Here is a 57,671-nt window from a genome sequence, read left to right as displayed (position 1 = left end):
CGGTTGATCTTTCCAGTCCTTATAGGACTAAGATGTATATTCTGCGTTATTTTGAGCTATTCCGTTATATGGTTTATTGTTTTTTTTACGGGGTGGTGTGTGAGACTAAGTCTGCTGCTGAAAGAGAGTCTGGCTGTGTGTTATTTGTATATGGAGAGTATGCGTTAAAGCAATCTTCCTCAAGTGAGATTGTGCGTGTTTTTAATGATGTTACTGGTTCTCGGTGTGTGAATGTTTTAACTCGTGATGAATTGAGTCCATGGTTATTTTTGCATAAATTCACTTATTTTGTTCTGTATTTATTAAGAAGTAAACGCCTAGACTGGATCTCTTTAATTGTCTGTGCGGGGGCGGCTAAAGCTAGGTTTGATACAAAAGTGATTGGCCGATTTTTGTTCGATTTTAATGTTATTAAATTGGTTACTTTTTGTGATGCGATTGGGGCAGAAAATATTTTTGCACAAATTGTATCTGATGAGGATGTGGTGAGCTATACGCTACAACATGGGCAGTATAGAGGCTTGGAGGAAGTTAATTTCTCGCAAGATATTGAAGCTATTAGTAATTTCTGCAGTGATTATTTGTTTTGTTGGGGAGAAGCTACTGTTTGTGAATTTGAGAAGTATGGAATTGGCCGAGATAGAATGCTATGTGTTGGTCGCTTTATGGATCGGTCAAATTTAACTGTCGTTGATGAATTATCTAGTCATGGTTGTTTTGGTGTAGTTTTCTCCGGTGAGAATTCTAAGCTGAATAATTTTGATTTGGTGCGATTTTCAGAGTTGATAAGCTCTGCGAGTGGTTTGGGGTATTATGTTAAATTACACCCTTCGAATTCTCTTAAGGATTATTCGGATCTGTTTGGTTCTGGATTTGTTGGTGTAATTGATGACTCTAATGAATATTTCAAAAACACTCGGTTTTCTATTATGGCTATGACGGGGTTTTTCATTGAATGTATTGCGAGAAAACAAATTTTTTATGTATGTGATGTTGATGGTCTCGCTCCAGTATTTAGAAAGTTCTTACCTCAGCTTGATGTATGCTCTGAATTATCTAATCTTGGTAGTAAAGAATTGGACTTTTCGGCACTGAAGTTATTGTTTGATTCAAATGAATTTCAGGTTGAGATTGTTGTTAGTGAACTTTTTGGAGTCGGTAATGGAATATTTTTATAAATCAAGTTGGTTTTTTAGGTATTTACTCATTAGGTGGTTTTTTGGATCGTTTGGATTTCCGGGATATATTGGTCGACCTTTATACTTAAAAGGAATATTAGGCGCTAGATTTGGCCGTAGAGTTAGGATTTTCCCTAATAGCAGGATTGAGATTTTTCCGGGTGCTGTGTTAGATGTCCATGACGATGTCGCTATAGCCCAAGGTTTTCATGTGACTTGTAAGGGGCATCTTGTTATAAATAGTGGAGTCTGTATCGCTGCTAATGTGTGCATTACAGATATTAAGCATAGTTTTAAAAAAGTTGCTGGCGCTAATATATTGGCGCAGGAGGATGAGGTAATAAAAACTAGTATCGGTAAGAATTGTTTTATTGGTTATGGCGCGGTTATTGATGCTGGTACTGTTTTAGGGGAAGGGTGCATTGTTGGAGCTAATGCATATGTTAAAGGTGAGTATGAAGCGTATTCAGTCATTGCATCGGCCCCAGCGACCGTAAAATATAGATATCAGGAATGAATTTATGTATCAAATGTTATGCCGGTTTAATTTACCCAAGAACTTCAGAGGACGCTCGGGAGCTTTTGTACAACTTTGGTGGATGACCCAAAGTATCCTATTTGCTTCATCTCCTCAGTTTTTATACGGATGGCGAAACTGGTTACTACGTATTTTTGGTGCCAAGATTGGTAAGGGAGTAATTATTCGTCCTTCTGTTCGTATTACTTATCCATGGAAGTTAACCATTGGCGATTATGCTTGGATTGGTGATAATGTCGAGCTTTATACCTTAGGTGAAATAGTTATAGGCAATAATGCAGTGATTTCTCAGCGTAGTTATATTTGTACTGCTAGCCATGACCATACTAAACCCACTTTCGACATTTATTCAGTCAAAACCGTTATAGAAGATGAAGCGTGGGTTGCAACGGATGTTTACGTTGCACCAGGAGTAACGATTGGTAGAGGGGCCGTTATTGGCGCTCGCAGTTCGGTATTTTCTGATATGCCAGCAGGTATGATTTGTGTAGGTTCTCCTGCGAAGCCTATTAAGCCAAGGATTATGGATGAAAATTACGTTAGTCAGCCTTAATTACTCCCCCGAACTCACCGGCATCGGCAAATACAACGGTGAAATGGCACCTTGGTTTGTTGCTGCTGGCGATAATGTCGATGTAGTCTGTGCCCCTCCCTATTATCCTGAGTGGAAGGTCCATGCAGGCTATTCTGGCTTAAGTTATCGCACCTCAGTTGAAAATGGCGTTCGTGTTACTCGCTGCCCTCTGTATGTTCCTGCCCAGCCTTCTACTATTAAGCGTCTTTCACATTTAGCGTCGTTTGCTTTTACGTCTGGTTTGGCTTTGTTTGCAAAAGTATTTAAGCGCCCTGATGTTGTATTTGTTGTTGAGCCAACCTTATTTACTGTGCCTGTGACCTTGCTATTTTGTAAGCTCGTCGGTGCAAAATCTGTGTTGCATATTCAAGATTACGAAGTGGATGCCATGTTTGGTTTAGGTATGGCAGGTAAGGCCGGTTTTCTTGCTAGTGCAGCCTACAAAGTTGAGCGTTGGTTAATGCGCCGTTTTGATGCTGTATCTACCATCTCTTTCAGTATGATGACGAAAGCAGAACAGAAGGGCGTTGACCCTCAGCGATTAGTCTTCTTTCCTAATTGGTCAGATACCTCATTTGTTCATCCGAGTGTTGATGGATCTGATCTTCGTAAGTTATGGGGAGTTACTGAGTCACAAAAGATCGTTCTTTATGCTGGCAACATAGGCGCCAAGCAAGGTTTGGAACTGGTATTAGATGCCGCAGAACGGTATCTTTCACAACCAGATATTCGTTTTTTTTTGGTTGGTTCAGGCGCTTACGCCACTGAGTTGCAAAGTATGGCTACCCAGCGTGGTTTATCTAATGTTGAATTTAAGCCGTTACAAGCATGGGAAGATGTTCCAGCGATGTTGGCAATGGCCGATGTGCATTTGGTTGTTCAACGTAAGGGCGCTGCCGATGCGGTATTACCGTCTAAGTTAACCAATATTTTATCGGCAGGTGGCAATGCGGTGATTACTGCTGAGGCTGACACGGAGTTGGGAAGATTGGTAAACGAGTATCCCGGTATTTATAGCTGTGTAGAGCCGGAGAACGTCGCGTCATTTTGCCAAGGTTTAGAAACCGAACTGGCGAAATCAGGCGTTAACAGTGTTGCTCGTGAATACGCAGAAAAGAATTTGAATAAAGAAGCGATCTTAGGTCGTTTTCGTGAAGATTTATTAAGCCTTATTGGCTAAGAAAATTAACAAATAATTTTTAAATTTAAGTTTAAGGGACTATTTAATATGTCTAAAAAAGTAGCACTCATCACCGGCGTAACCGGCCAAGACGGTTCGTATTTAGCCGAATTTTTGTTAGAAAAAGGCTACGAAGTTCACGGTATCAAACGTCGTGCATCGTCATTAAATACTCAGCGTATCGATCATATTTATCAAGATACCCATGAAGAAAATGTTAATTTCTTCCTTCATTATGGCGATCTTACCGATACATCTAACCTGACGCGTATCTTAAAAGAAGTACAGCCAGATGAGGTGTACAATTTGGGTGCACAGTCTCACGTCGCAGTGTCGTTCGAAGCACCGGAGTACACTGCCGATGTGGATGCCATGGGCACTTTGCGTTTACTTGAAGCCATTCGCTTTTTGGGTTTGGAAAAGAAAACGCGTTTTTATCAAGCGTCTACCTCTGAGCTATACGGTTTAGTACAAGAAATTCCACAGAAAGAAACCACACCTTTCTATCCGCGCTCTCCTTATGCGGTTGCTAAAATGTACGCTTATTGGATTACGGTAAACTACCGTGAATCTTATGGTATGTACGCTTGCAACGGTATTCTGTTTAACCACGAATCTCCACGTCGTGGCGAAACCTTTGTTACCCGTAAAATCACTCGTGCATTAGCCAATATTTCTCAAGGGTTAGAAAAGTGTCTATACCTTGGCAACATGGATGCGCTGCGCGACTGGGGTCATGCTAAAGACTACGTGCGTATGCAGTGGATGATGTTGCAACAAGACGTTGCCGACGATTTCGTGATTGCTACTGGTAAGCAAATTCCAGTGCGCGAATTTGTGCGTATGTCGGCACAAGAGTTAGGTATTACTTTGCGCTTTGAAGGTACCGGCGTCGATGAAGTGGCTATCGTTGATAGCATCACCGGCGACAATGCGAATGCATTGAAAGCAGGCGATGTCATCGTTCGTGTTGATCCAAAGTACTTCCGTCCTGCAGAAGTTGAAACTCTATTGGGTGATCCAACCAAAGCGAAAGAAGTGTTGGGTTGGGTTCCAGAAATCACTGTCGAAGAGATGTGTGCTGAGATGGTTCAAAGCGACTTACAAAATGCCAAACAGCACGCCCTGCTTAAAAAGCACGGTTTTGATGTGTCTGTTGCTATCGAAAGCTGAGGCGCGGTATGGCTTCTACTACAGTCGTTAAACGCATCTTTGTTGCTGGCCATAACGGTATGGTCGGCTCGGCAATTGTGCGTCAGTTGCAACAGCAAGATAATGTTGAATTAGTATTACGTTCTCGCAGCGAGCTTAATCTATTAAGCCAAGCAGACGTACAGGCATTTTTTCAGCAAGAAAAAATCGATCAAGTGTATTTGGCGGCGGCGAAGGTGGGCGGCATTATTGCCAATAATACTTACCCTGCTGACTTCATTTACGAAAACCTAATGATTGAGTGCAATATCATTCATTCTGCCCATGTGGCGGGTGTGAATGACCTCGTATTTTTAGGTTCATCGTGCATTTACCCTAAGTTGGCTGAACAGCCGATGCAAGAATCTGCCTTGCTAACCGGCACATTAGAACCAACGAATGAGCCATACGCGGTTGCAAAAATTGCAGGTATCAAATTATGTGAAAGCTACAACCGCCAATACGGTCGTAACTATCGCAGTGTGATGCCGACCAACTTGTATGGCGAAAATGACAACTTCCATCCGAATAACTCCCATGTTATTCCGGCCTTAATGCGTCGTTTCCACGAAGCCAAACTGAACAACACACCTGAAGTCGCGGTGTGGGGTTCTGGTAAGCCTATGCGTGAGTTTCTGCATGTGGATGATATGGCAGCAGCATCAATTTTCGTTGCTAACGTCAGCCAAGAAACTTACGAATCCTGCACCGAGCCAATGCTATCGCATATTAACGTCGGCACTGGTGTGGATTGCACCATTGCTGAATTAGCATTAACCATGGCCGAGGTCGTGGGTTATCAAGGAAACGTTACATTTGATGCCACTAAGCCAGACGGTGCACCGCGTAAGCTAATGAATGTCGATACCCTAAAACGCTTAGGTTGGTCTTATACCATTGAACTAAAAGACGGATTGGCCAGTACCTATAAATGGTTTTTAGCGCATCAGGATGATTTTCGTGGCTGATACCAAGCCGTTGTTAGATCGCGAGACGTTTAAAACCATAGTCGATGCGACGCCGCTGGTGTCCATCGACTTACTGGTGCGTAATGCGGATAGTCAAATCCTTGTGGGTAAGCGAGTAAATAGGCCAGCCCAAGGGTATTGGTTTGTGCCCGGTGGCCGGATACTGAAAAACGAGCGTCTAACCCACGCTTTTTTGCGTTTAACAGAGCAAGAATTAGGCGTAGCTATTCCCATCGAAAATTCGCGCTATTTAGGTTTATACGAGCATTTTTATACCGATAGTATTTTTGGTGAAGATGTCAGTACTCACTATGTCGTGAACGGTTTTGAAGTGGTGTTGCCCAATGGCAATGCATTACTGCCAAAAGAGCAGCACAACGAATATCGCTGGTTAAGCGAAACAGAATTTAGAGCCAGTGATGAAGTGCATGTGCACAGTCGTTGGTATGTGGATAAGACGAAAGGATTTAGGGGCAGATAGTACTCGTAGCTGGTATACCACCGAGTATTATCATTTTATAGTTTAGGAAATAAAATGAATTATCAAACTTTAGCGTTGCAGGTTTTCGATATTGAAGCAAATGCAGTTTTGGGTTTAAAGAATAGGTTAACGAATAATTTTGATAGTGCGATTAAATCCATATTGACTTCTCAAGGTCGCGTTATAATCTGCGGCATGGGCAAGTCGGGTATCATCGGTAAAAAGATCGCTGCCACTATGGCAAGTACTGGTACTCCTTCGTTCTTTATGCACCCAGGCGAAGCCTATCATGGCGATTTAGGCATGGTGTCGCCTGATGATGTGTTTATTGCAATTTCAAACTCTGGCGAGACCGACGAAGTTGTAAAATTGATCCCGTTTTTAAAAGACAACGGTAATGTCTTAATCGCTATGACGGGTAATCCAAAGTCAACTCTGGCTTTAGCAGCTAACTACCATTTAGATGTTGGTGTTGAGCAAGAAGCTTGTCCTTTGCAGTTAGCTCCAACGGCGTCCACTACAGCAACGCTTGCCATGGGGGATGCATTAGCAGTTACCTTAATGAAAGCGCGTGATTTTAAGCCAGAGAACTTCGCTCGCTTTCACCCTGGTGGATCGTTGGGGCGTCGTTTGCTGTCTCGTGTCGAAAATGAAATGTCGACGGAGAATTTACCAATTTTAAATGCCACTGCGTCGATGGCAGACGTTATTACCACAATGAGTAAATCGGGTTTAGGCTTAGCTATTGTTATGGCAAACGACGTTGCCCATGTAATCACCGACGGTGATTTACGCCGCGCTATTGAACGTTATCAAGCCGAACTCTTTAGCAAATGCGCTAATGACTTAATGGTGGCGAACCCAGTTACTGTGAAAGTGGGCACTCGTGTCGAAGATGCTTTACAACTAATGGATACCAAGGGAATTAATTCTGTTTTGGTATCAGATGGTCAGAATGTCGTCGGTGTGTTTAAAAAATAATGTCGCCTCTTTTGATCAAAACGGCAATCGCTGGCTTAGTTAAAGCCAGCGCTGCTGTTGTCGCGTTTGTGCTCACTGCTGTTGTCGCTCGTGCGTTGGGTGCGGCCGAGTCTGGTTTATTCCTTTTTGGCTTTTCTCTGTTATCCGCATTGTCAGTGTTCTTCCGTCTTGGGCTGGATAACGTGGTGCTGCGATTTATCGGGGCTGAAGGGACGTCCGAGGTTGCGCAACAAAAGCTTAATACAGGTTTACTGTGGATCGTGTTAGCAGTCGTCCCTTTTTGCGGTTTAACTGCTTTACTCGCTGATCCTATCTCAGAGCTTATATTTAACAAACCAGAGTTAGCCCCTGTATTGCGGTGGTTGATGCTGGCTTTACCCGCTATGGCGCTGTTTATGCTGTTGGCTATGGGTTTTCAGGGTCAGCACCGAGTTATTCTTACTACTATTTATCAGAACTTAGGTTTATCTGCTTTATTCGTGGCGGCGTTTTCAGCGATTTTCGTTTACGAAAAATACTATTCAGCTGGTTTGATAGCGAGTTGGCTTAATGCCGAAAATGCAGCAATGATTTATGCTCTTAGCGCTGTAGTGGTTTGCTCTAGTGCATTCGGGTTGTGGTATTCACAAACGGGGGTTACGTTCAGTATCGGTAAATTACGTGATTCAGAGCTTTGGTCTGCTAGTTCAAATTTGTGGGCGGCATCGTGCATGTCTTTGGCCGTTTTGTGGTCGGGTATATTAATTGCCGGTGCTTATGTTAGTTCAGAGGATCTTGCTTATTTGACCGCAGCTCAGCGTACGGCCACGCTAACAAGCTTTGTTTTAATGGTGGTTAATATGGTGGTTGCTCCACGTTATGCTCGGCTTTGGAAGGAGGGCAATGTTGCTCAAATCCAAAAGCTAGCCAAGTGGTCTACTCGTGGAATGATTGCCATTGTACTACCCGTTGTCGCAGTAATGATTGTGTTCCCTGAGTTTGTAATGGGCTTGTTTGGTAAGGGATTTGAGCAAGGTGCATTACTGCTTACTATTATGGCAATAGGTCAGTTTATCAATGTGGCTACGGGATCAGTGGGCTATTTATTGAATATGAGTGGTCACGAAAAAGACTTTCGTCGTGTCACCTTTTTTGCAGGCCCGCTTACTATTATTTTAGCGTTGGCGTTTACTCATTATTGGGGAGCGCTGGGCGCAGCAAGCGCTACGGCTATAGGGTTGTCAGTTCAGAACTTATTGGCCTTGGCTATGGTTAAAAAGCGGTTGGGGTTCTGGCCGATAGGGTGAGTATACGGCACTCACTCTCCTCTCTATACGTAGTTCGGACTCCCTAAGCTTGTATTAAAAGTTAAACCACTTAACTGATTTTTACTGATCTCTTCCTTTAACGTACTAGTGCAAAACGTACTTCGAAAACCGTCGTAGTCTGTTTTAAAGATACATACGTTTTTAACGGCATCGTCAGAAAATTCTATTTTCTCAACATCCAAAACTTGCCCTTGTTCTACTGTGCGCTTACTTTGCTTTTCATCGGCAGGCAGCACCTCTAAGCAGTTAAATATCCAATACTCTCCATCTGGCGTGTTAATCGGTAGATATTCGCCGTGACCTTCCAAGCACGTTAATAATTGCTTAGCTTTTTCTGATAGTACCAGTGTGCCAGTAACCCAAGTTGTAATATCCGGAATTGTTTCGCTTTGCGTGATATCACTAATACTTTCAAAGCTGGCTTCCATCCGTTTCCATACATCAGTTAAAGCAAGATTATGCTTTGGAAAGTCGAGCAGTTGTTTCATTGGGATTTGGTTTTTGTAAGCAAGTAGCACGTCGCTCATTGGGAGCGTAAACGTTTTGCAGGCTTCGTAGTCTGCGCCAATGCTGTAAATTTTCATATGCGCAGACTCTACTATATTGCATTGCAGGGTATTTATCTTACGGGATTTATTCTAATCGGTTCATTGTTACATAGGTATTTCTATTATTGAACGCTACCGTATGCCTCGGCAATAGGGTTACGCGCATCAAAAATGCTTCTTTGTCGAGGATGCTAACGCTGCTTAAGTAGCTGGTCAAATGGCCCAACTTGCAACAAAAATTATTTATAGAGGTGAATCGCCCCTAGTTTCCTAGACACTCTTTAAAGTTACAATGTACTTAAAGAGGAGGCCGATATGGCTGGTGAACGATATAACGAAGAATTCAAGATCGCAGCAGTAAAGCAAGTGACCGAACATGGTTACTCCATTGCTGATGTTGCTCAGCGTTTAGGCATTACAACTAAGAGCTTGTACAACTGGCGTGATCGTTACGGCGAGAATGCGCAAGCCTACCACGAGAAGCAATCCAGTCATGAAGAGCTGCGTAAGCTTAAAGCGGAGCTAAAACGTGTCACAGAGGAGCGTGACATATTAAAGGAGGCCGCCGTGTTCTTTGCTGCCGAGTCAAAGAAAAATACACGTTCATAAAATCTCGAACAGATCGCTACTCCGTTCGTACTCTGTGTCGAACACTTGAAGTTCATCCTAGTGGGTTTTATGCCTGGTTAGCGAATCCCGAAAGTATACGGCAGAAAGTTGATGAGTATCTTCTCGGGTTTATTAAGCAATTCTGGCTTGAGAGTGGTTGCGTTTATGGCTATCGAAAAATCTATAAAGATCTAAAGCATGCGGGAGAACACTGCGGGAAAAATCGTGTTCATCGACTGATGCAGCAGGCACAAATACAGGCAGAACGGGGCTACAACCGAAAAACACGCTATGACAGCGGCGAGCTATCCACCGTTGCCCCTAACCTACTGAATCGTGAATTTGATGTATCCAAACCGAATACCGTATGGGTCACCGATATTACATACATTCGTACCTATGAGGGCTGGCTGTTTCTAGCGGTAATCATTGATTTATTCTCACGACAGGTCGTTGGCTGGTCGATGAGTGAACGTATTAATACCGACTTGGTACTGAATGCAATCACGATGGCGTGCTGGCGAAGGAAGCCAAAAGGTGAGGTGATCGTGCATTCCGATCAAGGTTGCCAATACACAAGTTACGACTGGCAAAGCATGTTAAAAGCCAATAACTTAACCGTCAGCATGAGCCGTAGAGGGAACTGTCATGATAATGCCTGTGCGGAAAGCTTCTTTGCCTTGCTAAAGCGAGAACGTATTCGCCGTAAAATTTATCGCACAAGAGAAGAAGGAAAAGCGGATATATTTAATTATATCGAGCTGTTTTATAATTCCACACGTCGTCATGGTAATAATAATGACTTGTCGCCAAGGGACTATGAAAAGAATTATTTTTTGAAGCAAATGGGTGTCTAGGAAACTAGGGGCGATTCAGAGGCTGTCGCGCCAAGGTTAACAGCGTCAGGCTGTGGGTGTTAAAATACCGGCCTATTTGAAAGTACAAAGCAGGGATTATGCTGAATCGTCTTTTTGCGTCACGCAAGCGCCCTGGCGTCTATCGACTCGCTGGTGCCAGCATGATATATCGAATTAGCGATGCATATAACGAATACCTAAATATTGATATTGATCCTTTCGATCTTCTTGAGGCAATGGGTGGATCAATTTCGCCGGAGCAATTCGATAGTTATGCGTGGGATTTGCGCTCATTAAGAGATATATGGGTTGATATCGGTGGTTCGTTCATGGCCGACGATGAGGGCCTAATCAAGCCTGATATAACGATTTGGGACAGTAGTAATCTGGTGTTGTCACCTAAGGCTTTTATGGCGATTGGAGATAAGCTCGAAGAGTACGGAGAGTTTATGCCGATTACTATTGAGGGAGAGCAGTACCAAGTTTTCCACTGTCTAAACGCAATTAATACAGATCTAAGTGTTAGCAAATCTATCATTAAAGAAGGCTTTTGGCAGGGAGTTTCAGCATTGGGATTTGATGAATCTTCTACAGTTAATCAACTGGTCTTTACTACTCGATTTGATCGTTGTTCAACACTTTTCTGTGGTGATGAGTTTAAGCAATTGATAGATTCGCACAAGTTAAAGGGACTTATTTTCAACAAAAAATTGGTGGGTGATTTTTAAACTTACTGAGATAGTATTCGTTGAATTAAAATCTGTAGGAGGTACTCAGGGAGCGAAGCGAGCAGTGCCGATTAAAGCAGTGCCGATTAAAGCAGTGCCGATTAATGGCGTTGATAGGATTATCGCTTATCGCGACTACGAACAAAAAACGTTCGTTGAGTGGCTCCTACAGAAATACCATTCGTTGAGTCGCTCCTACAAATTCCGTCTGTAGGAGCGAAACTTTTTCGCGAGGCTGTTCGCGGATAAGATCCGCTCCTACAGAGCGAAGCGAGCAGTGCCGATTAGCTTTGCGGTGGTGACTCGGCATTCGTTGATTGTTATTATCTAGCCACTTTATAAATACAAAGCAGGGATTATGCTGAATCGTCTTTTTGCCTCACGCAAGCGCCCCTTTCTTGCAGGCTTAAATAAGCCTCAACATATTGAGATGGATATCTCCGGTTCCAAGCTGGAGCTTGATGTGCCTGCGCATAACGATGCATCGTTGCCTGAGCAGCAAGCGCCGCTGAGTCACTTCAATTTATACACTACCGAAGGCTTTGATCCTGATGATGGCACCTTTTCAACCGCCTTGTTGATGGGCCGTGATCTGGACTTATATGCCGCGCCGTTTGGCTTGTCGTCCAGCATGGGTACTATCTCAGTTAAGGTAGCGATAGACCGTGTTGATTGCTTACCCGAAGGGATGACGTGCCTGAATCCTGAGCATTTTGAGCAGGTGGTGATGCGCTTTATTCATCGCCTAGGTCCAGGGGGGTGCAAGGGGAGAATAGGACCAAGAGCATGGCGGCTGTTGCCAACAGACCACCTTCCATGGGTGGTGTATGAGATGCATCGCGATCTCACTGGCGTAACAGAGTTTACCTCCCACGACTTTACTAGATATTCAAGCTATGCGGTTACGCCGTTGGATGATCGTTATATTCTGCGCATTATGTTTCTTAATTTAGGGTCGCCACCGGTCGAATTTTCTCGTCGCGTTCGCGACCAAATATGCCGCAGCTTAAAGCTAACCTTAAGTGCGGATTTAACACGCCGGATAGCCGAAGCTAAAAACAAATGGCCCGATGCCAAAATCTCGGAATATCGTGAGCCAGAACAATGGATTCAGCCCAAATGGCGCAATGGCCGTACCAGCGAAGGCGAACCGCATATCGTGATTCTAGAAGCGGGTAGCCCAGCACCCGAATTTAAATTTGAAGATAAATCTAATACCCGTAAATAAAGTTAATACAAGGAGAGTAGACATGACCCTAAATTCAGCCGAATGGGAAATGATTGTTCAAAAAGGCGAAAACACCAACATTAACCGCAGCGTGTTTGTGCGCAAAGACGCAGGCGGTTCTTGGAAGAAACTGAAAGCTGGTCATGCGGGTAATTATTACATGACCACTATGTTACGGGCCTTATATGCATTGGCTATTTTGCCCGATGGTAATCGGCGCATGATGCAGCAAAAAATCTTTGGGCCGTGCAAAATGTTTTATGAAATCCTCGATAACGGCGACGTGCAGGTAGACTTATTTGTGGTCGATGAAGCACTCGAAGCGCCTAAGCATAAAGCAGCGGGTTTGTATCAAGCAAAATGGGATGTTGATGAAAGAGCTTGGTCCATACCGGATGGTAGCAGACCTGAAGTGTCGATGGAGTTAAGCCATAAGTGGGGGGTTATGGCGCACATGGCGGCGGTCGCAGGGAAGTTTGATGATGCAGATACAGCAGCTGAGAAGCTAGGCACGCATATTGAAAACGCTTGGTTAAATAATGATGAAATTAGCTATTATCGTCAGCCCAGTAATCATTATTCGTTGTTTTGGATGAATAACGAATTCACCAGCAAAGACCAACTTGACCATTTGATTTCTTTAATTCAAATGGCGCAACGAAAACAAGAAAGCTTGCGCTGGTTAGTACACGGCGAAGGCGCAGCGTGCTTTGTTAAGGCGTTGAATTATCTGAATAGCAACCCTGCATCGAGTGATATTCATGTTGCTCAACGTGGTTTGGAAAAGCAGTCGGTATTTTTCTCGAACCCACGCGGTAAAACGACCAGTAAAAATGATTTGGAAGCCTTGTGTAAAAAATCGGGCCTTGTTTTTCAGGGTATCAATATTAATAAGCGCGATGTCATACACAACCCAGATGCACGTTCTGAGGCGGTTGGTGAGTTGAAGTCTATTGGTGCTAAGTTAACGCTGGGTGGCGGCATAGGAGCGGTTGGTCTTAGCGGTGCGGCTACGAGTTTGGATATGGCGTTTAGTACCCAAAGCGCTATTGCGGCGAGTGGCTTTTTACTGGCTGGGTATTTGGTAGTTAAAGAATCGTTCAAGAAGAACAGTGCCTATGCGCGCAATATTCAAGGAGCGTTTGCGGCAACCTTTGGCAAGGGTAATGAAGATTGGGCGGCGTAGCTGTAGGAGCGAAACTTTTTCGCGAGGCTGTTCGCGGATAAGATCCGCTCCTACAGAGCGAAGCGAGCAGTGCCGATTTGAAGCGTTGATATAACCACCGCTTGTCGCGACTACGAACAAAAAACGTTCGTTGAGTCGCTCCTACAGAAATACCGTTCGTTGAGTCGCTCCTACAGGATCATTGTTAAATCTGAATTGTATTTGAACTGTAGGAGGTACTCAGGGAGCGAAGCGAGCAGTGCCGATTAATGGCGTTGATATAACCACCGCTTGTCGCGACTACGAACAAAAAACGTTCGTTGAATCGCTCCTACAAATTCCGTCTGTAGGAGCGAAACTTTTTCGCGACATTGTTCGCGGATAAGATCCGCTCCTACAGGGCGAAGCGAGCAGTGCCGATTTACAGCACTGATATAATCACAAAGGTTTTCCTACTCTTGCGATATGTTCTAACAACTCTTGGTTCTCGATGTGGTGTTGCAGGCTAAGATCAATGTCGTAAGGCAGCATGAGGTCGTCAAGTTCAAGCGATATTTGGCTAAATTCGCTGTAGTTCATGTTTGGAGCTATCAAGCAAAGATCTATGTCGGAGTTATTACGATAATTGCCTTTTGCTCTGGAGCCATAAAGTACAACGCTGATAATTCCAGGGTGTTGCTGCATGACACGTTTAATCGCTTCAATGTCTTCGGCTTTTAATCCGGTATTTATCAGCGTTTTCATGTCTCTTCTTGCTTTCTGTTTTGTAGGTTTGTTAGCAGGAGTTTAAATGCGTTGTGATAGTCGTTTAATATTTGGCTAACAATTAAACGCGCTGTTTCGCGGTTGTATGTGTGGGAGGTTAGCGTGCGGCTTTTTATCATCTCCATCCAAAGATCACCGTCGGTGATTAGCCCTCGGCGGAACGCCATTCGTATTGCATCGCGGCTACCTTGAATATCACTTTCACCTTGAGCTTGGTAGAAGTCTTTAATGCTGTTCCATGCAAGCTCGTAGGTGTATTCAAATGCTTGAATTAGACCTTGTTCTTCTAATTTACTGAGTGGTCGTTGGTTGTTAAGAGCAACGGCTTCATCAAGTTCGTTGAAGGCAGAGGCATAATTAGCAAGGCGTTGATGCCAGCGGATGTCTAAGTTCATGTGAGATCTTACTGTTTGATGCTTTCGCAAAGTATATAGTTGTTCGCACCGTAGGAGCGAAACTTTTTCGCGAACAGGCCTTTTGTTGGGCATCTCTCCGCTCAGCCCAACCTACGGGGAGGTAGGTATTCAAAGATCTGTAGGAAGTACTCAGGTTTGAACTGTAGGAGGTACTCAGAATCCGTAGGAGGTACTGAGAATCTGTAGGAGGTACTCAGAATCTGTAGGAGGTACTCAGAATCTGTAGGAGGTACTCAGAATCTGTAGGAGGTACTCAGAATCTGTAGGAGGTACTCAGAATCTGTAGGAGGTACTCAGAATCTGTAGGAGGTACTCAGGGAGCGAAGCGAGCAGTGCCGAATAAAGTAGTGCCGATTAAAGCATTGATATCATCACCGCTTATCGCGACTACGAACAAAAAACGTTCGTTGAGTCGCTCCTACAAATTCCGTCTGTAGGAGCGAAACTTTTTCGCGAGGCTGTTCGCGGATAAGATCCGCTCCTACAGAGCGAAGCGAGCAGTGCCGATTAGCATTGATGATATTCTCACCGCTTATCGCGACTACGAACAAAAAACGTTCGTTGAGTCGCTCCTACAAATTCCGTCTGTAGGAGCGAAACTTTTTCGCGAACAATGTCGCGGATAAACGGAATGCCGCCCAGATCGCTCCTACACGCGAATAATGTCGCGGATAAGATCCGCTCCTACACGCGAACAATGTCGCGGATGAATCAACGCCCTCGCGGATAAACGGAACGCCGCCAAGATCGCTCCTACATGCGAACAACATCGCTTCTATGGGCCGTCTGCACTGTGTTACTGCCGTTCTCCATGTTAACCTTACACCCATTATTCGATATTGAGATTCAAGGTAATGATCCCAGTAATTATGGCCGGTGGCTCTGGCACTCGTTTATGGCCGTTGTCTCGCACGGCGTTCCCCAAACAGTTTTTAGCGTTAAACAGTCAGTTAACCTTATTACAAGAAACCGCAGCCCGTTTAGATGGCTTGTCGGATGCAGCTCCGCTGATTATTTGTAACGAAGAGCACCGTTTTTTGGTGGCCGAGCAGTTGCGTCAGCAGGGGAAGACGGCGTCTATTATTCTTGAGCCGGTTGGGCGTAATACGGCTCCGGCGATTGCGTTAGCGGCGTTTCAGGCGGTGAAAGAGTGGCAAGCGAAGGGGAGCGAGCAAGAAGCCCCGGTATTGTTAATTTTGGCGGCCGATCACGTTATTAAAAACACGGTGGCGTTTCAGGCGGCGGTGAGTCAGTTATTGCCTGCGGTTCAGGCGGGCAAGGTGGGTACTTTAGGTATTGTGCCTACCGAGGCGGCAACCGGTTACGGCTACATTCGTGCTGATAATGAGCAGAATGGCTTGTATGCCGTTGAGCAGTTTGTTGAAAAGCCGGATGCGGCAACAGCCCAGAGATATCTGGATGAGGGAGCAGCCCTGAGCGGCGAGCATGGCTCGCGACAATGGTACTGGAACAGCGGCATGTTTATGATTCGCGCCGACCGTTACTTAGAAGAGTTAGCGCGTTTTAGCCCTGCAATGTTTGCCGCCTGTGAACTGGCCATGGCCGACACCCAGCAAGATTTGGATTTTATCCGCATTAATAAAGAAGCCTTCGAGCAATGCCCAGACGATTCTATCGACTATGCGATTATGGAACCGCTGTGCGCGTTAGAGTCTGCCGAGCCGCAGGTGGTGGTTGCGCCGTTAGACGCTGGCTGGAGCGATGTGGGCAGTTGGTCTGCGTTGTGGGAAATTGCTGATAAATGCGAAAACGGTAATGCGGTTTTACATTCGGGCGCTGGCGAAGCAAAAACGATTTTGAAAGATACGCGCAATAGTTTAATCAGTACTCAGCAGCGCATGATCACGACCTTAGGTGTGGATGATTTAATCATTGTCGATACGCTCGATGCGGTATTAGTAGCACACAAAGACAAAGTGCAAGATATCAAAAGCATTGTGGCGCAAATTAAAGCGCAAGGTGGCACCGAACATCATCAGCACCGTGAAGTGTATCGTCCTTGGGGCGTGTACGATTCTATCGACAACGGCGAACGCTATCAGGTTAAGCGCATTTCGGTTAAACCGGGTGCTAAGTTATCGGTGCAAATGCATCATCACCGCGCTGAGCATTGGATTGTGGTGTCGGGTACAGCCAGCGTAACCAATGGCGATGAAACTTATTTGGTGACGGAAAACGAATCGACCTTTATTCCTATCGGCCAAGTTCATGCGTTAGAAAATCCTGGCAAAGTAATGCTAGAGATGATCGAAGTGCAGTCGGGTTCGTATTTAGGCGAAGACGATATTGTAAGATTTGAAGATCGTTACGGTCGAGTGAAATAGTATGTCGTTATTAGAATCACATGATGTATTAGCCAACAGCGGTGTTGCCTTCGGTACGAGCGGTGCACGCGGCTTGGTGGAGCAGTTTACGCCGGATGTGTGCGCGGCGTTTTCGTTGGCATTTCTTCACACCCTAAAAGGCCAATTCACCGTTGATTCTTTGGCTATTGCTATTGATAACCGCCCAAGCAGTTATGCGATGGCGCAAGCCTGTGCCGCTGCGTTAATGCAACAGGGAATTCAGGTTATTTATTACGGTGTTATTCCTACGCCTGCGCTGGCATTTGCTGCAATGGAACGCAAGATCCCAAGCATTATGGTTACTGGCAGTCATATTCCTTTCGACCGCAATGGTTTGAAGTTTTATCGTCCCGACGGCGAGATCACCAAAGCCGACGAGCAGTCTATTTTAACTATTGAAGTCGGCTTTCGTGCGCTGGAAAATCTCAATGAATTAACGGTTTCTAAGGCAGCAGCAGAAGAATATATTCAGCGCTATTTGTCGTTGTTCGATCAGCCGTTTTTAACCGGTAAACATATTGGTATTTACGAACATTCCAGTGCGGGTAGAGATTTATACCAAGCATTGTTTGAACAACTGGGCGCGAAAGTAACCCCACTAGAGCGCAGCAATCAGTTTGTGCCGATTGATACCGAAGCGGTGTCTGCCGATGATCAGCTAAAAGCGATTAATTGGTCTAAAGAGTATGGCTTTGACGCTATTTTCTCGACGGATGGTGATGGCGACCGCCCATTGGTAGCCGATGAAAACGGTGTTTGGCTGCGCGGCGATATTCTCGGTTTGTTGTGTGCTAAACAGCTGGGTATAGAAGCGCTGGCTGTGCCCGTAAGCTGCAATTCGTCTATCGAATTATCACAGGCATTTAAGTTGGTAGAGCGCACTAAAATTGGCTCGCCTTATGTCATTGCTGAATTTGCGCAGCTGGCTAACGAATATGCATCTGTGGCAGGTTTTGAGGCCAACGGCGGTTTTTTATTAGGCTCGGATACCGAGATAAATAATAAAGTATTAAAAGCATTACCAACCCGCGATGCCGTGCTGCCTGCCATTATGTTGTTGGCTGCAACTACCTCAAATAAGCCGATTTCTGCATTGGTGAGCGACTGCACCGTGCGTTTTTCGGCCAGTGATCGTATTCAGAATTTCCCGACCGAAAAAAGTAAGCAGATTATCCAAACCTACACCAACGATACCGCTGGCCTGATTGCGTTATTAGGGTTTGAGGGCTTAACCGTTGAGCGTGTTGATGTAACCGATGGTTTGCGCATGACGTTATCGAATGACGATGTAGTTCATCTACGGCCTTCAGGCAATGCACCTGAATTGCGGTGTTATGCCGAATCAACCAGCGATGAAAAAGCGCAGCAGTTGGTTGTGCAGGTATTGAGTAAGGTTAAGGTATTGTAGGAGCGAAATATCTTTATCGTAGGAGGTACTCAGGTTTTAACTGTAGGAGGTACTCAGGTTTGAACTGTAGGAGGTACTCAGGTTTGAACTGTAGGAGGTACTCAGGCTTTAACTGTAGGAGGTACTCAGGCTTTAACTGTAGGAGGTACTCAGGCTTTAACTGTAGGAGGTACTCAGGGAGCGAAGCGAGCAGTGCCGATTAGCATTGATGATATTCTCACCGCTCATCGCGACTATGAACAAAAAGCGTTCGTTGAGTCGCTCCTACAAATTCCGTCTGTAGGAGCGAAACTTTTTCGCGAACAATGTCGCGAACAAACGAAACGCCGCCCGGATCGCTCCTACATCCGACGCATTGCTTGCTTGGTACTCGGGCTGATTTGCCCTGAATCGGGAATCTCTTTGCCGGTGGTTAGCCAGTAAGCATATTCTGGCCAAATAGCGATAACAGCTTCTAGTTCGCTGGTGCGCATGCCTTTGCGTTGTTTTATCGTGTGCCAGCGTTTTGCTTCAATATTTGTTTGTGCTGCTAGCCAAGGCATTTTTACGCCTTCGGCACTTAGCAATAATAGAAACCTATCAACAATCGATTCCATATAAAAAATATAAATATACATAAATCACGCAAATACTTGCGCAATAGATGCAATTCTCCTATTGTGTCTTGGTCGGCTACTGCCATAGCCGGTTTGATAACCATGTAACGGATCATCCTAGCACGAAAGCTGTGTAGTACAGAGTGTGGATGCGTCTAGGGATGGGGCCTTTAAATAAGGTGTTGTGTTGTCTCCCTGTTGTCTCCCTGTTGTGTCGCTTTGCGGTCTGATATTTAGTTGTATCAGGTGTCGATATTCGAACGATTGTGTTGGTCGTTTGTGCATTACGTCTTGAGTTAAATAAGCGCGTGCTGAGATTGATTGCTCCTGTAGTGCTACCCCGGCGCTTGCTGTTTAAGCGCCGGTTTTTATGCGGTTAATGCAGGAGGAACTCTATTTAATACAGCAGGGATTATGCTTAAACTTCTTTCGGCTTCGCGCCATCATCCATACCTTCCGGGGTTAGAAAACCCTCAGCTCATTCGTGTTAATTTATCGGGTTCGCGTTTTGAATTTCAGGTTCCGGCGTATCTTGATTTCCGTACGGTAGAAAAACTTAACCCCATTGATTTACGTTTAGACATTCACAACCTGCGCTATTTTTCGCGGGCATCACCTGATTTTTGTAGCGCGACATTATTTAATCGTGATTTGGATTTTTACTCGACGCCGTGCGGTGTGAAGAGTATTGGCACTATCGGTGTTGTAGCGATGGTAGAGCGGGTGGATTGCTTGCCGAACGGTATGAATTGTTTAAATCCTGCGCATTTCGAGCAGGTGGTGATGCGCTTGCTGCATCGGCTGGGGCCGGGTAATCCGGGGTTTTGGAAGAAAATAGCACCGGTTAATTGGCGCGTGTTTTGTCGTGGCGATTCTACGTGGATTAATTGCGAAATGCGTAACGATATCGACGCGATATTAAAACCAACCCCCTACGACAATATGCAATTTACCAGCTTTGCCATAACCGCATTAGATGAGCGCCATATATTACGTGTAATGCACAACACCTTGGGATACGCCCCTGAGCCATTTGTGCAAAAGGTAAGAGGACAGATATGCCGGTCGGTAAAGCTCACCCTCAGCGACGAGGTTAAAGCACGTATGGCTGCGGTGAAGGCGCGATGGCCGAATGCCAAAGTATCCGAATTTCGCGAGCCAGAGCAGTGGACATACCCCAAATGGCGCAAAGGCCATGCGGATCTGGGTGAACCGAATATCGTCGTATCGAAATTGGGCAGCCCACCGCCGGAGTTGAAGCTGTAGGCGCGAATAGCCTCTGTAGGAGGTACTCAGTTTTGAACTGTAGGAGGTACTCAGGGAGCGAAGCGAGCAGTGCCGATTGAAGCAGTGCCGATTTACGTTGTTGATATAATCACCGCTCATCGCGACTACGAACAAAAAACGTTCGTTGAGTCGCTCCTACAGAAGTCCAGAATTTGTAGGAGGTACTCAGGGAGCGAAGTGAGCAGTGCCGATTGAAGCAGTGCCGATTTACGTTGTTGATATAATCACCGCTCATCGCGACTACGAACAAAAAACGTTCGTTGAGTCGCTCCTACAGAAGTCCAGAATTTGTAGGAGGTACTCAGGGAGCGAAGCGAGCAGTGCCGATTTATGGGTATAACTGAATACCGATACGGTCGATGTGCTCTTTTAAGGCTGTATTTTTGATGTCTGAATAATTTTGTAGGTCAATCTGCAAAGGAATATCGCTGTCGTCAAACGATAATGCTATGTCTGCAAGTACGAAGCGGTTGAGTTGCCGCCCTTGTAGGGCGATGTCGATATCGCTTCTTGCTGTGGCTGTTCCCTTTGCGTGAGATCCGAATAGTGTCGCACGCTCAACTTCTGGATAGCCGCTGATTATCTGCTTAATTTCATTTCGGGTATGTTCTGGCAGGGTGTAGGTCATTGTTGCAGTTCTTCTAATAAATCTGTGTACCACTCGTCGAGCATCGGCATGTATTCGGCCTTGGTGGTTTTGATAACGGCTTCGAACTTGGCAAAGTCATATGTGTGACTCATTAAGTTTCTATCGCCTATCATGCGCATCCAGCAGTCGGCATCGGAGATGTATTTTGCTTGAAACGCCTGTCGGACGACAGCTTTTGGAGAAATTTGGTTGAGCTCAAGACCGTCAAATTCCATTTTGTCTTTAAGGACTTTCCAAGCAAGTTCGAAAGTGTATTCAAAGCGCTGGATTATGCCTTCTTTTTCTAGCTGGTTTAGGGTGTCGAGATCGTTTTCCAATGCTTCTCTGAGCAGAGTGAAAGCTCGTCGAAAATTCTGAAAGCGTTGCTGCCAGCGAATGTCGTGGTTTTCCATTGGATGTCCCGCTGTTGATGCCTTTGCAAAGTATATAGTTGTTAGTACCGTAGGCGCGAAACTTTTTTGCGAAGGGTTATCATGCCGCGATGTTGTTTGTTGGGCATCAGTTCGCTTAGCCCAACCAACGGTGCTCCGGTTTAAATTGTAGGAGGTTTCGTGAACTGTAGGAGGTGTCGTGAACTGGAGGAGGTACTCAGTTTTGAACTGTAGGAGGTACTCAGGGAGCGAAGCGAGCAGTGCCGATTGAAGCAGTGCCGATTAGCATTGATGATATTCTCACCGCTCATCGCGACTACGAACAAAAAACGTTCGTTGAGTCGCTCCTACAGAAGTCCAGAATTTGTAGGAGGTACTCAGGGAGCGAAGCGAGCAGTGCCGATTGAAGCAGTGCCGATTAGCATTGATGATATTCTCACCGCTCATCGCGACTACGAACAAAAAACGTTCGTTGAGTCGCTCCTACAGAAACACCGTTCGTTGAGTCGCTCCTACAGACAAAACGTTCGTTGAATCGCCGCTACTGTGTGTATACCATCCGCCTGACGCTTTTGTCTTTTGGGTGGCTTTGATGCGGTTATTGGTTACGGGCGGTGCGGGGTTTATCGGTAGCGCTGTGATCCGGTACGTGATTGAGCACACGGAAGATGAAGTATTTAACCTCGATGCCCTCACTTACGCGGGGAATTTGGCGTCGTTGTCGGCGGTTGCGGATTCGCCACGCTACCAGTTTGTACAGGCGGATATCTGCAATTTACTTGAGCTTAGGGCGGTCGTTACGCGGTTTCAACCGGATGCCATTATGCATTTAGCCGCCGAGAGCCATGTGGATCGTTCGATTGATGGCCCAGCGGATTTTATTCAAACCAATGTCGTTGGTACGTTTAACTTGTTGGAGGTGGTTCGTGATTACGTGCAAGCCATGCCGCCAGAACGTGCAGCGGCGTTTCGCTTTCATCATGTGTCTACCGATGAGGTATTCGGCGATTTAGGTTTAAGCGCTGTTAAGTTTACTGAGCAAACCGCATATGCGCCGAGTTCGCCGTATGCCGCTTCCAAAGCCGCAGCCGATCATTTGGTGCGTGCTTGGGGCCGAACGTATGGTTTGCCAATTGTGGTATCGAATTGTTCGAATAATTATGGCCCGTGCCAGTTTCCTGAGAAATTAATTCCTCACATTATTTTAAATGCCTTGCAGGGGAAGCCGTTGCCTGTATACGGCGATGGTCTGCAAGTGCGTGATTGGTTGTATGTGGATGATCATGCGGCGGCTTTGTATCGCGTGTTAACCGCTGGCCAGGCGGGCGAGACGTATAATATTGGCGGCCACAACGAACAAACGAATTTAGATGTAGTGAATGCTATTTGCGATTTATTAAATACCCTTGTGGACAATAAACCGGTGGGTATTGCTCGATTTAACGATTTAATTACCTTTGTCGATGATCGTCCCGGCCATGATGTGCGTTATGCCATCGACGCGAGTAAAATTCAGCACGAGTTGGGCTGGCAGCCTAAAGAGACGTTTGCCTCTGGTTTGGCTAAAACCGTACGTTGGTATTTAGCGAATGAACCGTGGTGGCAGGATGTATTGAATGGCAATTATCAGTTAGAGCGAATCGGGATGAACCCAGTACGATGAGCAATTATAAAGGCATCATTTTAGCCGGTGGTGCTGGCACGCGCTTGCATCCGATAACCTTGGGTGTGTCGAAACAGCTATTGCCAATTTATGATAAACCGATGATTTATTACCCGCTGTCGGTATTAATGCTGGCGGGGATTCGCGATATTTTAATTATTACCACACCGGACGATATGCCTGCATTTCAGCGCTTGTTGGGTGATGGTAGTCAATTTGGTGTGGCAATAAGTTATGCAGCACAGCCATCGCCAGATGGGTTGGCGCAGGCGTTTTTAATTGGTGAACAATTTATTGGCGATTCGTCGGTAGCCTTAGTGCTGGGTGATAATATTTTTTACGGCCAATATTTTAGCGATATTTTACATCGTGCTGTGGCGCGCAAACACGGCGCAACGGTATTCGGGTATCATGTTGGTGAGCCAGAAAAATATGGCGTAATTGAGTTTGATGCCGATGGTAAGGCATTAAATATCGAAGAAAAGCCGAAGCATCCAAAATCAAATTACGCGGTTACTGGGCTATATTTTTACGACAATCGCGTGGTGAATATTGCCCGAAATATTAAACCTTCCGCCCGCGGTGAGCTAGAAATAACCGATGTAAATAACGCCTATTTGGCCTTGGGCGAATTGCAGGTTGATATGTTAGGGCGTGGGTTTGCATGGTTGGATACCGGTTCGCATGATTCATTGTTGGATGCCGGTATGTTTGTGCAAACCATAGAACAGCGCCAAGGATTGAAGATCGCCTGTTTGGAAGAGATTGCCTTTCATCAGGGTTGGATAAGCAACGAGCAGTTAGCGCAGCAAGCCGAAGCGTTGAAGCACACCGGGTATGGTGCGTATTTGCGGGGGTTGTTGTAGGTTCACCGCTTGTCGCGACTACGAACAAAAAGCGTTCGTTGAGTCGCTCCTACAGACAAAACGTTCGTTGAGTCGCTCCTACAGAAACACCGTTCGTTTACAGAAACACCGTTTGTTGAATCTAAATATTCGGATGTGAACTGTAGGAGGTACTCAGTTTTGAACTGTAGGAGGTACTCAGGGAGCGAAGCGAGCAGTGCCGATTGAAGCATGAAGCAGTGCCGATTTACATTGTTGATGTATTATCAAATTATTTAAGAGAACCACCATGCGCGTGATTAAAACCGCGATTGAGGGCGCTGTGATCATCGAGCCTGTGGTGCATGGTGATGAGCGCGGCTTTTTTGTCGAAACGTTCCAACAGCAACGCTACCGCGACTTAGCCGGTATTGATGTGCACTTTGTGCAAGATAATATCTCGCGCTCGAAGAAGGGGGTTGTCCGTGGTTTACACTTTCAAAAATCACGCCCGCAGGGCAAGTTGGCGCAGGTAACCCGCGGTGAGGTATTCGATGTTATTTTGGATATTCGCCCGCAGTCGCCAACCTTTGGCCGTTGGGATGGTGTGATGTTAAACGAGGAGTCTAAGCACCAGTTGTGGATTCCTCCGGGTTTAGCCCATGGCTTTTTGGTGTTGTCGGATTTCGCCGATTTTAGTTATAAGTGCAGTGATTTCTACGATGCTGCTGCTGAGGGCTGTATTCGCTGGAATGACCCTGCTATTGCGATTGATTGGCCGCTTGATCAATTGGGCGATACCGATTTAGTGGTGTCTCCTCGTGATGCCAATGCGCCTACATTTGCTGAGTTCATCGAGTCGTGCGCTTGAGGTACTTAATTACCGGTGCGGATGGCCAGCTTGGCCGTTGTTTGCAGGCCCATTTAACGGCATTAAATGCCGATTTTATTGCGTTAAATTCAACCGATTTAGATATTACGCGGCCAGCAATGGTGAATTCAGTATTAACTCAGCACGCGCCGAATGTTGTGATTAATGCGGCGGCTTATAATGCGGTCGATGCTGCAGAGTCGGATCGCACACATGCGTATGCCGTGAATGCTGATGGGCCGGGGTATATAGCGGCGTGGTGCGAAGCTAATGATGCTTGGTTGGTACAGGTTTCTAGCGACTATGTATTTGGTAGTGAATTCGGAGATCGTGCTGAGTCGTATGCCGAGGGCGAATTGCCTGCGCCTTTGTCTGTGTATGGCCGTTCTAAATTAGCGGGGGAGTTGGCGGCGGCGTCTTGTTCGCGTCATATCATTGTGCGCACGTCGTGGTTATTTAGTGAGTATGGCAATAATTTTGTTAAAACCATGCTGCGTCTGGCGTCGCAGTCGTTGCCAGTGCGGGTGGTTAACGATCAAGTAGGGTGCCCAACGTATGCAGGGGATCTTGCGGCGGCACTGGTAACGCTGGCGGTGCTTGCTCAAACAGGCGATGCCGAGGTTGGTGTATACCATTTCGCTGGAGATCACGCCGTCACTTGGTTTGAGTTTGCCCAAGTTGTATTTGCCCAAGCTGTGGAGCTTGGTGTGTTAGAGCAGGCTCCGGCTCTCAAGGCTATTTCTACAGCGGAATATCCCACCACGGTAAAGCGCCCAGCGTTTTCAGCATTAGATTGTTCTAAGATTAATGCCTTGGGCGTTGCTTCTTCCGATTGGCAATTAGGCATACGACTCTCGTTACTGGCCATGTTCCCCTAATAGAAAACGGTGTTAGAATCGGGCCAATATTTTTGGGATTGGAGTTTTCTTCGGTATGAAGATCGCGATTGCGGGTACGGGTTACGTTGGTTTGTCGAATGCCATGTTGCTGGCGCAGCACAATGAAGTGGTAGCTTTGGATGTGGTTGCTGAAAAAGTAGCCATGTTAAACGAACGCCAATCACCGATAGTGGATACGGAAATTGAAGACTTCTTGGCTAATAAGCCAATCAACTTTCGCGCGACATTGGATAAAAACGACGCATACAAAGATGCGCGTTTTGTCATTATCGCCACGCCTACCGATTACGACACGCAAAACAACTACTTCAATACCAGCACGGTAGAAGCCGTGATTAAAGATGTGATGGCCATTAACCCAGACGCGGTGATGGTGATTAAATCGACCATTCCTGTGGGCTTTACCAAGCGTATTAAAGAAGAAATGGGCTGTGAGAACATTATGTTCTCGCCTGAGTTCTTGCGTGAAGGCAAGGCGCTGTACGATAACTTGTATCCGTCGCGCATTATTGTGGGCGAGCGTTCAGAGCGCGCACAAGAATTTGCTGGCTTGTTAGAGCAAGGCGCAATTAAAGACGATATCGCGGTGTTGTTCACCGATTCGACCGAAGCCGAAGCGGTTAAGTTGTTCTCAAACACTTACTTGGCCATGCGCGTTGCTTACTTTAACGAGCTGGATACCTACGCTGAAAGCCATGGTTTGGATACTAAGCAGATTATCGAAGGCGTGGGATTAGATCCTCGTATCGGCAACCACTACAATAACCCTTCCTTTGGCTATGGTGGCTATTGCTTGCCGAAAGATACCAAGCAGTTGTTGGCAAACTTCCAAGACGTACCGAATAACATGGTGCGCGCCATTGTAGATTCGAACAGTACACGTAAAGACTTTATTGCGGATTCTGTGATCAAGCGCAATCCCAAAGTCGTGGGTATTTACCGCTTGGTGATGAAGTCTGGCTCGGATAACTTCCGTGCTTCGGCGATTCAGGGAATTATGAAACGCATTAAAGCCAAAGGTATCGAGGTGGTGATTTACGAACCTGTGTTTGAAGAAGACAGCTTCTTTAATTCACGCGTAATTGCTGACCTTAATGAGTTTAAAGAAATCTCTGACGTAATTATTGCTAACCGTTTGTCGGATGATATCCGCGATGTGGTGAGCAAGATATATACCCGCGATTTGTTTGGCAGCGATTGATCGCTCTTACAACGCGAAACAAAACATCGTCAAGGAGGACGATATGTACAAAATCTCACACCATGGGGCGGTTAACGGTGTTACCGGCTCTTGCCACGAACTGACCCTCGATTCGGGTGCGTCATTACTGATTGATTGCGGCTTGTTTCAAGGTGCCGAATCAATGGATCGGGAAGCTGATTCGGTCTTTGTTACTACCCAAATTGATTTCGATATCGCGCCGGTTAAGGCGCTGCTGGTTACTCATTGCCATATCGACCATGTGGGGCGCATTCCTTATTTAATTGCGGCGGGGTTTCGCGGGCCGATTTATGCAACAGAAGCCACCGCGAAGTTATTGCCTTTGGTGTTGGAAGACGCGCTTAAAGTCGGCGTTACCCGCGATGAAGCTCTAATCAATACTTTTTTACGCTTACTCAATCAGCAGCTCGTACCCGTACCCTATGATGTGTGGTTTGCGCCTGAGGAGCTGGTGGAGGTTAAAGCCAGATTTCGGGTGGCTGGGCATATTTTAGGATCGGCGTATGTCGAGTTGGATATCGGTTCAGCGAAGCGCAGCCAAGACCGCAAGCGTGTGGTGTTTTCGGGCGATTTGGGTGCGCCATATTCACCTTTATTGCCCGCGCCAAAATCGCCATTCCGTTGCGATGAACTTATCATTGAGAGTACTTATGGTGATCGCCAGCATGAAGGGCGACGTATGCGCCGCAAGCGTTTGCAGCAAACGGTGGAACGTTGCTTAAAAAACAAGGGCACGGTGCTAATTCCGGCGTTTTCGATAGGGCGTACCCAAGAGCTGCTGTACGAGCTAGAGGAAATTATTCATCGCGCTGCGGCTAAGCGTTCAAAAAGTAAGCAAGCAGAGCAGTGGCAACATTTAGATATTATTGTTGATTCGCCCTTGGCTTCTGGGTTTACCGCACATTATCGGGCGTTAAAAACCCTCTGGGATGCCGAAGCACGCGCTAAGGTGAAAGCAGGGCGGCATCCGTTGTCGTTTGAGCAATTAATCACCATCAGTTCGCACCAAGAACACATGCAAACGGTTAGTTATTTGGCGCAATCCGGGCGGGCGGCGATTGTGATCGCGGCGAGTGGTATGTGTGCTGGTGGGCGCATGCAAAATTACTTGAAGGCCTTGCTACCAGACCCACGCACGGATGTGGTGTTTATCGGCTATCAAGCCAAAGGTACCCCAGGGCGCGATATTCAAACCTATGGTCCGCGAGGTGGCTTTGTGTATTTTGATGGGCAAAAAATCGAGATTCAGGCAGGCGTATACACCTTGGGCGGTTACAGTGCTCATGCGGATCAAAAAGACTTGGTTAATTTCGTTAAGCGCATGCGCTACAAGCCGGATGATATCCGTATTGTGCATGGCGATGATGAGGCTAAAGCGACTTTAAAGCAGAAGTTCTTGGAAGTGGTGCCAACGGCTCGGATCGTCATACCTAACGCGTGATCGGTATGGCAATCTATTTGGGCGGTTGTCTATGCGCGTAATTGTCGTATAACTGTCATATGAGTCGGGCAAACTGCGCCTACAGAATCGAAGAGTGTTGTTGCTAATGAAACACACTGTGTTCTATTTGACAGCTAATACTCATACTTCTTAATAGACTTTTGAGGGGCCTAGGGCACATAATTCACCCTCCGTGGTTTTGGCACTATATGACCAGTTGTCGCATCTATTTTGCAGTCGGTAGAAGGAGTTTGGTATGACGAATCAAGGAATGATCAGTTCGCATCAGAACAGTTTTAGTGCTTTGTATCGCGTTTTTGATCTGTTCACCATCTTAATGTTATTGCTGTTATCCGCGTCGATTTACGGCATCTCGGTTACCCCATTGTATTTTTCTGCGGCCATGGTCGCTGCTCTTGGTTATTTATTAATGGCTGAGTCGCTTGAGGTGTATCGTTCTTGGCGCGCTTCTACCGCGATGCGCATGGTCACGACTACTGCATCGGCTTGGGCTATCGTCTGCGTTGCCATTTTGGTGATTGGTTTCTTCGCTAAGGTCAGTGAGTCGTTTTCTCGTTTAACCATTGGTACTTGGATGTTGGCCTCTTTGTTTGGCTTATGTGGCTGGCGTTTAGCGGTGCGACAGGTGCTTTACTCTTTGCGAGTGCGTGGTTTTAACAGTCGTCGCGTTGCTATTGTGGGTTTAAATGAAAGCGCTATGCGCATGCGTACTCAAGTTGAGCAGCATCCCCAGCTAGGTTTTCATTTTGATGGTTTCTTCGATGACCGCACTCATGATCGTCTTGCTGATGAGTGCGGAGATGAACACTTAGAAGGAACGATTGATGAGTTAATTGATCGTACCCGTAACGGCGAATTTGATGTCATCTTTATTGCGTTGCCGTTGAAGGCACAAAAACGGATTGCTCATATTTTAGAGCGGTGTGGTGATACCACGGCTTCTGTTCATTTGATTCCTGATTTCTTCACCTATAACTTGCTGCATGCGCGTTTGGGTGAAATTGGCACGATGCAGACCCTTAGCGTGTATGATTCGCCCATTTTTGGCATCAATGACGTACTAAAGCGTATGTTCGACATTTGCTTTTCGTTGGCGGTGTTGGCTGTTATTGCGGTGCCGATGCTGGTGATTGCCGCTGCGGTTAAGTTCACGTCACGTGGGCCAGTGATTTTTAAACAAGCACGTTATGGATTGGATGGTCGTAAGATTTTGGTTTGGAAGTTCCGCAGTATGACCACGATGGATAACGGCGATAAGGTTGTACAGGCCAAGAAAGGTGATGCTCGCATCACGAAAGTAGGGGCTTTTATTCGCCGTACGTCGTTAGATGAATTACCGCAGTTTATTAATGTGTTGCAGGGGCGTATGTCGGTGGTTGGACCTCGTCCTCATGCGGTTGCGCATAACGAGGAATACCGTAAGTTGATCCCGTATTACATGCTGCGCCACAAAGTTAAGCCAGGTATTACCGGTTGGGCACAGATCAACGGTTATCGCGGTGAAACGGACACTTTGGACAAAATGTCGGGGCGTGTTGATTATGACCTTGAATATATCCGTAAATGGTCAATCTGGATGGACGTGAAGATTATTTTCTTAACCATATTCAAAGGCTTTGTTGGTAGCCACGTACATTAAGATGCTGCCTTTATTTATAGCCTATGGCGCTTTGTTGGTCGTGTTGAGTGTATGCAAGACAGCGGAGTGGTTTTTGCCTTCGATTAACGCTTTAGAGCATTGGTTGGGCGGCGATAAGTGGATGCACTTAAAATTAGCCACGATATTGTCCTTTTTGGCATGCTTTGCGTCAGAACGGGTGATAGAATTCGCGCTAGGACGACGTATACTAGCCGTGTTTGGATTTCTGGTAGCGGCACTGTTGCTGGATGAAGCACACCAGTATATTGTAGCGTCCAGACGCTTTGAGTGGCTCGATTCGGCCTACGGAGTGTGTGGATTAGTAGGTGGCATAGCCATTTACCTCGTCGTATTAATGATTACGTCACGCTTTGGGGAGCGGCGTAGTACTTAATAGAATGACGTTAACGATTGTTAATAGTAGCGACTGCAAGACACTGAAACTGTGATCTTGGTCGTGAAACAGATCATTGGTTGTGTGTGCGCCTGTGCACGGGACCTAAAATTTTTTATTTACAGGTATTAGGGGAAGTCTATGAAAGCCTGGAAGCTACCTTTGTGCGCTGCTATTGCAGCAGTAAGTTCTTCAGCTTATGCAGTTGAACCAAATGGTATTGATTTGGGAAGTGGTGTTACATTTTTACCGGGGTTTGAGTTGACTGTTAGTGATGACAGCAACATCTACAAGCTACCAGATGCAACTAAAGTTGATTCTACGGTTACTCGTTTGAAGCCATCTTTCGGTATTCAAGCTGACCTAGGCGCAACTCAGTTGACGGCTGGTTATGCTGCTGAAAAGGGTATGTACACTTACGATAACGATGACAACTATGTTGATCACCGTTTGTCTGCGTCTTCTAAATCTGAACTTACTTCACGTAGCGAAGTAGACTTCAATCTTAACTACAACATCGTTCACGATGACCGCGGTTCAGGTACTGCTGAAGGTAACGCTGCTATCGCGACTGAGCCTGATACATACGACGAAAAGGTTGTTGGTGCGGCGTACATCTATGGTAGCGATTCAGCCATGCTGAATGTTAAGCCATACGCTGAGTACTACAGCAAGCATTACACAAACAATCAAAACTTACCTTCTCCTACGACTGATCGTAACCACTCTAAGGTTAAGTTGGGTACTTTGTTGACTGTTAACGTAAGCTCTGCAACTAAAGCTTTGGTTGAAGTTCGCTCTACTAACATCAGCTATGAAGAAGATTCAGCAACTGCAGCCGCTCGTGAAGGTAACTTAATGAACCTGTTGGCTGGTGCTAGCTGGGACATTACTGGTAAAACCACTGGTGAAGTTAAGTTAGGTGCTTTGAAGCGTTCTTTCGACGATTCAGCCGTTGAAGATGACACTCGTTTTGCTTGGGAAGCTCAGTTGACTTGGAACCCACGTTCTTACTCAACCGTTACTTTCTTAACTCAACAAACAGCTAACGAAACTAGCGGCCCTGGTACTTACATTGCGTCTCAGTACAGCTTAGTAAGCTGGGATCATGAGTTTTCTCCATTTATGTCTGTTGTATTAGATGCCTCTTTGTCTAATGACGAATATGTTGATGATACTGCTGGCCGTGAAGATGAAGTTGTTAGCTATGGTGTGACTGGTGTGTTCTCTCCAAGCAAAATTTTGGATATCAAAGCGTCATTGAAAGATGAAAGCCGTAATTCAAACATTGCTGATTTAGACTACGACCGTCAAATCATCATGTTAGGTTTTGCTGTCGCAATCTAATTGCTAAGCGCCTTCCGAACGGCCTGCCAAGTCAGGCCGTTTTGGTTTTTGAAGTTTGAGTCAACGGGAAGTGTTCATGCTGCGCTTAGTTAGCCTGCTGTTTATTGTGTTGTGTTCTTTTTCCTCATTTGCTGAGGATAATTCATACCGGCTTGGAGCTGGCGATTTAATTACCATCAGTGTTTACGATGAACCCGACCTTAGTCAGGAAGTTCGTATTGGTCTTTCTGGTGATATTTCTTACCCTTTATTGGGTGATGTACGCGTTGCAGGTTTAAGCCCTAAAGAGCTTGAAATGAAGTTAGTAAGCGGTTTAAAAGGCCCTTATTTACTCGATCCTAGTGTGACCGTATCTATTCTTGAATACCGTCCTTTTTATGTCACTGGCGAAGTCGAAAAACCAGGCAGTTATGCTTTTCACCCAGGCTTAACCGTTGATAAAGCGATTTCTATTGCGGGTGGTTTTACTGAGCGTGCTTCTAAAAGCCGTATTTATGTTATGCATGATGATTCGGCGACTAAGCCTAATCATAAAGACTCCGATGGGCGTGCTGCCAAAGACTCGATCAAATTGTTTGATGTCGTTCAGCCCGGTGATGTGATCACAGTTGAGCAGAGCTTCTTCTGACGATTAAGCTAAATGGATAAGAGCAGAGCGAATTTAATGAATAATGCTGCCGCAGTAGAAGTAATTGATTTAACCCATTATTGGCATGTGATTCGTCGTCAGACGCGCAAAATCATGGCCCTAAGCGTAATTGCCACCATTATTGCGGTGTTAGTTGCTTTAGTGATGACCCCGATTTACCGCGCAACCGCGACTTTATTGATTGAATCGGAAGAAGCTAAGATTCTTTCGATTGAAGAAGTGTACGGCTTGTCGGGTCAGTCTTCTGAATATTTTTTAACCCAATTTGAAATTCTAAAATCTCGCGAGTTAGCCAAGCGTGTTGTGCTGCAGCTTGGCTTGGTGGACAACCCAGAATTTAACCCGTATCACGAAGCGAACGGTAAGTCTTTTTCGTTACGTGAATTTATTTTGGGTGCCAAAGAGCCGCCAACAGCAGACGAAGTGTTAGCCAAAACCATCGAGAATTTTTGGCAAGCAATTTCCATTGAACCGGTTCGTAAAACGCAGTTGGTTAAGATTTCGGTCGAGAGTCAATCTCCTGAATTAGCCTACACAGCGGCAAACGCTGTGGCTGAGGGTTATATCGAAAGCCAGATGGAAGCGCGTGTGGGGTTAACTCAGCAAGCGGCTGTGTGGTTGTCGGATCGTTTGGGTGGTTTGAAAGATAAATTGTCTGAGTCAGAGCGCAAATTACAAACGTATCGCGAACAGAATGATCTGGTCGATATTGAAGGTGTTAATACCTTAGTTGCGAAAGAAACCGATCAAATTACGGAGCGTTTAATTGATGCGCGTAGCCGTCGTTTAGAATTGGAAGGTACGTATCGTCAGTTGCAGTCTTTGGCTGAGCAAACCTACGAATCGTTAAGCAGCTTACCGTCGATTTTAAATAATCCTTTGGTGGTTAAACTGCGCGAAAACGAAACCAATGCTGAATTAAAAGTATCGGAGCTTTCGAAGCGTTATGGGCCTTTGCATCCGCGTATGATTGCGGCGCAATCGGATTTAGATGCGGTTCGTGATTCTGTATTTACGCAAATGAAGCGTATTGCTAACGGTATTGAAAATGATTTCTTGGTCGCTAAGTCGAAAGAGAATTCATTGCAGAGTGCCTTAAATAGCACGAAGGCACGTATTCGCGATATGAACCGTACCGAATTTGAATTAAATGATTATGTGCGTGAGGTACGTGCTAATCGTGGTTTGTATGAGACCTTCTTTAATCGTATTTCGGAAACTTCAGTAACTGGTGATCTGCAAACTGCAAACGCGCGTGTTATTGATCCTGCAGTATTACCAAAAGAGCCAATTAAACCGAATAAAAAGCTGATTGTGGCTTTGGCGTTGGTAGTGAGTGCGATGTTTGGTATTGCATTGGCGTTCTTGTTGGATGCGTTAGATGCGACGGTAAAAAATGCTGAAGATGTTGATCGTAAATTAGGCGTATCGTTATTGGGTATTGTGCCGTTAATTGCTAGCGGTAAGCGCAATAAGAAAATTGATCCTAATAAATTGGATGCAACTTTAGTGCGGGCCTTTGTCGAGGGATCGGATCATGGCTTCCAAGAATCGATTCGTACTTTGCGTACCAGTTTGACCTTGGCCAGTTTAGAAAATAAGGCTCAGGTAATGCTGTTCACGTCGTCTGTTCCGGGCGAAGGTAAAACAACAACATCGACCAACTTGGCGGAAGCTTTTGGTCAGATGGAAAAAGTTGTTTTAATCGATGCCGATATGCGTCGTCCTACGGTTGCCCGTAAGCTGAATATGCCGCCAAATAGCCGTGGTTTATCGAACGCTGTTGCCTACCCTGAGACGTTGGATGATTGTATTCACCATGTAGCTGATCTTGGTATTGATGTGATTCCGGCGGGGCCAATCCCACCAAATCCGTTAGAGTTGTTGGCGTCGAAAAACTTCAGTGCTTTGCTAGAAACACTGAAAGGCCGTTATGACCGCATTATTATCGACTCTGCACCGACACATGCGGTAAGTGACGCGACCTATCTATCGACACTGGTTGATGGTGTGGTGTACGTAGTTAAAGCCGATGAGACCAAAGATAAATTGATTACATCGGGCATTGCGCGTTTGCGTGACTCGAACGCTCGTATCTTGGGTGTGTTGCTGAATCAAATGGACGTTGAGAAAGAAGCTCGCTACGGCGGTCACTACTCGGGATATTACGACGGTTATGGCTACACAACCACAGAACAAAGCTAGCCTAGGTTCACGACTGGTTCGCCAGTCGTGGTGGTTGCTGTTAGTACCTGCTTTATTGGCGGCGCATCTTGGTTTGGTATCAACGCTATTGGCGATTGGTTCCGACCAAGAAGTGACGCTAGACGATAATGCCTATCTGCAATTAGCTAATTCACTGAATTTTAATAATCCCGAAGTTGATGCTGCATTAGCAAGATTTTTGCGTGCTCGTGCTTTATTAAAAGGGCAAGACGAGTGGCAAGAGGATTTGCAGCAAGCATTAGTGCATTGGCAAGCGGCCCAAGAAGAACGTCCGTTGTGGCCTTATTATCATGTGGGGGCACTCGATGTTGAATATTTGCTAGGTTCGCCTGCTGAAGTGCTTCAAGCGCGTATTAATACGTTAATGACTCTTGCGCCGAACGAACGTGGCATTGATCGTAATACCTTAGAGATTGTTATCCTATCTTGGCACAAACTCACACCAGACCAGCAAACCTGGGCTGTTAACCGCATTGCGAGTTCTAATCACAATACTCGCAAGTATTTATACGATTTTGCTGTGAAAAATAACCTCCGCAACACCCTCTGCACGCGCCTGCCGTGGAACCAAGTGAAAAGGCTCTGCCGGTAGGAAGTAGTCAGGTAGCTGTAGGAGGTTGTAGGAGGTACTCAGGGAGCGAAGCGAGCAGTGCCGATTATTAATCGCGACTACGAACAAAAAACGTTCGTTGAATCGCTCCTACACAATCTGTAACAATAATTTTTAGACTTAATTTCTCTCTGCGTCAAAAAAACTTTTCCTTAAAAATCAAAGATTTGTAACCCCTAATAATACTCCTCGTCGTACCTGTCATACCTTCGCTGCAATCTTCTAAAAAAAATATCTAAAGAACCTAAATATTGCGCCGTTAACCCCTATGACAAAGTCTGGTGGAGCACGAATAGCATCTGATATAGATGCCGGCTCCTTAAGCAGGTACAGGAGAACTACCATGCCACAAATTATTAATACCAACATTGCCTCGTTGAACGCTCAACGTAACTTGGACAAATCACAGTCCTCTAACCAACAGGCTCTGCAACGTCTTTCTTCTGGTCTGCGTATTAACAGCGCAAAAGATGACGCGGCGGGCTTAGCGATTTCTACTCGTTTTACCTCTCAGATTAAAGGTCTGAACGTTGCGGTTCGTAACGCGGGTGACGGTATCGCTCTAGCGCAAACAGCTGAAGGTGCGTTGGGTTCAATCAACGAAAACTTACAGCGTGTTCGTGAATTGGCGGTTCAGTCTGCTAACGCGACGAACTCTGACGTCGACCGTGACGCACTACAGGCGGAAGTTGATCAGCTAGTAGCTGAGATCACTCGTACTTCTGAAGAGACTGACTTCAACGGTCGTAAACTGTTGGATGGTTCTTTCTCTGCTACTTTCCAAGTTGGCGCTAACGCGGGTCAAACCGTAGACGTTTCTATCGCTGAGTTGACTTCTAATAAGCTGGGTTCTTCTTCTCAGTCTGGTTTAAGTGCTCGCGGTACTGATAACGCCTTAGAAAACGGCGATTTAGTGATCAACGGTGTAGCCATCGCAGCCTCTCGTGCAGAAGACGATACTTCGTCTGTTGCCAATAACTCTGCTTCTGCAATTTCTAAAGCTGAAGCCATCAACCGCTACAGCAGCGAAACTGGTGTAACCGCTCAGGTTAACCAAAACGTTGCTGGCGGTAGCGAGATGTCGGCGGTAGCCGGTTCAGGTACTTTCACTCTGAACGGCGTCGATATTTCTTTCTCGACTACAACGGATGCCGCACAGACTCGTGCTGCGATCTCTCAAGCGATTAACGCTGTATCCGATCAAACGGGCGTAAAAGCAGTTGATACGGATTCTGCATCAACGGGTGTCAACCTAGTTGCAGATGACGGTCGTAACATTACTTTGACCTTTGATACTGCTGATTTAAGCTCTATCACTGCAGATACATTTGCTTCTGCGACTGGCTTGGCAGGTGGTGCGGACAACGGTGGTTCAGGTACCGTTTACAGCAACACTTACGAAGGCGGTTACACTCTGATTGCTGATGGTGATCAAAAGTCTATCGACATTTCTGGTGGTAACGGTACTGGCCGTGGTGATTTGGCGAATGCTGGTTTAACTGCTGGTTCTTATGATCGAGCAGTAGCGTCTTCTGTATCAGCGAAAGTTACTGATAGCAGTGTTGCTTCTACTATCTCTGGTGGTTCTTTGACGAATGCTGTCGAGCGTACGGATGACACTACAGCTGCATTCAGCGGCGGTAGTTTTGCTAATCGTTTGATTGCTACGGCAGAAACCACTACTGCTGCTACTGAATTTGCAGTAGACGACGCGGGTACGGTGAATACTGCACAGGTAGCGGCGGGTCAAACAACGGCTCAAGCAGCTGCGACCTTAGATGGCGTATCAGGTGTAGACGTATCAGAACGCATTGAATTCTCGGTAAGTGATTATGCGACTGCGGCTAGCACCGCTGGTTCTTTGACGTTCGCTGGTGCGACGATCGCCTTAGCGTCTTCTGATAGCTTCACTGGTCCTACCGCGACTGCAGATCGTTTAACTGCCCTAGCCGAGTCTATTAACTCTTCTACTGGTTATACCGCCGGTGTAACGGTTACTGCTGAGCTAAGTTTCGATAAAGCCAGTATCAATATCACTGTGTTAGATGATACTCAGTCGGGCACAGGTCAAACCATCGTGAGTGATGCTGGTACGACTAGTCTGACAGCTACAGACTCAGCTGGTGCTATATCCGTTACTAACACTGCGTTGACTTTGCAAGGTAGCCTAGAGTTTTCTGCATCGACTCCTGCTAACAGCGTGAGCATTACCGGTACTGAAGCGGGCGGTGCATCTAACGGTGAGTTGTTCGCCGATGGTTCAGCGACAATCTCTACCGATGGCTCTGCGGCTCTGTCTACTTCTGGTGAGAATCAGTTGAGTGTGACTGTTGGTGATGCTGCTCCAGTGACTTCAACAATCGCTGCTAACTCTACAGTTGCTGATATCGCTAACGCAATTAACGTTGCCGATAACGGTGTTAAAGCGTACGAAGAGATCAATCTGTCAGCCGTTGATTCAACACTTGAGTCTGGTGATCAGTTATTAATTGCCGGTGTGAGTGTCAGTGTTTCTGGCGCTGCGGGTGATCTAGCGACGTTGGCAGACGACATCAATAAAACTGATTTCTCTGCACAAAACATCGACGTGTCAGCGTCTTTGGATGCTGACGGTAATCTAGCTCTGCAGATTCGTAACTTCTCTGCTACTGAAGTAACGATTCAAACTGATGCGCAAGGTCGTGGTGTTGCTCTAGATACAGACGCCAGTGGTGCTTATGTTGCCGGTACTGATGAATTTGCTAGCTCTGTAAGCAAGAATCTATCCGGTGAATTGAAGTTCTTCTCTGAAGATGGTCAGGATGTCACTGTTGCACTAGCTGACCCTGATGTAGGTGGTGAACTATACAGTGGTAGTTCAGCTTCTTCTGACTATACCGGTGTTAACGGTCTGCAAGATGGTGACTTGTTAGTTAACGGTGTGACCATTGGTGCAGCTGATGTAGGTTCTGATAAAGCATCTGCTACTGTATCTTCAGATGGCTCTAAGATCTTGTCTTCTGAGAAATCACAGTCTGCCATTGCAGTTGCTGCGGCAATCAATAAGGTTTCTGCTGAAACCGGTGTGACTGCTGAAGTCAATGCTACCGAAGTGGTTGGTGGTGACGGAACTAACGTTGATCTCACTCAGTTCGAAGAAGGTGATCAAGCGGGCATCTACATCAACGGTGTTGAAGTGGGTACTGTAACCTTACAGAACGATGGCTCTGGCACGTTAGATAGTGACCGTGCTCGTGCCGATGCGTTGAACTTGATCAACCAGAACGCAGGTAAGACAGGTATTACCGCGACAGACAACGGTGTGTCGTTAACCTTGACTGCAGCGGATGGTCGTAACGTTTCGATCGCGATTGACGATAAGTCAGGTGCGGATGCTTCAATTGGTGCGGTGATGGGCTTGGATGCTGCGGTTGATGGTATCGGTGAGGCGACTTTCGGCGCAGCTTCTGCTGGTGGTGCGGTATCTGCTGAAGGTGCGGCTTATGAAACCACTTACGGTACTGTGAAACTGTCTTCTGCGAGTGAATTCACGCTAGAAGGTGGCGCTAACGGTAATGGCGAGTTGGATGCTCTGGGCTTGAAGACTGGTACTTACGGTGGTGGTGAAGATGGTCAGTTCCTATCTGATATCGACATCTCTACCTTCGAAGGTGCAACGTCTGCAATCACTGCAATCGACAACGCCATTGGCCAGGTCGCTAGCCAACGTGCGGATCTCGGTGCGATTCAGAACCGCTTGGAATCAACAGTAAGCAACCTTCAAGTTACCTCTGAGAACTTGAACTCAGCGAACTCTCGAATCCAAGATGCTGACTTCGCGGCAGAAACCGCAGAGCTATCTCGTACTCAGGTGCTTCAGCAGGCCGGTATTTCGGTTCTAGCTCAGGCTAACGCAGCTGGCCAGCAAGTTCTGTCTCTACTGGGTTAATAGACGGAATAGGGTAGGCCTTAGGGCTTACCCGAGCTGACTCTGATACCAGTGAGGTGAGTTATGAATGAGCTGAGAATGAATTCGATGGATAGTGCTAATAAAGCAACTACACCATCTATTAATGGTAAACGAAGCCAAGAAGAAGCGATTACCGCCTACAGCGGTAAAGAAGGCGGCAAAGAATTGCCACAAGCGACTTCAGAGCTAAGTGTTGTAAGCAACGATCAAGTGAAGGAAGCAGTCTCTCGGATTAATGAATATGTTCAGCAAACCGAGCGTACTTTGGACTTTAAATTGGATGAAGCTAGCGGTAGAACAGTGATTAGTGTGTACGACAGGGCATCTTCTGAGTTGATTCGGCAGATCCCCGGCGAACTAGCACTAGAGCTGGCGCAGAAATTGAATGATGAGGAACCATCTTTGTTATTCAGTGCGCAAGTGTAACGGTAGAGTAAACAGCTCTACAGAAAAACCTGCATTGGCCGATAAGGACAATGTAGGTTTTTTTTTGCCTGCTACTTTTAGCAGACAGTGTTTTAACAGCCTGATAAGGCGTTGAGGTGAGACATGGCATCGATTGAGTCACTCGGACTGGGTTCAGGGGTACTGACCACGGATCTGGTTGATAAAATCATCACCGCTGAGAAAGAGGGCGGAGAGTTACGGCTGAATAATCGTCAGGAGTTAGTGGAAGCGAAAATCACTGCTTATGGCGAAATTAAGTCGTTGATGTCGACTATGCAGGCTTCGGTTAATACCTTGGCGAGCCCAAGTGAAGCTGGCGCGACAAAGGCCACCTCATCTAATGAAGATTTATTAACGGTCACGACATCCAGCTTGGCTGACCCTGGTTCATACAATATTGACGTATTAAATACGGCGAAGTCGCATTCGTTGGCGACGGGCACTTACACTAGCTTTGATGAGGTGGTGGGTACTGGGTCGTTAACCTTTAGTTTTGGTGATATCACCTACGACACCAATGGTGATTTCGTTAGCCAAACAGCTAATACCTCGACGCCAAGTAAAACGCTAGTGATCGACGAATCGAACCGTACCTTAAGTGGTATTCGCGACGCCATCAATAACGCCAATATGGGCGTTAGCGCTTCAATCATTAATGATGGTAATGGCTATCGCTTGTTAATGAGTTCCACCGCCACCGGTGAAGAAAATGCCATGCGCATTGTGGCTAAAGACAGTAGCGGTAACTTACTTAATTCTGGCTTGTCTGCTTTAGCCTTTAACGAACAGCAAAATGGTTCGGGTAACTTAGAGCAAACCAGCAAAGGTGAGGACGCACAGATCAGTGTTAATGGTCTGACCATCACGCGCAGCAGTAATGCCATTAACGAAGTAATTAAAGGCGTTACGATTAATCTGAAAGGCGCTGATGTTGGTAATACTGTTAACGTAACGGTTGAAGCTGATTCGGATACATTGGCTGAGAATATTCAGCGTTTTGTTGATTCGTATAATGAGTTGAAGCAGTTTGCCGATGACTTATCGAGCTACGATGCTGATAAACAGCAAGCCGGTTTACTGTTAGGCGATTCGACCATGCGCACCATTCAAAATCAAATTCGCGCGATGATTTCGCAGCCGATTGAAGGCTTAACCGGCACGGCGTATCGCTCGTTAACTGAGCTGGGTGTGAATACCGACAAGAACAATAACTTCTTGTTAGAATTTGATCAGTCCATATTTAAAACCGCAATGACGGCTGAACGTTCATCCATTGTGAGTATTCTAGCTAAGTCGGGGTCAACGACGGATGGCCAAATTACCTATGTAAACGATTCGATTAATTCTAAGCCGGGTACCTATGATGTTGAGATTACTCAAGTAGCGACTCAGGCTAAATACGAATCGGGTAAATTAGCTTTATTAGATTTTGCTTCGCCAGTAACCATTGACGAGAGCAATAATAGCTTTGGAATTAATGTTAATGGTAAGAATGCTAGCGTTACTTTAACCAGCGGTGACTATGCCACTGGTGAAGATCTTGCACGCGAAATAGCGTTACAGATTAATAGTGATTCAACCTTAGTTAAATCCGCCTATTCCGTGTCTGTGGATTACAGTGCGACGAATAAAAACTTTGCGATTACATCGAATAAATACGGCGCGGACTCTCAGGTGTTTATCACCTCGGTTAGCGGAAATACTGCTAACACCTTAGGCTTTAGTACACTCGGTAGTGGTACTTATGAAGGCATCAATTTAACCACGCTGAATGCCGATGCCTTTTTAGGCCAGGGAGCGAGTACTCAGATTGGCACGCGTCCGGTTGATGCCAATAAAGGCGTTGATTTCGCGACTAATAATGCCACCTTCTCATTAAATGTCGACGGCGGTGGGCCAGTTGCAGTTAATGTCTCTCTAAGTTCGCTAGGTGTTGATTTAAATGGCGACGGTACCTTTGGCGATCGCAAAGATACTTTGCAATCAATCCAAACCGCGATTGATGCGACGGCGTTGAATGGTCAGGTGGTTGCCTCATTTGATGATAATGGCTATTTGCAATTCGAAACTTCAGGCGTTGGCGCAGCAAAATCGATTGAAATTACCGGTATCGGTGCAACGACTTCAGACACTATTCTGGGGTTAGATGGCACCCAAGGTGTTCAGGCAAATGGTAAAGACCCTGGCTTAGAATTTCCGGCGGCCGTGAATTTTAAAGTTCAAGTGGATGGGATTGAAAGCGATACCTTTGTTTCTATTACTGCGGGTACTTATTTAACGGGTAATGACTTAGCCGCCGAAATTCAAACGCAATTAGCCGCTACGCTTGGTGCTGACGTCAATTTTGCGGGTGTAGTGAAAGGCGCAGAAACGTCGACAGGTACGCGAGATCTAAGTACCAATATTGATTTCCCCACCACTAATGCAGGCTTTCGTCTGAATGTATCGGGTGTTGAGCAAGATGTGCTGATTAATACCGACTCGGGCGATAATATTGTTGATATTCAAGCTGCGCTAGACACGGCATTTGGTGCCGGTGTTGTTACTGCTGCGCTTGATGGTACTGGTTTGAAGTTAAGCTCGGTTGCGACAGGGCATAACGAATTTATTGAAGTTGTGAGTGATGGCAGCGGCGCGAAAAGCAGTAGTTTTGCCGATATATCTACGGGCTTCGATTTTAGCCAGCCTGCGCAAAATGCGACCTTCACCTTAAATCTTGATGGTGTTGATCTTGCGGTTGATGTGAACGGCGATGGCACTTCGGGAAGCAATGATGCGCAGTCGAATTTAACAGTCATTCAACAAGCGGTTGATGCCGCATTGGTTGCCAGTGGTCAATTTGCCGCTGGTGATATAACCGCGGCGGTTGATGATAGCGGCCAATTATATTTTGAGAGTAACAGTAAAGACGGTGTTAAAACGGCCGGTACTTTTGGTTCGGGCGCAACCTTGAGTATTAGTAATTTGGGTGGCACTGCTGCGACAAGTTTAGGTATCAGTACCGAGACGGTTAGTAATGGCTACGATGGTGTCGGTATTTCTCAGAGCCGTACCTTTGGCTACGATTTAGATCCCGTTGTTAATTATAATTATGACGTTGAAAATGACACAGGTTCTTTCTCAATTCAAATTGGTGGTGAAGGTACTAAAATCGGTTTTACTGAACTAGATGCTGATGCTATAGCCTTCATGGGTTTACAAGATGTGAGCGTTTACTCACCTACCGCACCAAAGGGTAAGGATGTTGCCGGTAAGATTAATGGTGTTGAAGCTTCGGGATCGGGTCAGTTTTTACGCGCTGTCGATGGTAACGTTAAAGCTTCGCCGGGTTTTTATATCGGCGCAGAAGCAGCCGACTTTTCGACTCCGGTTACATTAGATGCAACCAATAACACCTTCAAAATTAAAATCGATGGTGTTGAAGCTGAAGTATCACTCAATCAGCCTGCGACTTATATCTCGGGCAGTGCCATGGCCAGTGCATTACAGACTGCGATTAATGAAACCAGCGCATTTAAAGATGAAGGTCTATCAGTAAAAGTCGAGTTCACCGATGATCCAACGTCTTTTGCTAATAATAAGTTCGGTATTATTTCTAATACTACCGGCTCCGATTCTTCGGTTGAAATATCAGATATATCGGGTGAAGCCTCGAATGTATTTGGTTTTACCCGAGGTATCGGCGATGGTGAACGCGGTAAAGAAGCCAGTGGTGCAGTGGATGATGCGTCGGGTTTACGTATCAAAGTGACCGGTGGTGCTGTTGGTGCGCGCGGAAGCCTTACTTATATCTCGGGTTTCGGTGATCAGCTAAAAACGATTTTGGATGGGTTCTTGAATTCAAGAGATGGTTTACTGACCGGAAAGCAGAATTCATTAGAAGATGATTTAGCCGTGATTGATGAAGATCGCGCTAAGCTTGAAGCTAGGATTTCGGCACAAGAAACGCGTTTGAAATCTCAGTTCGCTTACAATGATGCAATTATTCAAACGATTAATACCACGTTGGATTATCTTACCCAGCAGTTTGAAGCGATGAATAATTCGAAGAAGTAGGTGATTGAAGTATTTGACGCTGTGCCTATTCGTAGGAGCGGATCTCATCCGCGAACTACCTCGCGAAAAAGTTTCGCTCTTACAGTACAGAGCATTCGCCGCATGTAGGAGCGGATTTCATCCACGAACAACCTCGCGAAAAAGTTTCGCTCTTACAGTACAGAGCATTCGCCGCATGTAGGAGCGGATCTCATCCGCGAACAACCTCGCGAAAAAGTTTCGCTCTTACAGTACAGAGCATTCGTCGTATGTAGGAGCGGATCTCATCCGCGAACAACCTCGCGAAAAAGTTTCGCTCTTACAGTACAGAGCATTCGTCGCATGTAGGAGCGGATCTCATCCGCGAACAACCTCGCGAAAAAGTTTCGCTCTTACAGTACAGAGCATTCGTCGCATGTAGGAGCGGATCTCATCCGCGAACAACCTCGCGAACAAGTTTCGCTCATACACGCGTAGCGAGCGTTACTGATAACCAATCACCCCGCTGCAGAAAACTCACATTCCGGCATCTTTTGCAGATGCTCGCGGATGACTTTCTTTGCCATCTGTCCACAACAGCCGCAATCGCTAGCAACACCAAGCTTTTGGCGCACTTGCGCGTAGCCGTCACCTTGTTCGACAGCATCTTCAATTTGCTTCTGTGTTACTGCTTTACATAGACATACGTACATTTCTAGTACCCACTCCATATGAGAATGATTACCAATATACAGTTAATGCGAATTGTTTGCAATACGTTTAGCGGGTTGTTTTAGCCGCTCGCATCGCGCGCCGTCTTTCTGTAAAATGCCGCCTCATTTTGTCTGTATTCCGAATGCGCGCGCATTCTCGAATCCGTTCGTTTTTTACATAGGTGACCAGCTTGGAAATCAATCCAATCGTCGAACTCATCAAAGACCTGCAAGCCCGCACCGACGTGCTTAGGGGGTATCTTTGACTACGCTACCAAAACCGAGCGCCTTGAAGAGGTAGAGCAGGAGCTATCCCAGGGTGATGTTTGGGATAATCCAGAACGTGCCCAAGAGTTGGGTAAAGAGCGTTCTGCATTAGAAAATGTGGTGAAAACCATTGATACCCTCGACGTAGGGTTATCTGATGCGCGTGACCTACTTGAGATGGCGGTAGAGGAAGATGACGAAGGCTCGGTGGCAGATGTTGAGGCTGAGTTAGCGGCACTGCGCAGCAATCTAGAGGTATTGGAATTCCGTCGCATGTTCTCGGGCGAATTAGATCCGAACAACTGCTATGTTGAGATTCAGTCGGGTTCTGGCGGCACAGAGGCGCAAGATTGGGCCAATATGATGTTGCGCATGTACCTGCGTTGGATTGAAGCTCACGGCTTTAAAGGTGAGTTGATGGAAGTTTCCGAGGGTGAAGTCGCTGGTATTAAAGGCGCAACCATTCGTGTTGAAGGCGAATATGCCTACGGCTGGCTGCGCACGGAAACAGGCGTACACCGGTTAGTGCGTAAAAGCCCGTTCGATTCAGGTAATCGTCGTCACACGTCGTTTTCTTCTGTGTTTGTTTCTCCCGAAGTGGATGACGATATTGATATCGAGATCAATCCGGCGGATTTACGCATCGACGTATACCGCGCTTCGGGTGCTGGTGGTCAGCACGTTAACCGTACTGAATCGGCGGTGCGTATTACTCACATTCCGACCAATATCGTGACTCAGTGTCAGAATGATCGCTCGCAGCACAAGAACAAAGATCAAGCGATGAAGCAGTTGAAAGCCAAGCTTTATGAGCATGAGATGCAAAAGCGCAATGTCGAAGCCCAAGCGTTAGAAGACAGTAAGTCGGATATTGGCTGGGGCAGTCAGATTCGTTCTTATGTATTGGACGATGCGCGTATTAAAGATTTACGTACTGGTGTTGAAACACGTAACACGCAAGCGGTATTAGACGGCGATTTAGACCAGTTTATCGAAGCAAGTTTGAAGAAGGGTCTTTGATCCTCTCACTTGTGGAAACTGCGTTAAAACCAAATTTCAAGATTTACCCGACAGAGAAGGGTGCAATATGACCGATCAGATTCAAACCGTTCAGGATGAAAACAAACTCATTGCCGAACGTCGCGCTAAATTAGAAAAGTTGCGTGTGGATAACGCTGCGAATGGCCATCCAAATGATTTTCGTCGTAAAGATCTAGCGGCTGAATTGAAAGCTGGGCATGGCGAAAAGGATAAAGAAACCCTACAAGGTCTCGGTATTGAGGTTGCTGTTGCTGGCCGTGTCATGCGTCGTGGTGGCCCATTTGTCGGTATTAACGACAGCACAGGTAGCCTGCAAATATACGTAGGTAAAGCTTTGCAAAAAGAAAGCGAAGCATGGCAATTGCTGGATATGGGCGACATTGTTGGCGCTAAAGGCACGCTGCAATTATCGGGTAAAGGCGAACTGTATTGTGAAGTGACCGAAGTTGAAAACTTCCGTATTCTGACCAAATCATTGCGTCCATTACCCGATAAATTCCATGGTCTTGCCGATCAGGAAATGAAATACCGTCAGCGTTATGTTGATTTAATTATTAACGAAGAAACGCGTCGTACTTTCTTAATTCGCTCTAAATTGATCGAAAGCATGCGTTTCTATTTGTCGCAAAAAGGTTTCTTAGAAGTCGAAACCCCAATGCTGCAAACCATTCCAGGTGGTGCTTCGGCTAAGCCATTTGAAACGCATCACAATGCATTGGATATCGATATGTTTTTACGTATCGCTCCTGAGCTGTATTTAAAGCGTTTGGTTGTTGGTGGCTTTGATAAAGTATTCGAAATTAACCGTAACTTCCGTAACGAAGGTTTGAGCACGCGTCACAATCCTGAATTCACTATGATCGAGTTTTATCAGGCGTATGCCGATTACAACGATCTCATGGATTTAACTGAAGACATGCTGCGTTTCTTAGCGCAAACCGTTTTGGGCACGACGATTTTGCCGTATGGCGAAGCGGAATACGATTTCGGTAAGCCGTTTACTCGTATCACTATGGTTGACGCCATTATTAAGTACAATCCAGACATGGATCCAGCGGTACTTAACGATGCAGCCAATAATATGGACACGTTAAAAGAATACGCGAAAAGCGTTGGTGTACCGGTATCTGCCAAGCAATCTGCTTGGGGCCCAGGTAAATATATTTGCGAGATTTTTGAAGCAACGGCTGAAGAAAAACTCGATCAGCCAACCTTTATTACCGAATACCCATGGGAAGTATCACCGTTGGCCCGTCGTAACGATGCCAACCCATTTGTGACCGACCGTTTTGAATTCTTTATTGGTGGCCGTGAATTGGCCAACGGCTTCTCGGAATTAAACGATGCTGAAGACCAAGCGGCGCGTTTCCGTAAGCAAGTGGAAGAGAAAGACGCAGGTGACGACGAAGCCATGCATTACGACGACGACTACGTGCGTGCGTTGGAATACGGTTTGCCACCGACGGCAGGCCAAGGTATCGGTATCGACCGTTTGGTGATGTTGTTTACCAACAGCCATACCATTAAAGACGTGATCTTGTTCCCGCATATGAAGCCATTGGCTGAGTAGTTTGATAGCGGCTTAGGCCGCTGTTTTTTTGTGTCTCTGAGCCTTATCGTGGTTCTTTATTGCGGCAAGCTTAGAGGTACGAGACGATATGGTTTGAACAGAATGTATCGACGGTGTTGTAGGAGCGATTCAACGAGCACCTTCTATTGTTCAAATAGAGATGAATACCTGTAGGAGCGATTCAACGAACGCTTTTTGTTCGTAGTCGCGATGGTTTGTGGTTTTTATACCGCTTCGGCACTGCTCGCTTCGCTCCCTGAGTACCTCCTACAACTGCTAAATACCTCCTACCGCTGCCAATGTCCCACCGACAACTTCCCGAGCACCTTCTATTGTTCAAATAGAGATGAATACCTGTAGGAGCGATTCAACGAACGCTTTTTGTTCGTAGTCGCGATGTGTTTGTGGTTTGTCACACCATCAGTAATGCTATTATCCGTTCCATTTTTCCTAGGATGTACTTCATGCCTGATTTCCAACAAAGCCCTCTCGATCCATCTTGGCAACGTGTTTTAGGCGCAGAATTCGATAAACCCTACATGCAAAACCTAGCGGCGTTTTTGGCGACTGAAAAAGCCGCGGGTAAGGTGATTTTTCCGCCTGAGCCTTTGGTCTTTAATGCATTTAATCACACACCATTTGAGCAGGTGAGGGTGGTGATTATTGGCCAAGATCCTTATCACGGTGAAGGCCAAGCGCATGGTTTGAGTTTTTCGGTTCCTGAGGGAATAAAGCCACCACCATCGCTGGTCAATATCTTTAAAGAAATCGAGAGCGATCTTGGTGTTGCTATGTCTGGTCTTGGTGATTTAACGCCGTGGGCCAATCAAGGTGTATTGCTGCTGAACGCCATGTTAACCGTAGAGCAAGCAAATGCCGGCTCACATCAAAAGAAAGGCTGGGAGGCCTTTACAGACGCTGCTATCGCCGCACTGAATGCCGAGCGCGAGGGTTTGGTGTTTTTACTTTGGGGCGGTTACGCGCAGAAGAAGTGCAAAGCGATTGATCAGACCAAGCACTTAGTATTGCAATCGGCACATCCATCGCCGTTGTCTGTGTATCGTGGATTTTACGGCAGCAAACCTTTCTCGCAAATTAATCAGTATCTGACCGCTCGCGGCCAGACACCGATTCAATGGCAATTTTGAGGTTTTCTGACGTAGAACTGATACATACCGGCAAAAATAGCCGGTTCTTTCTGCTCTAATTCATCCCAGTCTTCAATGGTCATAGTGTCTGGTGTTTTACTTAGATGTTGCTGAGACAAAGCCCGTGAATTGTGCGGCGGTAATATACCCACCCATTCAAGCCCCGCATTTTTTACCAGTTCGTCTATTTCGGTTAAATTAAATACGTGCTCTTGTTCGTGGAATAGCAAGTCTCGACAAGCGCTGAGGCTATAGAAGTCATCAGATTGCAGAATATTATTCCAGTCACCATCGACATTTCCCTGCAAAAGAGCCTCACGTACGAGTCGTATTTCTTCATTACCGTGTGGTAATTGATCTTTAAGCTGACTGCGTAGCGCCGCAATATTCAACCGAGCAGTACGACTGTACAGCGCAATTTTCATTAAACCGCCGGCTTTTAGTTGGCGCGCGAGTGCTTGCAGTCCGGCTTCTGGTTTTTCCATGTGATGCAATACGCCAGAGCATTCAATAATATCGAATGATTGTCCTAAGCGTTCGCTGACTAAAATATCACCTTGAATAAAATCAATGTCTTTTAAGTTGCGTAGTTGCGCTTGATAACGCCCATAAGATAATGCCGTACGGCTTAAATCCATCGCGGTTACATTCAGCTTTTCGAAATAGCGCGAAAGACGTAGTGCATGACGTCCGGTACCACAACCAGCAACGAGTACATTAAGTGTTTTGTGTATATTAGGTAGATCATTTAATTTATACGGGAATAACGCTTTCAAGGATGCATAGTAATTGGCGGGCTGGTTATAGCCTAGCGCTGTCCAACGAGGGTACGGATGCTCATCGTATTGAGCTTGCACTCGGGTCGATACACTATTGCTACTAACACCTAAATTAGGAATGGTAAGCCCTTGCTGATGCATAGCAAACGTATCTTTTATACTGGCGTTTATTAGCGGTTGCATCAAGGTTGGCCATTGCCATTCTCGCTCGGCTAATGTTTCGAAAATACTGGTGTTAGCCGCCGGTTTATACATGAAAATCAGCAATAAAATTGGATAGCAATCATCAACACCCAGGGTATTTAAAGCGACCATTTTTTCGCTAACGACAGTTAGTTGTTTAACTAAGCTCGCTTCTGTGTGATTGATGTACCAGACTGATTCATTTAAAAAACATTGATACGCCAATGCGCACACCAGCGGCAGATATTCATTACGAATCGCCAATTGGCGACTGCAGCTAATGAGTAACGTTTGTCGTAACGTCATCAGCAAGCGCTCAATGAGAGGATCGCTGAAATAAAACTTGGTTAAGCAAGTTAATAACAGTGGATCTTGAGCGATTTCGTCAAGTTCTAAAGGACATCCAGCCTCTGATAATCGCAATTTATGTTTGATTAATGAGGTCGCTAAAGGGCGTAAATTGCTGTAGTCAACGTCAGGGAATTCGAGGTAGCGTAATAGATCTTGCTCTAGCTCTGATGAATAAAAATCCGCGACAATGTTATTTGCCGCTTCAAATAATTTGTTACGAATTTGTGGATCATTAGCTTGGGTTTTCGCTAATTCTCGATATTGTTGGAAGGCCTCAAGATAATCGCCTTGCAATAATTTAACGTGAGCTAAGAAGGTCGCCGATTTGGTATTTACCCGAGAAATTCGGCAAGCACGACTAAAAAATTCTTCTGCTTGGTCGAGCTCTCCTCGCGCCAATGCAATATGGCCAGCACTGTAGAGTAAGCTAGTACTTTTAGGTTTTAGGCTTAATCCTAAATGTGCCCAGTGCTCTGCGCGGTCTAGATGCTGACGTTGCAATTCAATACGTGCCAGCAAGTTAATACCTGGAAGGTAATTAGGTGCGAGCTCATAAGCTTTTATCGCTAGGTCATTCGCTCTTGCCATCATGGTTTCATTGCCACGACGCACGGCATCGCTATAACAGCGGCTTGCAGTGTCCATCAGTATCCGGTGGTCTCCCGGAGGGCTGACCGCTGCGCGTGTAGTTCGTTGTGGGTTGGCCATAATCGGCACCTCAATTTCGAGTGTGTATGGCCTATCAGCAGAATCTGTGCCACTTTTTAATTTATTGATTTATATGGATTTTTTCATTTAATAATAGAAAGACAGGCAATGCGGCACCGCATTGCCGGGCAAGGTGTTGCCGCTTTGGTGTAGTCTTTTGGGTTGTGAGAAGACGCCTAAGGCGGTTGGGACCTTGAAACTTCCTGACAAAAAAAAGTTAAAGAAATTGATTCGATGGCCGCAAACATAATCAGGCCCATACGATTTCAGGAGACGCCATGATGTATAAGTCAGGTGCCAAGCAATACCAGCAAGTGAATGTGACATCGGAAGTGTTGGATGCGGATCCGCACCGGTTAATTCAATTGCTGATGGAAGCAGCTCTTACCCGCATGGCTCAATCGAAAGGTGCTATTGAGCGCAAGGATATGGAAGAAAAGGCCAAGTTACTTGGTCGGGTTGGAGAAATTATTCAAACTCTGCAATCGAGTCTTGATCATCAAAGTGGCGGAGATATTGCCAGTAATCTTGATCGTCTCTACGACTACATGATTCGCCGGTTACTCGAGGCTACACGTCATAATGATGTCGATATGATCGATGAAATTATGGGCCTTATGTTAGAGGTTAAAACCGGTTGGGATGGCATTCGCGAGGAGTACTTGCGCGGTGCTCACGGCGGTCAAGTATCCACTGACAATTCGGATTCTGGTCGTCTTGGAAGTACCATTTCAGCCTAACACCTGTACTGTAATTATTATTCCTTTCTGACAAATCCCTGATTTATCGGGGATTTCTTCTTGTCATTTGACGACACATTCGGATATAAATGGCGCCTGTGAAGTTTATAGTAGTAACAACAATTATTTAACGTCAGAAGTTTGACTTACTGCAATTTTACTACTTAACTGAAGAACACTAAGTCAATCAAATGACGTTTCAGAGTATGAAATCCATACCTGTCATCATAGGAAGGAAAGGCTGAGCGCCATGTGGAGAGAAATAAAAGTACTGTTGATAGATGATAATGCGCAACGTCGCCATGATCTAAAAGTAATCTTAGATTTTCTCGGTGAAGAAGCTATTGTCGCGCAAACGAATGACTGGCGCCGTGAGGTTGAAGGTCATGTCGAAGATAGCACCGATATCAGCGCCGTTATTTTAGGCGACAGTGCCACAACCCCTATGGCTGATGTGGTAGAAGCGATTCTATCTTGGGATAAAGGTATGCCGATCCTGTTTATGGGGTCAGATTCACCTGAGTCTATGCCTGAAAATTTGCGTCGTGCTTTGTTAGCGGCCATCGAAATGCCGCCGAGCTATAACAAGCTACTTGATAGTCTGCACCGTTGTCAGGTCTACCGCGAGCAATACACCCACAATCGCAGTCGTGGCGAACGCCGCGAGGTTCAGTTGTTCCGCAGCTTGGTTGGTACTAGCCGTCAGGTTCAGCATGTGCGCGAGCTCATTATGCAGGTAGCGGATAAAGACGTTAGTGTGATGATTCAAGGTGAATCGGGCACAGGTAAAGAAGTGGTTGCACGTAATCTTCATTACCATTCCCATCGCCGCAACAAGCCGTTTGTACCTGTAAATTGCGGTGCTATTCCTGCTGAGTTATTAGAGAGTGAACTGTTCGGTCATGAGAAAGGCGCTTTTACCGGTGCGATTAACAGTCGTCCGGGCCGTTTTGAAATGGCAGAAGGTGGAACACTTTTCTTAGACGAGATCGGCGATATGCCGCTGAATATGCAGGTGAAGATACTGCGAGTTCTGCAAGAGCATACGTTTGAGCGCGTAGGTAGTAATAAAACCATTAATGCCAACGTACGTATCATTGCCGCAACGCACAAGAACCTCGAAACCATGATCGAGGACGGTAGCTTTCGCGAAGATTTGTATTATCGCCTAAATGTATTTCCCATCGACATGCCGTCATTACGCGAGCGCGTTGAAGATTTACCACTGCTGCTGAATGAATTGATCTCTCGCCTTGAAAATGAAAAGCGCGGCTCAATTCGATTCAACTCTGCCGCGATTATGTCGCTATGCCGACACGATTGGCATGGCAACGTACGTGAGCTTGCAAACTTGGTTGAGCGCTTGGCTATTCTGCACCCGTATGGCGTTGTCGGCGTGAATGAATTGCCGAAGAAATTCCGCCATGTTGATGATGGTGATGAAAGTCTTGCATTGCCAGTAGTCGCCGATGTCACTCAAAACGAAGGCTTAGCAGGCGTTGATAGCCCTGCATTACTGCCAGTGAATGGCTTAGATTTACGTGAATATCTGCAAGATCTTGAGTGTTCGTTAATTCAACAGGCTTTAGACGACTCCAATGGCGTTGTTGCCCGAGCTGCCGAGAAATTGAATATTCGCCGCACGACCTTGGTCGAGAAAATGCGTAAATACGATTTGCAGCGTAAAGAAAAAGATACAGCGTAAGACGCTAGGTAGCGCTTTAATAAATAGATACTGCAAAAACAAACGGGGCTTCGGCCCCGTTTTTGTTTTAAATCATCGGAGCTGCTTGTTGCTCATGTAGGAGCGATTCAACGAACGCTTTTTGTTCGTAGTCGCGAAGGGTATCGGCACTGCTCGCTTCGCTCCCTGAGTACCTCCTACAGGCGAAATATTGAGATCGTAAGAGCGGATCTTATCCGCGAAAACGTCTATGAACGATATGCTTATTCCGTTTGCCACGCCTTCGCGAAAAAGTTTCGCTCCTACAAGTGGCCATCGGGCTACTGTTATTGCAGAAATAACGCCATTCCGCCTGCTTTCCGTCTTCATTTTTAAATAAAAAAGCCAATTAACTGTCATGCGGGCACGCTAATTGCTCTAACCCTATAAAGTGTGTTTTTGACGTCGGATTACCGGCGCTCTTGAGGGTGTTATGGCAAATGCAGCATTGAGTCATCAGGAGATGAATGTCGTCCCTGTCGCTCCACAAATGGATCCGGCTGAGCTAAAGCGCGCATTTCATATGTTTAATGAGATGTCGCAGCAGCTGACGAATTCCTATGCATTTCTAGAAAGTAAGGTTGAGCAACTCAGTGGTGAGCTTGCCACGGTCTCAGCTCAGCGGATGCAGGAATTAGCGGAAAAAGAACGTTTAGCGGATCGCCTTGAAAGCTTATTACAGATGTTGCCGGCGGGTGTTTTGTTGCTCGATGAAAATGGCTTTGTCGTGCAGAGTAATGCGGGTGCAAATGAATTACTACTCGCGGCTTCTGGCGCTGAGACCTTGGTTGGGCAGCGCTGGCGCGTGATTATTCAACGCTGTTTTAAACCGCGCCGCGATGATGGCCACGAAATTTCATTGGTAGACGGTCGCCGCGTTAGTTTGCGTACAACGGCGATGCTGAACGAACGTGGTCAGTTAATTTTATTAACCGATATGACGGAAACCCGTGCCCTACAAGCCCAGTTAAGTCAGCATGAGCGTTTATCGGCCATGGGCAAAATGGTTGCTTCACTGGCTCATCAAATTCGTACGCCGCTCGCCGCTGCGACCTTGTATGCAGGGCATCTAGCCTCCAACGATTTACCCGCTCCCCATCGCTTAAAGTTCGCAGGCAAGTTGCAAGAGCGTTTGCATCATCTCGAAAGCCAAGTACGCGATATGTTGATTTTTGCTCGGGGTGAAGCGCCATTGAATGATGAAGTGACGTTTGCCGAATTAATGGCGGGGGTTACTGCGGCGATGGAAGTTCCTCTTAGCCAATATCGCGCAGAATGTATTGTCGATAACCGCATTGAAGGCACATCTCTTATCTGTAACCGCGATGCCTTAATCAGCAGCATGATGAATTTAATTAATAATGCGCTGGAATCTTGTGAACACCCGATTCGCATCCGAATTGTATTAACAGAAACTCAAGATGGACGCGCTCATATTCAAATTATGGATAACGGCCCCGGCTTAGAACCGCAGCAAAAAGCCCGCATGATGGAACCATTTTTCACCACAAAGAGTAATGGTACGGGGTTGGGTTTGGCGGTTGTTCAAGCGGTAGTGCGTGCGCATCACGGCGAATTTTTGTTGGCGGATAGCCCGATGGGCGGCGTTTCAGCTGAACTATTTTTACCGCTAATGGGTAACTAATTAGCGGTCGATTTTACTGGAGGAAATGATCATGCGTTTACTGGTTGTAGAAGATGATCCGCGCTTGCGCGAAGCGATTGTCGATACCTTAATGTTAAAGGGTTACGAAGTTTTTGAAGCTCCGAATGGCATTGAGGCAATGGCAATTTTACGCAGCCATACATTGGATTTGGTGCTGTCGGATATCAATATGCCAGGGATGGATGGCTTAGAGTTGCTGGATCAGATAAAGGCTCAGCATCCTTGGTTGCCGGTATTATTGATGACGGCTTATGGCGATGTTGGTCAGGCCGTTAAGGCAATGCAACGCGGCGCTAACGACTATCTGATGAAGCCGTTTGAATTACGTGAATTGGACGCCTTGTTGAAGCCCTTTACGCAAGATGTGTCGGTAGACGTTGATGAGTCTGAACCCGTATGTGAAGCAGCGTCCTCGCAGCAATTGTTTCAGATGGCTCAGCGTGTGGCGCAAACTGATTCGACAGTATTAATCAGTGGTGAGAGCGGCACAGGTAAAGAAGTGCTTGCTCGTTATATTCATCAGCAATCAAGCCGTAAGCATCAGCCTTTTATTGCCATTAACTGTGCAGCTATTCCAGAGAATATGTTGGAAGCTATGCTGTTTGGATATGAAAAAGGTGCATTTACTGGAGCGTACAATGCTATGCCGGGTAAATTTGAACAGGCTGAAGGTGGCACCTTATTGCTAGATGAAATCACCGAAATGGATTTGAGCCTGCAAGCAAAGTTGTTACGCGTTATTCAAGAGCGACAGGTCGAACGTTTAGGTGGTAAGAAAACGTTGGATTTGGACGTGCGTATTTTAGCGACGACGAACCGAGATTTAGCGGATTACGTGGCGGAAGGCAATTTCCGTGAAGATTTATATTATCGTCTTAGCGTATTCCCATTGAATTGGTTGCCGCTGCGTGAGCGTCGTGAAGATATCATTCCTTTAGCTAAGCGCTTGCTGACTCACCATGCCGGTAAAATGAAGCGTCCAGTGCCGAAAATGTTACCTGAAACTGAGCAAAAAATGCTTGCCCATAGCTGGCCGGGTAATGTTCGTGAGCTAGACAATACCATTCAGCGTGCATTGATTATGCAAACGGGGCCGCAACTACACCCGAACGATTTGATTCTGACTCCTGTGCCGAAAAACCGTCAGCATGAGATGCCTGCTAGCGTCGTTTTACCGGCGGAGGAGGGCGAGTTGGGTAGCGATTTACGTACTCGAGAAGTAGAACTGATCGTCAAGGCACTAAAAGAAGAGCCTAGTCGCAAGGAAGCTGCTGATCGTTTGGGTATTAGCCCAAGAACCTTGCGTTACAAGGTTGCGCGCTTGCGCGATGAAGGTGTTGATGTCGAATCTATGGTGTCTTCTTTTTAAACTTTCCTCCTTTCCCTCCCTTTGCCCTTAATTCTGGCAAGCAAGTTGCAACGTCAGAATAAAGGGCATGAAAACTGCCGAAAAGTGTCAAAAAATAATGATACGCCATCATGAACTCACAGCAGTCAGGGTGGCAACGAGGGTAGCAGTATGATTGATCGTGTCGATGTCAGTTCCGTTTTAATGCAGATGCGTCAGGTAAAAGATCAGCTGCGCACGCAGCACGAACAGTCCATTAATTCAGCACCCGCCAGTCGTGGTGTTGAAGGCATGATGCGTTCCGACTCGGTGGCTCGTCCACAAAGCATCGGTGATGTGAATCGCGTTAATGGCGATAGTATGAAAGTCAGTGGTGACAATACGGTTCCTGATTTTCAGACTATGTTTAAAACTGCGATTGATAACGTCAACGAAAATCAAAAAGTTGCTGGGAATTTGGCTACCCGTTTTGAGCAGGGGGATGCATCCATTGACTTACCAGAAGTTATGATTGCATTACAAAAATCCAGCGTGTCTTTTCAAGCAATGACCCAGGTTCGTAATAAACTGGTCGAAGCTTATAAAGACATCATGAACATGCCGGTTTAATGGGTTGATGTATGGATAATGTACCAGCACAAGCGATGGCAGGTGCCGATAGTGGTAGCGGCACTGAAGCGGCGATGACACCAGCATCGACTGACACTCGCACTGATTCCCATCCGCTTATGGCAGGTTTCGGCAAATTAAATATAGTGCGCCAAGCCGCCGTTATCGGCGGTATTGCATTGGTAATTGCATTGGTGGTTGCTATTTTTATCTGGTCACGCGAACCCACTTACAAACCGCTTATTCACCGTATGCAAGATCACAATGCTCAAGACATTGTCGAGGTATTGCAGCGCGAAGATATTCCTTTTCAAATTGATCCAGTAACGCAGATATTAATGGTGCAAGCCAGTGATCTGCATGAAGCGCGTATGAAGCTGGCGGCAGCGAGCTTAATTGATGACAAAACAGTTGGACTAGAAGTATTAGAAAAAGATAGTACGTTAGGTACGAGTCAGTTTATTGAAAATGCGCGTTATCGTCGCGGTCTTGAGGGTGAGTTGGCGCGTACAATTGCCAGTGTCAAAAGTGTTCGTAATGCTCGTGTGCATTTAGCACTGCCAAAACAATCTGTTTTCGTGCGCGATCAACGTAAACCGAGAGCATCGGTGTTTTTAGAGCTATATCCGGGTAGTGATTTATCGCGCGATCAGGTTGAAGCCATTATGAATTTGGTGGCGTCGTCGGTAAGCGAAATGGATCGCGCTGATGTCTCTATTGTTGATCAAAAGGGTAATTTGCTATCCAAAGTTGCGCCAGAAGATACTGGCGAAATGATGGCAACCCGACAGCTTGAATATTCAGAGAAGGTTGAAGAAACCCTTACTCAGGCGGTTAATAATATTCTTAAGCCTGTGTTAGGTGAGGCTAATTATAAAGCAGAAGTATCTGCCGATATTGATTTTACTATTCAGGAACAAAGCGAAGAGTTATTTAATCCTGATTTAATTGCTTTGCGTAGTGAACAATTGGTTGATGAATCAAATGGTGGAAAGGACGCTGGTGGTATTCCTGGGGCTTTATCGAATCAACCTCCTGCTGCAGCCACGGCGCCAGAGCAAGCGATAGGCACAGGTGCTGGTGGTGCAGGCGCCGCAGGTAAACGTCGCTCTGAGGCTACACGCAATTATGAAGTCGATAGGACGTTGAGCTACAAACAAAGTCAGGTCGGGCGTATTCAACGTTTAACCGTTGCGGTTGTAGTGAATGATCGAGAAA

Annotated in this window: 48 protein-coding genes (1 of these 48 running past the window's edge); 40 read left to right on the top strand and 8 right to left on the bottom strand. The window is 46.1% G+C overall.

Annotated features, from left to right (window positions below; translation table 11 throughout):
* The first annotated feature begins 32 nt into the window (after positions 1-32).
* From TOL_RS12410 to TOL_RS12370, 9 genes are read left to right on the top strand one after another with little or no spacing between them, the layout of a single operon-like run.
* The gene (locus tag TOL_RS12410) at positions 33-1,178 is read left to right on the top strand and encodes a hypothetical protein (protein ID WP_015487685.1); all 1,146 of its coding nucleotides are present in this window, start codon (positions 33-35) and stop codon (positions 1,176-1,178) included.
* Positions 1,162-1,695, top strand: a complete 534-nt coding sequence (locus tag TOL_RS12405; protein ID WP_015487684.1) for an acyltransferase — start codon at positions 1,162-1,164, stop codon at positions 1,693-1,695. Before TOL_RS12410 ends, TOL_RS12405 begins: the two co-directional genes overlap by 17 nt.
* A gap of 4 nt (positions 1,696-1,699) precedes the next feature.
* Positions 1,700-2,269, top strand: coding sequence for a putative colanic acid biosynthesis acetyltransferase (locus TOL_RS12400; protein WP_015487683.1), 570 nt, complete (start codon positions 1,700-1,702; stop codon positions 2,267-2,269).
* The gene (locus tag TOL_RS12395; RefSeq protein WP_015487682.1) at positions 2,244-3,470 is read left to right on the top strand and encodes a glycosyltransferase WbuB; all 1,227 of its coding nucleotides are present in this window, start codon (positions 2,244-2,246) and stop codon (positions 3,468-3,470) included. Before TOL_RS12400 ends, TOL_RS12395 begins: the two co-directional genes overlap by 26 nt.
* A 48-nt stretch (positions 3,471-3,518) precedes the next feature.
* Positions 3,519-4,643, top strand: coding sequence for a GDP-mannose 4,6-dehydratase (gene gmd, locus TOL_RS12390; protein WP_015487681.1), 1,125 nt, complete (start codon positions 3,519-3,521; stop codon positions 4,641-4,643).
* An 8-nt stretch (positions 4,644-4,651) separates the two neighbouring features.
* Positions 4,652-5,629: a GDP-L-fucose synthase gene (gene fcl / locus TOL_RS12385; protein WP_015487680.1), complete on the top strand. Its 978-nt coding sequence runs from the start codon at positions 4,652-4,654 to the stop codon at positions 5,627-5,629.
* The gene (locus tag TOL_RS12380) at positions 5,622-6,110 is read left to right on the top strand and encodes a GDP-mannose mannosyl hydrolase (protein ID WP_015487679.1); all 489 of its coding nucleotides are present in this window, start codon (positions 5,622-5,624) and stop codon (positions 6,108-6,110) included. The genes fcl and TOL_RS12380 overlap by 8 nt, the downstream gene beginning before the upstream one ends.
* Positions 6,111-6,164: 54 nt before the next feature.
* Complete coding sequence (locus TOL_RS12375; RefSeq protein WP_015487678.1) at positions 6,165-7,091, top strand: KpsF/GutQ family sugar-phosphate isomerase; 927 nt, start codon at positions 6,165-6,167, stop codon at positions 7,089-7,091.
* Entirely contained in the window at positions 7,091-8,377 is a 1,287-nt protein-coding gene (locus tag TOL_RS12370; RefSeq protein ID WP_015487677.1) for an oligosaccharide flippase family protein, read from the top strand. Before TOL_RS12375 ends, TOL_RS12370 begins: the two co-directional genes overlap by 1 nt.
* Positions 8,378-8,400: 23 nt before the next feature.
* Here the strand turns inward: TOL_RS12370 and TOL_RS18450 are convergent, their stop codons facing one another.
* Positions 8,401-8,982 (bottom strand): imm11 family protein, encoded by a 582-nt coding sequence (locus tag TOL_RS18450; RefSeq protein ID WP_015487676.1) that lies wholly within the window; start codon positions 8,980-8,982, stop codon positions 8,401-8,403.
* Between the two features lie 279 nt (positions 8,983-9,261).
* Here TOL_RS18450 and TOL_RS12355 point away from each other — a divergent pair.
* From TOL_RS12355 to TOL_RS12335, 4 genes are all read left to right on the top strand, one after another.
* Positions 9,262-10,412 (top strand): IS3 family transposase gene (locus tag TOL_RS12355; RefSeq protein ID WP_420823083.1). Its coding sequence is split into 2 segments (ribosomal slippage): positions 9,262-9,505 and positions 9,505-10,412, totalling 1,152 coding nucleotides; the frame shifts between segments, so codons are not numbered across the junction.
* A gap of 98 nt (positions 10,413-10,510) precedes the next feature.
* Positions 10,511-11,140 carry a hypothetical protein gene (locus tag TOL_RS12350; RefSeq protein WP_015487675.1) on the top strand — a complete coding sequence of 210 codons (630 nt, stop codon included), beginning with the start codon at positions 10,511-10,513 and terminating at the stop codon, positions 11,138-11,140.
* A gap of 358 nt (positions 11,141-11,498) precedes the next feature.
* Positions 11,499-12,368, top strand: a complete 870-nt coding sequence (locus TOL_RS12340) for a hypothetical protein (protein ID WP_015487673.1) — start codon at positions 11,499-11,501, stop codon at positions 12,366-12,368.
* Positions 12,369-12,390: 22 nt separating this feature from the next.
* Entirely contained in the window at positions 12,391-13,554 is a 1,164-nt protein-coding gene (locus tag TOL_RS12335; RefSeq protein WP_015487672.1) for a hypothetical protein, read from the top strand.
* Between the two features lie 417 nt (positions 13,555-13,971).
* Here TOL_RS12335 and TOL_RS12330 read toward each other — a convergent pair whose 3' ends face one another.
* Entirely contained in the window at positions 13,972-14,277 is a 306-nt protein-coding gene (locus TOL_RS12330; RefSeq protein ID WP_015487671.1) for a nucleotidyltransferase domain-containing protein, read from the bottom strand.
* Positions 14,274-14,693, bottom strand: coding sequence for a nucleotidyltransferase substrate binding protein (locus TOL_RS12325; RefSeq protein ID WP_015487670.1), 420 nt, complete (start codon positions 14,691-14,693; stop codon positions 14,274-14,276). The genes TOL_RS12330 and TOL_RS12325 overlap by 4 nt, the downstream gene beginning before the upstream one ends.
* Positions 14,694-15,568: 875 nt before the next feature.
* Here TOL_RS12325 and TOL_RS12320 point away from each other — a divergent pair.
* Together TOL_RS12320 and TOL_RS12315 are read left to right on the top strand one after the other, a co-directional pair.
* A complete protein-coding gene (locus TOL_RS12320; RefSeq protein ID WP_015487669.1) occupies positions 15,569-17,059 on the top strand; it encodes a mannose-1-phosphate guanylyltransferase/mannose-6-phosphate isomerase in 1,491 nt (496 codons plus the stop codon).
* A 1-nt stretch (position 17,060) separates the two neighbouring features.
* Positions 17,061-18,488, top strand: coding sequence for a phosphomannomutase (locus TOL_RS12315; protein ID WP_015487668.1), 1,428 nt, complete (start codon positions 17,061-17,063; stop codon positions 18,486-18,488).
* Between the two features lie 341 nt (positions 18,489-18,829).
* Here TOL_RS12315 and TOL_RS19045 read toward each other — a convergent pair whose 3' ends face one another.
* On the bottom strand, positions 18,830-19,105 hold the full coding sequence (locus TOL_RS19045) for a hypothetical protein (RefSeq protein ID WP_051052410.1): 276 nt from the start codon (positions 19,103-19,105) through the stop codon (positions 18,830-18,832).
* Positions 19,106-19,498: 393 nt separating this feature from the next.
* Between TOL_RS19045 and TOL_RS12305 the strand changes: the two genes are divergently transcribed.
* Positions 19,499-20,350, top strand: coding sequence for a hypothetical protein (locus tag TOL_RS12305; protein ID WP_015487664.1), 852 nt, complete (start codon positions 19,499-19,501; stop codon positions 20,348-20,350).
* 349 nt (positions 20,351-20,699) lie between these two features.
* Here the strand turns inward: TOL_RS12305 and TOL_RS12300 are convergent, their stop codons facing one another.
* Positions 20,700-20,999, bottom strand: a complete 300-nt coding sequence (locus tag TOL_RS12300; RefSeq protein WP_015487662.1) for a nucleotidyltransferase domain-containing protein — start codon at positions 20,997-20,999, stop codon at positions 20,700-20,702.
* The gene (locus TOL_RS12295; protein WP_015487661.1) at positions 20,996-21,412 is read right to left on the bottom strand and encodes a nucleotidyltransferase substrate binding protein; all 417 of its coding nucleotides are present in this window, start codon (positions 21,410-21,412) and stop codon (positions 20,996-20,998) included. Before TOL_RS12295 ends, TOL_RS12300 begins: the two co-directional genes overlap by 4 nt.
* A gap of 571 nt (positions 21,413-21,983) precedes the next feature.
* Here TOL_RS12295 and rfbB point away from each other — a divergent pair.
* The 15 genes from rfbB to fliD all read left to right on the top strand — a co-directional run bounded on the left by rfbB (position 21,984) and on the right by fliD (position 43,649).
* Positions 21,984-23,054, top strand: a complete 1,071-nt coding sequence (gene rfbB, locus TOL_RS12290) for a dTDP-glucose 4,6-dehydratase (protein ID WP_015487659.1) — start codon at positions 21,984-21,986, stop codon at positions 23,052-23,054.
* The gene (gene rfbA / locus TOL_RS12285; protein ID WP_015487658.1) at positions 23,051-23,920 is read left to right on the top strand and encodes a glucose-1-phosphate thymidylyltransferase RfbA; all 870 of its coding nucleotides are present in this window, start codon (positions 23,051-23,053) and stop codon (positions 23,918-23,920) included. The genes rfbB and rfbA overlap by 4 nt, the downstream gene beginning before the upstream one ends.
* 268 nt (positions 23,921-24,188) lie before the next feature.
* Positions 24,189-24,749: a dTDP-4-dehydrorhamnose 3,5-epimerase gene (gene rfbC, locus TOL_RS12280; protein ID WP_015487657.1), complete on the top strand. Its 561-nt coding sequence runs from the start codon at positions 24,189-24,191 to the stop codon at positions 24,747-24,749.
* Complete coding sequence (gene rfbD / locus TOL_RS12275; RefSeq protein ID WP_041588491.1) at positions 24,746-25,627, top strand: dTDP-4-dehydrorhamnose reductase; 882 nt, start codon at positions 24,746-24,748, stop codon at positions 25,625-25,627. Before rfbC ends, rfbD begins: the two co-directional genes overlap by 4 nt.
* A 55-nt stretch (positions 25,628-25,682) precedes the next feature.
* Positions 25,683-26,849 carry a nucleotide sugar dehydrogenase gene (locus tag TOL_RS12270; protein ID WP_015487655.1) on the top strand — a complete coding sequence of 389 codons (1,167 nt, stop codon included), beginning with the start codon at positions 25,683-25,685 and terminating at the stop codon, positions 26,847-26,849.
* Between the two features lie 43 nt (positions 26,850-26,892).
* On the top strand, positions 26,893-28,311 hold the full coding sequence (locus TOL_RS12265; protein ID WP_015487654.1) for an MBL fold metallo-hydrolase RNA specificity domain-containing protein: 1,419 nt from the start codon (positions 26,893-26,895) through the stop codon (positions 28,309-28,311).
* A 256-nt stretch (positions 28,312-28,567) separates the two neighbouring features.
* Positions 28,568-29,971, top strand: coding sequence for an undecaprenyl-phosphate glucose phosphotransferase (locus TOL_RS12260; protein WP_015487653.1), 1,404 nt, complete (start codon positions 28,568-28,570; stop codon positions 29,969-29,971).
* Between the two features lie 73 nt (positions 29,972-30,044).
* Positions 30,045-30,365, top strand: coding sequence for a VanZ family protein (locus TOL_RS19095; RefSeq protein ID WP_173391450.1), 321 nt, complete (start codon positions 30,045-30,047; stop codon positions 30,363-30,365).
* Between the two features lie 141 nt (positions 30,366-30,506).
* Positions 30,507-31,712, top strand: coding sequence for an outer membrane beta-barrel protein (locus TOL_RS12250; protein ID WP_015487651.1), 1,206 nt, complete (start codon positions 30,507-30,509; stop codon positions 31,710-31,712).
* Positions 31,713-31,788: 76 nt separating this feature from the next.
* Positions 31,789-32,340, top strand: a complete 552-nt coding sequence (locus TOL_RS12245; RefSeq protein ID WP_015487650.1) for a polysaccharide biosynthesis/export family protein — start codon at positions 31,789-31,791, stop codon at positions 32,338-32,340.
* 12 nt (positions 32,341-32,352) lie between these two features.
* Positions 32,353-34,566, top strand: a complete 2,214-nt coding sequence (locus TOL_RS12240; protein ID WP_081601136.1) for a GumC family protein — start codon at positions 32,353-32,355, stop codon at positions 34,564-34,566.
* A complete protein-coding gene (locus tag TOL_RS12235; RefSeq protein WP_015487648.1) occupies positions 34,538-35,179 on the top strand; it encodes a hypothetical protein in 642 nt (213 codons plus the stop codon). Before TOL_RS12240 ends, TOL_RS12235 begins: the two co-directional genes overlap by 29 nt.
* 361 nt (positions 35,180-35,540) lie before the next feature.
* Complete coding sequence (locus tag TOL_RS18445) at positions 35,541-39,125, top strand: flagellin N-terminal helical domain-containing protein (RefSeq protein ID WP_015487647.1); 3,585 nt, start codon at positions 35,541-35,543, stop codon at positions 39,123-39,125.
* Positions 39,126-39,188: 63 nt separating this feature from the next.
* Entirely contained in the window at positions 39,189-39,572 is a 384-nt protein-coding gene (locus tag TOL_RS18440) for a flagellar protein FlaG (protein WP_025265039.1), read from the top strand.
* Positions 39,573-39,695: 123 nt separating this feature from the next.
* Entirely contained in the window at positions 39,696-43,649 is a 3,954-nt protein-coding gene (gene fliD / locus TOL_RS12220; RefSeq protein ID WP_015487645.1) for a flagellar filament capping protein FliD, read from the top strand.
* Between the two features lie 476 nt (positions 43,650-44,125).
* Here fliD and TOL_RS12215 read toward each other — a convergent pair whose 3' ends face one another.
* On the bottom strand, positions 44,126-44,320 hold the full coding sequence (locus TOL_RS12215) for a (2Fe-2S)-binding protein (protein WP_025265041.1): 195 nt from the start codon (positions 44,318-44,320) through the stop codon (positions 44,126-44,128).
* A gap of 191 nt (positions 44,321-44,511) precedes the next feature.
* Between TOL_RS12215 and prfB the strand changes: the two genes are divergently transcribed.
* The 3 genes from prfB to ung all read left to right on the top strand — a co-directional run bounded on the left by prfB (position 44,512) and on the right by ung (position 48,346).
* A protein-coding gene (gene prfB, locus TOL_RS12210; RefSeq protein WP_144055371.1) for a peptide chain release factor 2 occupies positions 44,512-45,607 on the top strand; the annotation gives its coding sequence in 2 pieces (ribosomal slippage) (positions 44,512-44,583 and positions 44,585-45,607; 1,095 coding nt in all).
* 67 nt (positions 45,608-45,674) lie between these two features.
* The gene (gene lysS / locus TOL_RS12205; RefSeq protein WP_015487642.1) at positions 45,675-47,198 is read left to right on the top strand and encodes a lysine--tRNA ligase; all 1,524 of its coding nucleotides are present in this window, start codon (positions 45,675-45,677) and stop codon (positions 47,196-47,198) included.
* Between the two features lie 464 nt (positions 47,199-47,662).
* Complete coding sequence (ung, locus tag TOL_RS12200) at positions 47,663-48,346, top strand: uracil-DNA glycosylase (RefSeq protein WP_015487641.1); 684 nt, start codon at positions 47,663-47,665, stop codon at positions 48,344-48,346.
* Here ung and TOL_RS12195 read toward each other — a convergent pair.
* Complete coding sequence (locus TOL_RS12195; protein WP_015487640.1) at positions 48,331-50,367, bottom strand: class I SAM-dependent methyltransferase; 2,037 nt, start codon at positions 50,365-50,367, stop codon at positions 48,331-48,333. The two genes, ung and TOL_RS12195, sit on opposite strands and share 16 nt — an antisense overlap.
* A 278-nt stretch (positions 50,368-50,645) precedes the next feature.
* On the opposite strand from TOL_RS12195, the gene fliS reads away from it, so the two are divergent.
* The 6 genes from fliS to fliF form a co-directional block, all read left to right on the top strand.
* Positions 50,646-51,107 carry a flagellar export chaperone FliS gene (gene fliS, locus TOL_RS12190; protein ID WP_223248717.1) on the top strand — a complete coding sequence of 154 codons (462 nt, stop codon included), beginning with the start codon at positions 50,646-50,648 and terminating at the stop codon, positions 51,105-51,107.
* Positions 51,108-51,357: 250 nt separating this feature from the next.
* A complete protein-coding gene (locus TOL_RS12185; protein WP_015487638.1) occupies positions 51,358-52,812 on the top strand; it encodes a sigma-54 dependent transcriptional regulator in 1,455 nt (484 codons plus the stop codon).
* Between the two features lie 451 nt (positions 52,813-53,263).
* Positions 53,264-54,475: a sensor histidine kinase gene (locus TOL_RS12175; protein WP_144055370.1), complete on the top strand. Its 1,212-nt coding sequence runs from the start codon at positions 53,264-53,266 to the stop codon at positions 54,473-54,475.
* Positions 54,476-54,506: 31 nt separating this feature from the next.
* Positions 54,507-55,865, top strand: coding sequence for a sigma-54-dependent transcriptional regulator (locus TOL_RS12170; protein ID WP_015487636.1), 1,359 nt, complete (start codon positions 54,507-54,509; stop codon positions 55,863-55,865).
* Positions 55,866-56,015: 150 nt separating this feature from the next.
* Positions 56,016-56,453 carry a flagellar hook-basal body complex protein FliE gene (gene fliE, locus TOL_RS12165; protein ID WP_015487635.1) on the top strand — a complete coding sequence of 146 codons (438 nt, stop codon included), beginning with the start codon at positions 56,016-56,018 and terminating at the stop codon, positions 56,451-56,453.
* A gap of 11 nt (positions 56,454-56,464) precedes the next feature.
* On the top strand, positions 56,465-57,671 hold the 5' portion of the coding sequence (gene fliF / locus TOL_RS12160) for a flagellar basal-body MS-ring/collar protein FliF (protein ID WP_015487634.1). The gene runs 506 nt beyond the window's last position; 1,207 of the gene's 1,713 nt are visible here — the first part of the coding sequence; its start codon is at positions 56,465-56,467; its stop codon lies off the right edge, out of view.

It is taken from the genome of Thalassolituus oleivorans MIL-1 (assembly GCF_000355675.1).
GTDB classification, from domain to species: Bacteria; Pseudomonadota; Gammaproteobacteria; order Pseudomonadales; family Oceanobacteraceae; genus Thalassolituus; species Thalassolituus oleivorans.
Note: the sequence above shows the minus strand (reverse complement) of the source record. Positions and strands in the feature narration are given on the sequence as shown.

Coding starts and splice junctions, on each gene's coding strand:
- TOL_RS12265 (WP_015487654.1), top strand. CDS start 26,893: ATGTACAAAATCTCACACCATGGGGCGGTTAACGGTGTTACCGGCTCT.
- TOL_RS12335 (WP_015487672.1), top strand. CDS start 12,391: ATGACCCTAAATTCAGCCGAATGGGAAATGATTGTTCAAAAAGGCGAA.
- fliS (WP_223248717.1), top strand. CDS start 50,646: ATGATGTATAAGTCAGGTGCCAAGCAATACCAGCAAGTGAATGTGACA.
- fcl (WP_015487680.1), top strand. CDS start 4,652: ATGGCTTCTACTACAGTCGTTAAACGCATCTTTGTTGCTGGCCATAAC.
- ung (WP_015487641.1), top strand. CDS start 47,663: ATGCCTGATTTCCAACAAAGCCCTCTCGATCCATCTTGGCAACGTGTT.
- TOL_RS18445 (WP_015487647.1), top strand. CDS start 35,541: ATGCCACAAATTATTAATACCAACATTGCCTCGTTGAACGCTCAACGT.
- TOL_RS12325 (WP_015487670.1), bottom strand. CDS start 14,693: ATGAACTTAGACATCCGCTGGCATCAACGCCTTGCTAATTATGCCTCT.
- TOL_RS12405 (WP_015487684.1), top strand. CDS start 1,162: ATGGAATATTTTTATAAATCAAGTTGGTTTTTTAGGTATTTACTCATT.
- TOL_RS12235 (WP_015487648.1), top strand. CDS start 34,538: ATGGCTACACAACCACAGAACAAAGCTAGCCTAGGTTCACGACTGGTT.
- TOL_RS12315 (WP_015487668.1), top strand. CDS start 17,061: ATGTCGTTATTAGAATCACATGATGTATTAGCCAACAGCGGTGTTGCC.
- TOL_RS12175 (WP_144055370.1), top strand. CDS start 53,264: ATGGCAAATGCAGCATTGAGTCATCAGGAGATGAATGTCGTCCCTGTC.
- TOL_RS12400 (WP_015487683.1), top strand. CDS start 1,700: ATGTATCAAATGTTATGCCGGTTTAATTTACCCAAGAACTTCAGAGGA.
- TOL_RS12350 (WP_015487675.1), top strand. CDS start 10,511: ATGCTGAATCGTCTTTTTGCGTCACGCAAGCGCCCTGGCGTCTATCGA.
- TOL_RS12330 (WP_015487671.1), bottom strand. CDS start 14,277: ATGAAAACGCTGATAAATACCGGATTAAAAGCCGAAGACATTGAAGCG.
- rfbA (WP_015487658.1), top strand. CDS start 23,051: ATGAGCAATTATAAAGGCATCATTTTAGCCGGTGGTGCTGGCACGCGC.
- TOL_RS12240 (WP_081601136.1), top strand. CDS start 32,353: ATGGATAAGAGCAGAGCGAATTTAATGAATAATGCTGCCGCAGTAGAA.
- TOL_RS12245 (WP_015487650.1), top strand. CDS start 31,789: ATGCTGCGCTTAGTTAGCCTGCTGTTTATTGTGTTGTGTTCTTTTTCC.
- TOL_RS12215 (WP_025265041.1), bottom strand. CDS start 44,320: ATGTACGTATGTCTATGTAAAGCAGTAACACAGAAGCAAATTGAAGAT.
- TOL_RS12370 (WP_015487677.1), top strand. CDS start 7,091: ATGTCGCCTCTTTTGATCAAAACGGCAATCGCTGGCTTAGTTAAAGCC.
- TOL_RS12195 (WP_015487640.1), bottom strand. CDS start 50,367: ATGGCCAACCCACAACGAACTACACGCGCAGCGGTCAGCCCTCCGGGA.
- TOL_RS12260 (WP_015487653.1), top strand. CDS start 28,568: ATGACGAATCAAGGAATGATCAGTTCGCATCAGAACAGTTTTAGTGCT.
- TOL_RS12340 (WP_015487673.1), top strand. CDS start 11,499: ATGCTGAATCGTCTTTTTGCCTCACGCAAGCGCCCCTTTCTTGCAGGC.
- TOL_RS12250 (WP_015487651.1), top strand. CDS start 30,507: ATGAAAGCCTGGAAGCTACCTTTGTGCGCTGCTATTGCAGCAGTAAGT.
- fliD (WP_015487645.1), top strand. CDS start 39,696: ATGGCATCGATTGAGTCACTCGGACTGGGTTCAGGGGTACTGACCACG.
- TOL_RS12295 (WP_015487661.1), bottom strand. CDS start 21,412: ATGGAAAACCACGACATTCGCTGGCAGCAACGCTTTCAGAATTTTCGA.
- TOL_RS12170 (WP_015487636.1), top strand. CDS start 54,507: ATGCGTTTACTGGTTGTAGAAGATGATCCGCGCTTGCGCGAAGCGATT.
- TOL_RS12305 (WP_015487664.1), top strand. CDS start 19,499: ATGCTTAAACTTCTTTCGGCTTCGCGCCATCATCCATACCTTCCGGGG.
- TOL_RS12410 (WP_015487685.1), top strand. CDS start 33: ATGTATATTCTGCGTTATTTTGAGCTATTCCGTTATATGGTTTATTGT.
- rfbC (WP_015487657.1), top strand. CDS start 24,189: ATGCGCGTGATTAAAACCGCGATTGAGGGCGCTGTGATCATCGAGCCT.
- lysS (WP_015487642.1), top strand. CDS start 45,675: ATGACCGATCAGATTCAAACCGTTCAGGATGAAAACAAACTCATTGCC.
- TOL_RS12320 (WP_015487669.1), top strand. CDS start 15,569: ATGATCCCAGTAATTATGGCCGGTGGCTCTGGCACTCGTTTATGGCCG.
- TOL_RS12270 (WP_015487655.1), top strand. CDS start 25,683: ATGAAGATCGCGATTGCGGGTACGGGTTACGTTGGTTTGTCGAATGCC.
- TOL_RS12375 (WP_015487678.1), top strand. CDS start 6,165: ATGAATTATCAAACTTTAGCGTTGCAGGTTTTCGATATTGAAGCAAAT.
- TOL_RS19045 (WP_051052410.1), bottom strand. CDS start 19,105: ATGTATATTTATATTTTTTATATGGAATCGATTGTTGATAGGTTTCTA.
- TOL_RS12300 (WP_015487662.1), bottom strand. CDS start 20,999: ATGACCTACACCCTGCCAGAACATACCCGAAATGAAATTAAGCAGATA.
- TOL_RS12185 (WP_015487638.1), top strand. CDS start 51,358: ATGTGGAGAGAAATAAAAGTACTGTTGATAGATGATAATGCGCAACGT.
- TOL_RS18450 (WP_015487676.1), bottom strand. CDS start 8,982: ATGAAAATTTACAGCATTGGCGCAGACTACGAAGCCTGCAAAACGTTT.
- gmd (WP_015487681.1), top strand. CDS start 3,519: ATGTCTAAAAAAGTAGCACTCATCACCGGCGTAACCGGCCAAGACGGT.
- rfbB (WP_015487659.1), top strand. CDS start 21,984: ATGCGGTTATTGGTTACGGGCGGTGCGGGGTTTATCGGTAGCGCTGTG.
- fliE (WP_015487635.1), top strand. CDS start 56,016: ATGATTGATCGTGTCGATGTCAGTTCCGTTTTAATGCAGATGCGTCAG.
- TOL_RS18440 (WP_025265039.1), top strand. CDS start 39,189: ATGAATGAGCTGAGAATGAATTCGATGGATAGTGCTAATAAAGCAACT.
- TOL_RS12395 (WP_015487682.1), top strand. CDS start 2,244: ATGAAAATTACGTTAGTCAGCCTTAATTACTCCCCCGAACTCACCGGC.